Raw genomic sequence first — 51,649 nt, forward strand, 5'->3', positions numbered from 1 at the left:
TTCGAGGATAGGTAAGAGTTGATTCGAAAGGTACCCGCGATGGTCGCCTTTGTGCATGCCGACACGAGGATCACCGCGGGATACAGATACACCACACTAACGGACGCAACCGACTACATCTCCATCAGGCTTAACGAGAATGTTTCCAGGGTGAACGTCGCCTATAACCACTCCTTTCGAATGGATTATTTCAACGGCTCTTACTATCGCCTTAGAGAGAGCTAACGCCACGTTCTTATAAGCTTGTTTGGAGTCACGGCCAAGACCGACTGCGTTGAAAGGAAAACGCTCATTGCGCCAAGAGCTTAGAGATTGCGCTTCAATATATTCCAACTCTGCGTACTGATGTTCCCAGACGGTGAAAGTTCTGACGAACTTCGGTGCGCATCCTGTCCCTTCAAGGGCGATAAGAGCGCGAACTTCTTGCTCTTGATGAGCAATAGCGTCCCGACCATTAATGTCAAGACCGGCAAATGGTCTTGCTTCCTTAAGGATCGTGATGCTGTGTGGGCCTTTTCCAACCGCTTTATAGACCCCACCCCCATTAGAAAAATGTAGCGGTTTTAATTCCTTGTAATTATCTAATTCATTAGTGGTCAGGCTCTGATTGTATTGTCCGATCGCTTCCCCTACAACGCGGGGTATCTCAACATCTTTCGGAATAATAAATCGCGGGACACGCTCATCCTCAATCAGATGATCGTTAGCATCTGGAATTGCTGCGACTATCTGGTCTTGCTCGTCGGTGATAATTAGTGGAACAAATGCACCGTACCTAAAAAATATTGGCCCACTTCGGAATCGAACATCGCTTAAGATATAGGGTCCGGACCGGCCTTTTAGTAAGTTTTGGAGCTCCTCTACAATACGATTGAGCTCATCATTGTCTGATGGATAGATAGTAATGAACTTACCGCTTGATGCCCTCGACGCCTCCTTCACGTTGGAGCGTAAATGCTCTCGAGGTCCTGCAAGACATTTAAATGCAATCCGATTCAAGAAGCACCGGCTGCTTACTACCTGTAGGGTATCTAAGGCGTTTTCTGGAGTGGCAGAGATGTGCACTTTCCAGCCGTGGGTACGAAGCTTATGTATTATCGGAAAAAACACGCGCCAACCATCAGATTCGTAGCTAATCCAATCGGGCGGCAGGTTCATAATCGACGATAATTGGTCAGTATCATTCTGTAGACTTTGGGACGGTGCAGAGAAAAACGGCGATGAGGGGTCGCACCAGCGAATGTACCGATGAACTTCCTGAGCCATCATCTCACCTTCATATATCTTTGTTCTAGAGTAGTTGAAATCGACACCATTGTGTGATTTACGCTACCATTTCCCGATGGTTTGCGCAAGGTTTTGAGCGATGGGATACCTGTTCTAGGAGGAGTGAGGCACCCCTTCCATAGGGTTTTAAGGCGTGTTAGCTACGAAAACCTCTGGCTGTGACATCAATGCGCAGTAAGAAGCACACTATGAACGCGGCCTCTAGGCACTGTCAGGTTGTCACCACTAAGTCTGGTCCGCGTTGTAACAATCGGCTCTGTCTAGTCATACCGGAACCTCGCCGAGCCTGACGGCTGTAGGGCAGGAACCTCTTGTGGTGCGACTGTAGGCATCCTTAGCCAAACAGCTAGCGGAGTCGCATGGGAATGGTGCGTTCGTTAAGACGTCAAGATCGTCTATATGCGAGCCACTCTCTCTGGAGTGTACAAACGAATCGGATCGCCTTGCAGCTTTGCTACCACACGAATCAAGGTAGTTGCCCTACGATTCTTAGCGTGTTAGCATATGTGTGAACAGTATTGGAGGAGTTATGAATGACTGTGTGAAGTTTGGTGAGTTTGTGGCGGAACGCCGTAAGCAGCACGGTTACACGATGCGTAAGTTTGCTGACATGATTGGTGTGACTGCTCCGTATCTTAGTGATATTGAGAAGGGCCGGCGGGCTGCGCCTGATGGCAAGCTTGAGGAGATTGCGGCGGCGTTGCGGCTTAGCAGGGTCGAGCGGGAGCGGATGTTTGATCTTGCTGCGCTGACTCGTGACAATCAGGTTTCGGCAGACTTGACTGGTTACATCATGGATAGAGATCTTGCTCGCGTGGCTTTGCGGCGTGCTAAGGAGCGGGATCTTAGTGATTCGCAGTGGCGGAGCATTATTGACATTATCGAGGGGGAGGATCTTTGCTAGTGCGCACTCAACCCGAATTCCTTAGCAAAGGGGCGCTCGAATCTATCGCTGAGTACTTTCTTAGGGTCTACCGTGGTGACGGGCGTCTCGAGGATCGGATTCCGCTCGACATTGATGACTTCGCGGAATTTCACTTGCGGGCTACGATCGACTATCACCAGCTTTCTAGTGATGGCAGTGTTCTTGGCATGTCGGTCTTCCGAGAGCTTACCGTTCCGGCTGTCGGGGATGGGTCTTGCAAGGCCGATATGGTGTTTTCTGCGCGGACCATCGTGATTGACCATAAGGCTCTTAGTAAATCGCCAGAAAGCAGACTGCGGTTCACTATAGCGCACGAGTGTGCGCATCTGATACTCCACCATGACAGCGTTTTGGAGGACTCGCCGATGAGATGTTCTAGTAGGTCGAGCTATAGGGCGCTGACCACGGAGTCTGAAAACGCCCGCACTGATAGCTTCGATCGCGCAGAATATCAAGCCAATTATCTAGGCGCAGCGTTGCTGATGCCTCGCTCCACTTTTTCACGGGCCTACCGTGAGCTTGTTCCGGATGGGTGGTATGGGCTTGAGGAGCAGGAAAAACACAAGGTGGTTAGTGTCCTTGCTGACGCGTTTGAGACCTCTTTGCTGGCAACTAGTCTTCGGATCAAGAACCTCAAACTCGCCAGGTAACTCTAGGTGGCTGAGCTTGTGGTGTTTTTTTTAACCATTTAGTTAGCTAGTTAGCTAACTAAATAAGAGAGGGGGTGTTGATGCAGACCATCAAGAACTATGACGGGAAGACAATCTGTCGCGTGGAGTGTGACCACAGGCTTATTGAGATCGTCTATAAGGGCTGTCGGTCTTGGCTGTGGTTTGACGAGACTGGCCGTTTCTATCAAATCCATGAACCTCGGTCGCCGTTGAGGGGCTGACGCTTAAGCAGATAACTGAATACTGATTCATACAAGTTCGATCCGCAGAACCGCTAGACGGGCATGGATCACGCATCACCTCGTTTTCGAGGGGCGTGAACCTGCCCGTCTTGTCGTTTTTACTGACGGGCGGACTCCTGCGGATCCCAATCCGACAGGAGAACGCCAATGCGAAATCACAAGACCGAAACCCGCTCGCAGGGTTCACAACCGCTACTGACTATCCGCTTCAAGCACGAAGCTGATTGTGCTGGCAATAAGTCTGTTACTGAAATCTACACTCTGAAGGGTGAAGATCTAGCGGTCATGATCGAGACTGATCGCTGTGAGCGGGCAGTGCGGTCCGGGAGGTCTATCGCGGAGGTTGAGCCGCGTCATCCGCAGGCCATTCTTGACGATCTGTGGCGTGCGGAAGAGGCGAATGCTCACGAGACGCATCGTGGGGATCGAGGAAAAGCTAAGAAGAAATGCACCTGTGGCGCTGGCTGCGGTGAGCGTCGCGGGTGCCGTCTACCCAAAACCCATCCCTGGTCACTGGATCAGATGCTCGAGATCGACCGCGATCCTACTGCCTCTGAACGCACACCAGAAGATGCGGTTATAGCCAACGAGGAAGCCCAAGAACGTGCTTCGGATCTAGCAGCCATGCGCTCAGCGGTCGCTCAACTTAGTGACAAACACCAGCTTATCGTCAATCTCATGATCGATCAAGAAATGAGTCAAGCCGAGATAGCCCGACACCTAGGGGTAACGCGAGCGCGGGTGTCGCAACTGTTCCGAGAGGTGAAAACCGCAGTGATTGACGCTGTGCGACAGGCGGGGCTTAACAGTGGCGGGTCTGTCGGCAGTGGGGTGAAGGGAGTGGCCAGCCGGGCTACTTCCACCACCACAGAAAGGCAGGGGAAGAGTAATGACTAGTCATCGGCTCAAACTCCACATCGCCCAAGACATCCCAGAGGATCCCGGAATCGTAGCCACGAAGGCTATCCCTATTCGTGAACGACTATTACGCCTACTACTGGGTAAGCGCCGTCAGGTTACGCTCGTGGTTCCTGGCGATAGTGTCCGCCAGATCGATATCACCGAACACTTGGACAGCGACGATGATCTATTGGCTTTGGCTGACGCGGTCGGTGTCACTGGCAGGGGTGATGCGGCGTGAACATCACCACAGCGAATCGGCGTATTGCGGCACTGAACCAGATAGCTGAGGGCGTGGCGTTGCTCGCTCAAGTGATCGAGGAGGAAGCGTGGGAATTGCTTGAGGATCACGCTGGCGCGTCAGGTGTGCGTCCGCTTGCTGCCGCCCAACTGGTACAACCAGCGATCCAGCCAGCCGCCCCACCCTGGGACGACCAGCCAGAACCACAACCTGCTGATACTCCAAGTGCTCCCGAAGCCACTGCGGTGTCGTTGGAACAAGTGCGAGGTGTGCTCGCCCAGCTCTCGCAGGCGGGGCATACAGCGAAAGTGCGGGAGCTGATTCAGGCAGCTGGCGCGGAAAAGTTGTCCGAGGTTGATCCGGGTAAGTACGCCTGGTTGCTGGAGCGGGCGAAGGGGCTGTCTGATGCCTGACCAACATGCGATCCTGTCTGCGTCTGGTGCGCACCGGTGGCTTTCCTGCCCACCCTCGGCACGCTTGGAAGCCAGCCTGCCAGAATCCACGAGCCCAGCTGCGGAGCAAGGCACGGTTGCTCACGCGTTGGCGGAGTGGAAACTTAGGCGTGCCCTGCATGACGCGCCTACGACCAAGCCTGTCTCGGACTGGATTGATACCGAGATGGATCAACTCACTGACGACTACGTCGCCTTCATACAAGAACAATTGCGTGAGACCCGACGGGTATGTGGAGATCCGGTGGTGCTCATTGAGCAGCGCTTGGACTTTAGCCACATTGTCCCTGGTGGGTTTGGTACTGGGGACTGCGTGATCATCGCAGAACCCGCACTGCAGATCATCGATTTGAAGTATGGGCAAGGCGTCCTGGTAGACGCAGAGCACAACCCGCAGTTGATGCTCTACGCCCTCGGCGCGCTGCATGCCTTCGGGCCTCTGTATGCGATTGATGAGGTTGCGGTCACGATCTACCAGCCCCGCCGCTCCAACATCTCTACCTGGACTATCCCGGTCACTGACCTAGAGGCCTGGGCTGAAGAAACCGTCAAACCGCGTGCCGTGTTGGCGGCTAAAGGTGATGGTGACTTCGTATCTGGTGAGTGGTGCCGGTTTTGCAAACTCTCCGCTACTTGCAGGGCTCGCGCCCAAGCCAACCTAGCGCTTGCCAAGTTGGAGTTTGCCCCACCAGCCGAACTCACGGACACAGAAATCGCGGACGTGCTCGCCCGTCTCCCAGAACTAAAGGCGTGGGCCACTGACGTTGAGGCTCACGCGCTGTCATTAGCGGTGAATCAGGGCAAGCAATGGGCGGGTTTCAAGCTGGTCGAAGGCCGCAGCATCCGCAAATACATCGATGAAGCCAAAGTCGCTGAGGTGGCCCAGGCCGCCGGAATCACCGACATTTGGCAGCAAAGGCTCAAGACCATCACTGCGCTGGAAAAACAGCTAGGCAAGAAACGCTTCAACGAACTCTTCGCTGGCCTAGTGGTCAAACCCGCCGGCAAGCCTGCGCTGGTGCCCGAGACAGATAAGCGCCCAGCACTGAAAACCTGTGGGGCTGACACAGAGTTCAGCCCAATTACATCCACACCTAAGAACAAGTAAGAAAAGAGGAAACAAATGACTACGAACACTATGCAGAACCAGAATCCGACCCGTGTTGTCACCGGTGAAGTCCGGCTGTCTTACGCACACGTGTGGGAACCTAACTCCATCCAAGGAGGAAAACCCAAATACTCCGTCAGCTTGATCATTCCTAAAACCGACCGATCTACTATCAGCGCGATTGAACGTGCGATCGACGCCGCGATTGATGCTGGAGTCGGCAAGTTTGGTGGCAAGAAACCGAACAAGGCCGCGTTGAAGCTGCCGTTGCGTGATGGGGATATTGAACGAGATGACGACGCCTATCAAAACTCTATGTTTGTGAATGCTAACTCGATTACCGCACCCCAGATCGTGGATGAGAATGTCGCACCTATCCTGGACCGCTCCGAGGTCTACTCCGGCTGCTACGCCCGCGTGAGCCTGTCGTTCTACGCGTTCAACACCAACGGAAACAGGGGTATCGCCTGCGGGCTCGGCAACATCCAAAAGACCCGTGACGGCGAACCCCTGGGCGCAGGGCGCATCAGCGCTGAGTCTGACTTCGGACCAGCCATCAGTGCTGGCACGGATGACTTCTTGAACTAAGAGGTAAGGAGAACACAAGTTATGGATTGGTATCTTATCGCGCACTGTTTCCTAGCCGGCATGTTCGTGTGCTTGTGGTGGCAGATCAACGAACTAGTTACCGAAGAGATCGCCTACTGGATTCTGTCTCGCAAGCGCAGACGCGAACACCGACAGGTCGAAGAAAAACTCGCAGTCCTCAAGGCCGACCTTGAACGGCACAAGACCGAGCAAGCCACGCCGGACACTGTCACTGACAAGACCTGTGACGCTGACTAGCCCAGTAATCCCATTGTCCTGACCGGTTGCTGGGAGAAGACCATGTCCTTTGTGTGGAGCATGGTTTTCTCCCAGCACCCCTATGGAGTGTTTTGTTTATGAGAGAACTATTTATTGATCTCGAATCCTACAGCCCTGTCATCCTTGTTAAGTCCGGTGTATACCCGTATGCCGAACACGAAGCCTTCGACATCCTTTTGTTCGGTTACTCCATCGACAGTGCCCCGGTGGAAGTGGTGGACCTCGCCTCAGGAGAACAACTACCCGAAGACGTGCTAGCAGCCTTGGTGGATCCGGGTATGGTGAAGTGGGCGCACAACGCCACGTTCGAGCGCATCTGCCTGTCAGCGTGGCTGACCCGCCGCCATCCCGACTTGATGGATGGGCGGAAATATCTGGATCCGGCGCAGTGGCGATGCACCATGATCTGGAGTGCCTACTTGGGGTTGCCAATGAGCCTGGAACAAGCAGCCACCGTCCTGGATCTAGACGTGAAAAAAGACAATACCGGCAAGCGGTTAATTAAGCAGTTTTGCACACCAGCCACCCCCTCGACGCTCAACGGTGGAACTACCCGTAATCTTCCTGTTTCTGACCCGGCAGGCTGGCAGGAGTTCATTGCGTATAACCGCCGTGATGTGGAAGTCGAACTCGCCCTCCACCACCGACTCTCCCCCTTCCCGTTACCGGAGGCCGAGTGGGACGCGTACGCCCTCGACCAGCAGATTAACGACACCGGTGTCCTCCTCGATAGAACACTTGTGGATCGTGCGGTGAAATCCGATCGTCAGCACCGCAAAACGACTCTCGAGCGAGCGCAACAACTCACTGGGTTAGAGAACCCGAACAGCCCGATCCAGCTCAAAGAATGGCTTGCCTCTCACGGCTGCCCCATGCAAACCCTCACCAAAACAGAAGCCGCATCAGCCTTGGAGACCGCCACCGGCGAGGTCCGTGAAGCCCTCGAACTACGCGGAAAACTCGCAAAATCATCGGTGAAGAAGTATGAGGCGATGCAACACGCGCGCTGCCAGGACGGCAGGGCACGCGGCCTCATCCAGTTCTACGGCGCGGGCCGCACCGGCAGGTTTGCCGGAAGGCTTATCCAAGTCCAAAACCTGCCCCGCAACTACCTGCCCGACCTCACCCAAGCCAGAAGTCTCGTGCGAAATGGTGACTTTGAGGCGCTCGAGCTGCTCTATGACTCAGTGCCCGAAACACTTAGCCAGCTGATACGTACCGCGTTCATCCCCGCCAGCGAGTCTCAGTTTGTGGTAGCGGACTTTAGTGCGATCGAAGCGCGCGTGATTGCCTGGCTCGCCGGCGAAACCACCACCCTGGACGCGTTCCGCGACGGTAAGGATCTCTATTGTGAGACCGCGAGCCGGATGTTCGGCGTGCCAGTCGAAAAACACGGGACCAATAGCGGGCTGCGTCAGAAAGGCAAGATCGCAGTGCTCGCCTGCGGCTACGGCGGCTCCGTCGGCGCACTCACCGCCATGGGAGCACTGCGCATGGGGCTAACCGAGGCCGAGCTAAAGCCGATCGTGGATGCCTGGCGGGCAGCAAACCCCAACATTGTCCAGCTGTGGGCCGACATCAACACCGCTGCCATCGACACCATCACCACCCGCCAACCGATCCGGCTACGCAACCTCGTCTTCAGCCTCGAGTCCGGCATCCTCTTCATCCAGCTCCCATCCGGTAGACGGCTAGCGTATGTGCAACCAAGGTTGGGTGAGAACCGGTTCGGCGGAACCAGCATTATCTACGACGGCATCACAACCGGACGCAAATGGGGCACCCTCGAGACCTACGGCGGGAAGCTCACAGAGAACATTGTCCAAGCCACCGCCCGCGACCTCCTCATCCACGCCATGGCCAAGGTTGCTGATGCTGGGCACACAATCGTGATGCACGTCCACGACGAAATCATTGTTGAAACCACCACTGGCACCGTGGACGAGATCTGTGCCCTCATGAGCCAAACCCCACCCTGGGCTAAGAGCCTACCGCTAGAGGCCGACGGGTATGAATGCGCCTTCTACATGAAGGACTAGCTGCGCCAGAGTGGGAGCTCTTGCCAGTTCGAGGGGAATCCCATCTCCTTGAGGGTGTGGTTGCGTAATGGCAGGTACTCGGTTTCGATGAGGCGACGTACCTTGTGGGGCCAGGATGTGCCTGGGGAGATGGTTGTGAGCATGAATGCCATCACAAGTAGCGCCCCGTAGAGCCGATCGCTTTGCCCGCGAGGAAGAGACGAGAGTTTTTCAATAGTTAAGAACGCATTGGAGGAGGCGGGGGTAAGGTACCTGTTCCACACACGTCCGTGGTGTGCGCAGGTGTTTCGAAGAACAGTGAACTGTTCCAACCAGCGCGCCAGCGGGTCTTGATGGTAGTAGGCACGCTTCTGTTTCGCGTTCAAACACTCTGTGTCAACGGTGAATCCGTAACTTTCGGAAATGGCTCGCTGGTCATCAAGCAGCAAGCCGTCGTACAACTGGGATATGTCCGAGAAGTCGAGGACATCCGCGAGCACCCAAAATGGATAGTCGTCATATTTGGCCGCGTAGTGGGCAATGGCATGGTTGCGTTTACGCGCACGCTCAACTCGACCCTGAGCAGTGCGAAACCATGACGCATGGTCGAAGTCCTCACGGAAAAGCGAGGAGTCTTTGTAGGACAGTGTCCCTTTGGCGACAAGGAGTTCGCCGATACGGGCTCGCATGGCGACCTCGATCCGTTCCATTCCGTCGTGGATAAGGGTTCTCAACTTTCGATCAAACTCATAGAGAGCCGTAACCTGAGCGAAAGTTGTCCCCGGAATAAATTCATCTAGCCGCTTCGGCTGCCTTGGATCGTCTGGGATCGGAAGAATCCGATACGTGTACCAGTAGCCGGAGAGACGGTAGTAAGAAACACTGGCGAGCCACTGCCTAGCAAGGGACTCATCCACGTCCATGCCTCGCGACCGAAGGATCTCCAACTGCTGATCGAGCGTCGTCGGCTGTTTGACTGTACCCACGCGCTCACTTCTCCTTGGTGTAGATAGAAATCCAGCCCGTCTGCGACCCGATGGGTCGTAGCGGGCTGAACGATTACCTCAAGACTACCACAGTGAGAACGAAGAATTACTAGTCACACACAAAGGACAACACGACCCCCTAGTTGGCAACAGCAAGTACCACAGCCCCGCTCCGAGAACGGCAGGGGGTCAACGCCACATGGCTCTTCGCTGTCAGATGGCTTAACACTTTCACGTTGGTCGGCAGTGGGGTGAGGGCAATAGGTTCCATCACGGTGGTGGGCATTGAACGGCTCTCAGAAAGGAGCCTGTCATGGCTACTAGCACTGTACAAGCATTCACTAACGATATGTTCGGCACTATTCGTACCGTTGAGGAAACGGGAAAGGTCATGTTTTGTGGTCGTGATGTCGCGATCGCGTTGGGATATGAGAATCCGAGTAAGGCGATTCGTGACCATTGCAAGGGGGGTCCAAAACGTTACCCCCTTCAAACCCCTGGCGGCATCCAACATGCCAGGTTTATCACCGAGGGCGACCTCTACCGACTCATCGCCTCATCCAAGCTGCCGGTCGCAGCGCGGTTTGAGTCGTGGGTGTTCGACGAAGTCTTACCATCGATCCGCCGACACGGGGTGTATGCGATTGATGAGCTACTAGCTAACGATGAGTTCCTTGAACAAGCTATTGCTCAGCTGCGTGCGGAGCGCACTAAGCGTCTGGCTGCCGAGCAAGCGCTAGCAGAGGCTAAACCCAAGCTAACCTATTACGACCAAGTCCTCAAAGCTACTCGAGCAGTTGCGATAAGCCGCATCGCTAAGGATTACGGGATGAGCGCGCAGGAGTTCAATCAGCTCCTCGCTGATCTACACGTTCAATACAAGCGAGATGGACAATGGCTGCTCTACGCCGAACACGCCGGTCATGGTTACACCAAATCAGAAACAGGCACCGCCAAGAACGGCTACTTGTGGATGCACACCAAATGGACCCAGAAAGGCCGCCTGTTCATCTACGACCTGCTGAAAAACTCTCGTGGCCTGTTGCCGGTGATCGAACGCGAAGAACACGAACATGAAGGGCAGGACGAGTAATGGAGACGACTGTGATGGATGTGGGGATTGCGCGTAAGAACCGTGAGGGGTATGCGGACCCGACCATGTATGAAGCGTTGAAGCAAGTCCAGAAAGCCGAGTACGGATACCGGCCATTGGTTTATATCTGCTCACCCTACGCCGGGGATACCGAAACCAATATCGAGATCGCCCGAGAGTTTTGCGCAACAGCGGTTGCCCGGCGCGTAATCCCGCTGGCTCCGCACCTACTGTTCCCGCAGTTCATGGATGATACCGACCCGGACGCGCGGGAACTGCCGATGTTTTTCAACCGGGTTTTGTTGTCGAAGTGTGAGGCCGTGTGGGTTTATACGGCTCGCGTGTCGGTGGGGATGCGTGCCGAGATTGAGTGGGCACACCAACTGGAAATACCGGTGCGCTATTTCGGTGCTGGTTTTGAGGAGGTGAGTGTGGGTGCGTGAGTTGAAAATCTCCTATGGGCGCTCCCGGTTTGATACTGCGTGGCGTAACGCCACGGTCACGTGGGAAGACTTCGTGGGGAGGGTCTCTGCCACGGTGCGAACGCCTGAAACCCTCCAGGAGTTTTGCGCAATGCCGCGTGGGGAGCAAGACCGGGTTAAGGATGTGGGCGGGTTTGTTGCCGGGCACCTCGCCCACGGCAGGCGCAGGCGCGGGAACGTTCTAGCGCGCTCAATGATCACCCTCGACCTCGACACCCCACCTGCTGATGCCTGGTCGCACATCCAGCAGGCGCTGCGCGGGGTGGCGTGCCTGATGTATTCGACCCATAAACACCGCCCCGAAGCACCCCGCCTCCGGCTCGTGATCCCACTAGCGCGGGACGTGAGCGCTGAAGAATACGTGCCTCTAGCGCGGATGGCGGCGAAGCGGGTGGGGATTGATTGGTGTGATGATTCCACCTACGATCCCGAACGCCTCATGTACTGGCCCTCCACCGCCACTGGGGCCGAGTTTTTCCACGCTTCTCAGGACGGTGACTGGCTAGATCCAGATCAGTTGCTCGAGGCTTATGACGACTGGAGAGATGCTTCTACGTGGCCGACTTCAAGCCGGCAAAGCACGGTGAAACCGTATTCGGGCCGCAAGCTCGCAGACCCTAGAGGTAAGCAAGGCCTGGTAGGGGTGTTTTGCCGCACCTACCCCATGAGTGACGCCATCCCCATTTTCTTATCAAAGGTGTATGAGCCCACGGGGCATGAGAATCGGTTCACTTACCGGGCTGGGGAATCCACCGGCGGGCTGGTCGTTTTCGATGACCTATTCGCTTACAGTTTCCATGGTACTGACCCCGCCGGCGGCCACGCCCTGAACGCGTTCGACCTAGTGCGCATCCACCTCTACGGGCATTTAGATGCGGAAGCGAAAGCTGACACTCCACTCAACCGCCTGCCCTCATTCATGGCGATGAGTGAGCACACGGCAAGCGATGAACAAGTACGCCTAGCACTCGCTAGGGAGAGGCAGTCCCAGGCGGAAGCCGACTTCACCCCAACCAGAACCAGTGACGGCGGGTCGAGCGGGGATGGGTGGATGGCGGGCTTGGAGTATGACAAACGCTCCGGGACACTGAAAAACAACCTCCACAACCTCACCTTGATCCTCCAGCATGATCCGAAGCTCGCCGGGATCGTGTTCAACCAGCAGGCCGACAGTATGGAGATCACCGGTACAGTGCCGTGGCAGCACCCCTCAAGGTTTTGGAGAGACCAAGACGACGCCCAACTCGTGTGTTACATCGACGCCCACTACGGCACCTTCTCCCAGCGCAATTACGATATTGCGGTCACCAAAGTCGCAGACGACCGCTCCTACCACCCGATCCGCGACTACCTCGACGCCCTACCAGAATGGGACGGCACCGCGCGTGTGGACACCCTACTAGTGGACTACCTCGGGGCTGAGGACTCTGCCTACACCAGGGCGGTGACCCGCAAGACACTGTGTGCTGCGGTGAAGCGGGTGTGGGAGCCGGGATGCAAGTTCGACTCCATGCTCGTACTCAACGGCCCACAAGGCATCGGCAAATCCACCCTCATCGCCAAGCTAGCTGGCCAGTGGTTTTCCGACTCACTCAACCTGTCTGACACGAAGGACAAGACGGCGGCGGAAAAACTCCAAGGCTACTGGATCCTCGAGATCGGAGAGTTAGCGGGCCTACGCAAAACCGAGGTCGAAACCCTACGCTCCTTCCTGTCGAGGCAAAACGATATTTACCGGGCGGCGTTCGGCAGGCGCGCCACCCCACACCCCAGGCAGTGCGTGTTCTTTGGCACCACTAACGCCGAGAGCGGATACCTACGAGACACCACCGGTAACCGCAGGTTCTGGCCCGTCATCACACCCGGAACCGGGACTAAACACTCCTGGGACATCAGCCAGGCTGAGATCGACCAGGTATGGGCCGAAACCCTCACCTACGTCCATGCCGGTGAGGCCTTGCACCTGGATACCCAGGTGGCGCGCCTGGCTGAAGCCCACCAGCGAGCCGCGATGGAAACCGATGAACGTGAAGGACTCATCCACACCTACCTCGACACCCTCCTACCCGAGGACTGGGACGAGATGGACCTGTACGCCCGCCGTAACTACCTTGACGGGACCAGTGACTTCGGGCCGATCACTCAAACCGGAACCGTGCGACGGGTAATGGTGTCGAACATGGAGATCTGGTGCGAATGCTTCGGCAAGAACCGGGCAGATATCACTCCGATGGACTCCACCCGCATCCGCCAGGTCTTAATCAAATTCGGCTGGAAACGACACCGGAATAAGCGCCGCCTACCCTTATACGGGTCGCAATGGGTATACGTGCCCGAGCCTGATCCACAACCTGATCCACCACAAATCCTGGATCACCCCTGGAACACGCCTGTTCCAACCAGCCCCGCCGTGGAACACCCCAACGTGGAACTGGCACACCCCTAGACCACCAGCGGTTTCACCCTGCTTGTTCCACTGTTCCACAAAATACCTATAAGAGTTGAAAACAGAAGAAAACACTATACATACATCCCTATAAGGGATTTATAGGTAATAGGAAATCTGTGGAGCGTGGACCACACCGGGTGAAACCAGCCAATCGAAAGGCACTCACCCATGACCACACTTGTCAAAAACCGAAACAACGAAGCCTACCTGGCTCGCTGCCAGGCCACCCTCAAAACCTGGGGAGCACCCCTAGAAGGCTGGCAGTGCACCGACCTGATCGACTACTCCGGCCCAGACGGTTCGCTCTCCACCTGCGAGCTATGCGGCTGCACCAAAGTGCGGTTCATCCACGTCATGCACCACCCATTCTACTTCGACCCGGTCGAGGTCGGTTGCGTCTGTGCTGGCGTGATGGAAGGCGACGAACTGGCAGCTCGGGAGCGTGAACGCAAAGCCCGCAACCGCGCTCAACGCCGCACCACCTTCCTCAATAAGCCCTGGCGCACCCTGGCAAACGGCAACCAGATGCTCCGCCACAAAGGACAAAACGTCTTCATTAACCACACCACGCGCGGCAACTACAAGGTCCGGGTAGGAAACCAGGTCACCTGGCAATACAAAGGCAAACCCATCACCAGCCAGCTTGCCGCCACCTACGCAGCCTTCGACCTAATCGACCCCAAGGAGAACTAACCAATGCGAGAACACCACATTGAACAAGCACTCAAACAAGCAATCCAAGGACATGGTGGCTTGTGTTGGAAACTCACCTGCCCCGGCACCACAGGGGTCCCGGACCGCCTGTGCCTCAAGAACGGGCGCGCAGTGTTTGTTGAAGTCAAAGCCCCCGGCAAACAGCCCCGCCCCATCCAGGCCAGGCGCATCAGTCAGCTACGAGACCACGGCTTCACCGTCCTCGTCATCGACCAGGTCGACCAGATTGAGGGGGTGTTGGATGCGCTATCAGCCGCATAACTACCAAACCCAAGCCAAAGAATTCATTATTGACCATGATGAGGCCGCGATCTTCCTGGGCATGGGTTTAGGCAAGACGGTCATCACCCTCACCGCTGTCTGGGAACTCATGCTCGACTATTTCGAAGTCTCGCGCGTCCTGGTGGTCGCCCCATTGCGGGTCGCGCGTGATACCTGGCCCACAGAAGCCAAAAAGTGGGACCACCTCAACCACCTGACGGTAGCAGTCGCCGTCGGATCGAAAAACCAACGACTCGACGCCCTGGCTAGGCATGCGATGGTGACCGTGATCAACCGCGAAAACATCCCCTGGCTGGTGGGGTACTACGGGGATAGCTGGCCGTTTGACATGGTCATCATCGACGAGTTGTCCTCGTTTAAGAACCACCGAGCCAAACGCTTCACCACCCTGGTGAAGACCCGTCCACACGTTAAACGCTGGGTCGGGCTCACTGGGACACCAGCCAGTAATGGGTTGATGGATTTATGGGCCCAATTCCGACTCCTCGACGGGGGTGAGCGTCTCGGACGGTTCATCACTCGCTACCGCGATAGGTGGTTCACCCCCGATAAACGAAACGGGGCCCAGGTGTTCTCGCACAAGCCCCGGCCAGGTGCCGAGGACGAAATCTACCAAGCGATCACCGACATGACCCTGTCCAAGCGAACCACCGACCACCTGACCCTACCGGATCTAACGGTGACCACCACCGAGGTGACTCTAGGAGCGAAAGAGCGCGCCCTGTACGACCAGTTGAAAGCCGACCTGGTCGTCGATCTGGACGGGCAAATCATTGACGCGGCTAACGCAGCCTCCCTCTCGGGCAAGCTCTTGCAGCTCGCCTCTGGCGCGGTCTACGACGAAACCAGCCAGGTTGTTGAGGTCCATAGCGCGAAACTCGACGCACTCGAAGACCTCATCGAAGCCGCCAACGGACAGTCAGTTTTAGTGGCGTACTGGTACCGCCACGACTTAGAGCGCATCCAGGCTCGCTTTCCACAAGCCAAAGAACTCAAAACGGCAGCTGATATCGAGGCGTGGAACCGGGGTGACATCCCGCTTGGCCTGCTCCACCCCGCATCTGCGGGGCATGGGTTGAATCTGCAGGCCGGTGGGCACCTGCTCGTCTGGTTCTCCCTGACCTGGAGTCTGGAGCTGTATCAGCAAACCAACGCCCGTCTTTACCGGCAAGGCCAAACCCAGCCGGTAACGATCACTCACCTGGTCGCTGAAAAAACCCTCGATGAAGCAGTGCTTACAGCCTTAGACGCCAAGAACCTCACCCAGACCGCCTTGATCGAGGCAATCAAAACACAACTGGCAAACCACTCTAGATAAGGAGAATTCATGATGCATGTGATGACGAAATACTTAGATACCCGCAAGGCAGCAATCAGCGCCCTAGAGGACTACCCACTGATGGAACAAGCAGCCAGCCAAGACACGCAAGGTGAGGCAAACCAGCTACGCGAAGACCTCGCCAGCCCTACTAGCCCCAAAATAACTGGCATGCCCCGCTCACGCGATCCCCACGCTGGTGAACGCCGCATCGCTGCCACCCTCGACAAGATTGATCTGCTCGCAGCCCGTAGCCAACAAGCCCAAGAGTACCTGGACTGGTTCCTGCCAGCCTGGCAAGCACTCAACACCGATGACCAGTTCGTGTTGGAAAACTTCTTCCTCGGCCAAGGCAATCAAGACGAACGAGTCCAAATGATCGGTGACCACTTCTATATTGAACGAGACAGTGTCTACCGGCGAAAGAACCGAGCATTAGATCACCTGGCAGTAGCACTGTATGGCAGACGCTAACTTGCACCCATGCGTTAGCAAGTATCCGAACCCTGCTATGGAAATCGTTATTTAACCCTGAAATACTGTAGGCGGTTGAAAATATAGGAACGAACCCTCCGGCAAACAGTTATCACTGCCCGGAGGGTTTCGTCTTGGCCGACAAAGGACGGTGAGGCTGGTGCCAAGCAAACCCAAACGTCCCTGCTCTGCGCCTGGCTGTCCCGAACTAACCCGCGAAAGGTTCTGCCAGATTCACGCCAAAAAGGCAGACAAGAACTATCGCAGGTTTGAACGTGACCCGAGAATCAACAAGCGTTACGGTGCGCGCTGGCGCAAGATTCGTGCTGCTTACATCGCGCAGCATCCTTTGTGCGAAGACTGCCTGGACAAAGGACTAACCACCCCAGTTGCCGAAGTCCACCACGTCCTACCCTTAGACCATGGTGGCAGCCACGACTTTTCTAACCTGCGCAGCCTGTGTAAACCCTGCCACTCCAGGCAGAGCGCGTTAGACGGTGACAGATGGAGGCAAGCCCTTCAGGTCTACACCTACTAGATTTTTTGAAAAACGCGACATAACCACTGGCACTTCCCCACCCTAAAAATATCGACCTTGTTCCCACGCCAAGTTACGGAACCAGTCGAGGAATCGGTTAGGGGGCTGGGGCCTCGAATCTCTACAACCTTGCCGAAGGTCAGCGGGCGGGGCCAACCGTGCGCAAAGTCCCCGAATCAAACAAGGTATTAACACTTCGGGCTTCGTCGGCAGTACCAGTGAGGGGTGAAATCCCGCTGAGTGTTGCTCGGTTTTCTTGCGCTTTGTCCGTCCGGATTTGGGTTTCCCAGGGACGTACAGGTGAGGGCAAAAAACTCGGAGCTTCTCATCCGGTGTTCTGGATCCCTCTCTGGCAGGTGTTCGCCTGTCTTGAGTTAACAAACTGGTTTCTAAAAAGGAGGAATCATGACAGATCAAATGGTGCTAAAAACACAGCAATGGCTCAATCGCACCTATAGGAGCAAGGCTGGATTCGGTTCAGTCGTAGAGGACGGATATACCGGCTGGGGCACGGTCAACGCTTTGATTCGGGCCCTGCAAATCGAGCTGGGTATTACGACAACGGCGAACAATTTCGGACCGGGAACTATCAGTCGCTTCCAGTCTCGGTGGCCTAACGGCATCCACCAGCAGGATGACGGTGCGCAGGAGACTTCTAATGTGTACGGCATTATCCAAGGTGCTTTGTGGTGTAAGGGATATTCTGCTGGTGCCAGCGATATCACTACGCATTTCTATAGCGGAACTGGAAAGGCCATCAAACAGCTTAAGAGCGACATGGGCATTGGTGGAGATTCCACTGTGACGCTCGACGTCATGAAAGCGCTGTTGTCAATGCAGCAATTCGTCCTGCTTCGCTCTTATGGGGGCATTTCAGCGATTCGGCAAGCACAGCAACAAATCAACCAACAGTATCGCGCTTATACCGGAATCATCCCAACCGATGGACTCTACGGTCGGGAAATGAACACTGCTCTGATTCAGGTCTTGCAAGCCATTGAAGGATTTAGCCCTGCGGAAGCCACAGGTAATTTCGGCAATGGCACCAAAGCGCGTCTAACAATAGTTACACCCAGCAATGCGGCAAGTTTACCGAAGTGGGCTTGGCTAGCTCAGGTTGCTCTAGTGTGTAACCGGATTTCTCCCGATATCTATCCTTCTGCACAAACCGCACTGTCAACGTTCGTTCCGCAATTCCAAGCAAAGTATCAGCTCCCACGAAGCGGGGTGGTCGACTCGACTACATGGATGAGCCTGTTGACCTCGAAAGGTGATCCGAATCGCGCCTGCAAAGCATGCGATACACGCTTCGAGATTACGGCTGAGCGACTCAACCTACTTAAGGCGAACGGCTATGAGATTGTGGGGCGTTACCTGACTGAGCCGAATCAGGATTCAAAAGATCCGTCTGACTATTTCAAAGCAATTCGCCCCGGAGAACTTGAACGCATCACCAACGGAGGAATGAAGTTCTTCCCGATTTTCCAGGAGTACTCAACCAAGCTTCGACACTTCACGCGGGAAAACGGCGCTCGGCACGCGACGCTCGCAAGGCAAGCAGCCCAAAGACTTGGCATTCCGGGAACGTATATCTATTTCGCAGTTGATTTCGACGCGACCGACCCCGAGGTCACAAGTCACATTCTTCCGTATTTCCAGGGTGTGCGTGGAAGCCTGGGAGGCGGATACAAAGTAGGCATCTACGCCTCGCGTAACATTTGTAGCCGCATCATTAAAGCCGGCTACGCTGGAAGCGCGTTCGTCTCGGACATGTCTACAGGATTTTCTGGCAACCTTGGCTTCCCTATTCCTGACGATTGGAACTATGACCAGTTCACTGAAATCAGTGACTACAAGGGTGCTGGTTTTGACCTAGACAGGGTCGCCTATTCAGGACAAGCAGCGGCAGTTGATCATGTTGCTCCTTCGAGTGCCGGTGGCGCTGCGCCCGACACCAGCATTGATTACACCAAGCTGGCTCCGATTGATCTGATCTGGCATTTAGAGAAACGCTTCGAAGAACTTCGTGCCAGTGGCAAGGTTGGAAAAGACTACGTTGCGGGTTCTCATGGTGCGGGAACGCGGATTGCCGTTCCGACTTGGCGTTGCATCCTCAACTATTTAGCAAAAGCCTACCTGCGTGACGGTGGTAGTGGATCTGCGGTGAATTGGTCCGTGTCTGCCGAAAGTTTCAGGAGTGCTGACGCGAGCGTACTCGAGAAGGACGCTGTAGGCAAGAAGATCATCGCTGCCTTGAATCGCTATATTGATAACACGTGGCGGCAATCCATGACCGACAAGACCGGAGAATCGGTTGATCTGGCGCATCTGGCGGCAACAACACTTGGATACACCAACTGGAATGTTATCCCTGATGCGTGGACTGGCTGGGCCGGAGACCTAGCTACTGCCATGGAGAATATTCAGAAAACACTTGAGTGGAATCCCAGTGCGAACCTGGATCAGGTGGCCACAGCTCTAATCGGTCAAGGTAACGATTACCGTCAGCATCCTGGCTTGAAGGGGCTAGTACTTGACAAGAAAAACGACAAGGGAAAATGGGAATCGGTAGGAAACAACTGTAACCGTGACGATCTCTGCTGTGACGGAGATGCCATCGTTATCGCTAACACGCTAGAAAACGGCAATGATTCCAACGCTCATCTTTTGTCAGCAACATTGCGAGAGTACTACAACAATTCCAGCAAACTAGCCAACAGATTCAAGCAGATTGGCTGGAGCTTGGGGGCGAATAATTCCACTGAGGCGTATCAGAAAATAAGTGAATATGCCGACTTGGATAGCGCCGTTTTAGGATGGTTCCTGGCTGGATACGTCAAGGAAGAGATTCGTTTAACAGCTTGCCGAAAGCTAGCTGAATTCATCTACTGATAATTGATTTGGTCTTTTCCTTGGTGGGGCGCTTGGGTAAAAACGCTAAACCCAAGCGCTACACCACCAACAACAAGAGCGCCGATGGCGGGAACGGAAAACTGGCTCAGCAGTTGAGAAAAAGAATCACTATGAACTAACGACCCAACACCATCGAGTGAAAAGAGAAAAGCTGAGAGTCCGATAAAGGCTCCTGCTGAAAGTTGCAACGCGCGGGCAGATTGAATACCGATGATATGTTTATTGAAAAGCAGAAGAAGGATCGTGAAACACACATACATGATTGGCATCAATAAGAAGACCACAAAAAATCTCTGATCCTGATCCTTGCACCGTTGAAAGATGGCGGCGAAAAGCCACGCGCCGACAAAATATGCCAGAGCGGATGCAAGAAACACAGATATTTTTTTGATGACCAGTCCCTTCAACTTTTCGCTACACATTTTGATAAGGCAACGGCATCAGGAGTTGTATGCCCCAATAGGTTTCATTCTACAAGAAGGGTTTCCCTGCATTGCTATGGATAGCGCTGATCGGGGCGGATGTCGCGTGAATGCGGGCACGAGGCCTAGTGCGTTGAACCCGACAGTCACGAAAAGGCGCACGGGAGCGCCTATACCAGAGGCTCCCGAGTATCTGTCTGTGGTGTACAGCGTGGTAAGAAGCTACTGGGGGGCGGCTTGGTTATGGGGTTGTTCTGGCGGCTTTCTGGTGGGCGCGCAGTTTCTTAATGGCCCACTCGTAGTGGCTGGGTGCTGCTGACACCAAGTAGGAGCCCAACGAGGTGGCTCCTGTCCACGAGAAGTGTTTCTTGGTGAACAGCTCCTCATCGGTGAAGCTTTCGATGAGCTCGATGATCTGCGAATGACTCGAGGCCAGCATCTCCTGTATGTCACCCAGTGGCGTGTCTTGGTATTTCTCCCAGATTTCCGTATTCAGTGCTGGCGTGGTTCGCCACGTGTGAGGTGCGGGCAGGAATGGCTGGGCGGTCCCGTTTTGATTAGCGTCAACGAAGTCGAACAGCATCTTTTGCCACGCGTATAGGTGGGCAAGGACATCGCGTAGATTCTTGTCTCTGCCCCAGTGGGGTTCAGGACGGTCGAAGTCAGCACCGAAAAACAGGCTGACCTTTTCTATCTCTGGTCGCATGGAGTCAATCAATGCTTGCAGCACATCCCATTGGGAAGTGGTTGCTTCTAACAGTTCCGTTTTCGTTTTCGCTCGACCCATACCTAATTGCAACACAAGACGGCACGAAATTAGTAGAGGAGGCTTACGCCGTGGCGAAAGACGGAACGAACCGAGGCGGACGCCGCGTCCGTGCGGGAGCAAAACCCGACCCGCTGAACGAGAAGCTCGCCGCAGGCCGCCCAACCACACGGCTTGAGGATCCGATGTCTGAGCCGTTCGACTTTGAAGGCTCAGACATCGGAGACGGTGCGGTACTTTCTGGTGAGACCATGCCTGAACCATCGGATTATCTCTCCGACATTCAGCGTGATGGTAAACCGCTCGGCGCTGACCTCGTCTACCGAGAAACATGGCAATGGCTCGACCAGCGCGGCTGTTCCCAGTTTGTTGCACCGCGCTTGATTGAAGCCTATGCGCAGGCATTCGCGCGTTATGTGCAGTGTGAACAGGCGATCTCCAAGTTCGGCCTGCTTGGCAAGCATCCGACTACGGGCGCAGCTATCGCGTCTCCGTTTGTGGCGATGTCCCAGTCTTTTGGTAAGCAAGCGAATGTGTATTGGTATGAGATTTACGAGATCGTGCGCGCCACCTGCACCACCGACTACTCGGGCACAGCTCCTGGTGATGACGTGATGGAGCAACTGCTCAAAGTCCGCTCCTAAAACAATCCTTTTTCTTTCGCCTGCCTGTGTTTGACGGGCGGGCGTTTTTTCGCCCCTTTTTGATCTGAAAGTGAGTGTGTATGTCTACGACGAAGACTGCTGAGGCCGTGTGTATCGGCCATCCCGATAAGCTCTGCGACCTGATCGCCGACACGATCCTTGATGACATTCTCTACGAGGACCCCGCCGCCCGCGTTGCAGTAGAAGTGATGGCATCTGGCCACAGGATCATTGTGACTGGCGAGATCACCACCACTCACCGGCCGCGTATTCGTGAATCGGTGCGTTATGCGCTGGTGAAGGCGGGTTATGTGCCGTGGCGGTTTGTGACCTTCGTGTGGGTACGTCGTCAGTCCCCAGACATCAACGCAGGAGTCTCCAAGTCCTTGGAGGCTCGCTTCGGGGACACGAGTGAGTTTGCGTTGCAGGGCGCTGGTGATCAGGGCACCGGAATGCCGCCTATGCACGCAACAAATAGGGTGCATACCACAGCTAACAGGCGATTCTTCACTATTCCTCCTCCGGGATGCAAATACACCCAGAAGAATTGTAAAACGACTAGCTCCAAATCGCCATAAAACCTATTGTTGCCGATAGCTACGAAGGCCGTCAGAAACCGCGGACTGATCAGCTATCGCTAGCTCTGGCCCCTTTTATTTTCATAAATTTTATCCCTGCGACCAATCGAAAAACCCTCGATCGTAACAACGTCGTCGTGGATTACTGCGAGAATCCGGTATGACCCTACTCGATAACGCCACCCACCCGAGCGATTTGCGGTCAAGCCCTTTCCAAAAGCGCGCGGATCAGCACAACTATCAAGATTATTTTTAATCCAGGTAACAAGGATCCGGGCATCAAACCGATCCATTTTCTTCAACTGCTTACGAGCCCGCGCAGTTAACTCGACACGATACGCAGAACCTTGAGCATTCCTCATGAGAGCTCTTGCAAGCCAACATAGTTGTCCGATCCTTTGGCGGTAGCCATAATGCTACAGTTGCGCTAAGCAGAGCCAGCATACCTATCACTCCTGCTAGCCAGTCTATTTTCGCCCATGGTGGAACTGGGGCACCCATATCGGCCGCATATACTCCGGCACCGAAAGTGATAAAGAAATACACCAAGCACGCAAGAGACACCAGCCACAACGCACCAATTGTCACCTTACCTAAGCGAAGAACAAGGTTAGATCTAGCTAGCAATACGAAGACACTTACAAGAACCGCAAACGCAATAACGAACGGAACCCCAGGTAGGGGGAGAACCAAAACAGCAACCACGAGTGCAGGCCAAGCCGCGAGCACAATACGATCATCAATAGAAGTCACCGGAGATCATGGGGTGTCCTGGGTTTTAGGTTCAGGTGGCTTGAGTGTTGTCCATTGATGGCCTGCCGGTTGGTGGGAAGAATGGATGAATGGTGAAAAAGTTCAGCAAGCATACTCCCAAGCCGGTCGATCACAAGCGTTCGTCGAACAATAGATTCAAAGCTTCATAACCCCTCATCAAACCCCAAAAACAACGCGCTAATACTCACAATTCAGACATTATCCTCTAAATCACGAGTGGCGGTGGTTAATTAAGCTCACGAAGCACTCCCCCCACCACAAGAACCTTAGGAAATTTTGCTTTGCAAAGAGCAGAAGCAGTTCCTTACTTCCATATTTACAAGTTTCTTGAAAATAGCGAAACCGCCCATATTCACTGTTCATATGGGCGGTTTCGGCTACTTTAACTTCTCAGTTTTAGTGCTTTTCGATTTTCTTCCTACCAGCGATTAGCAATACGCCGGCTGCAAGAATCATCGCTGGAACTTGATACGGTATCCCAGCATATCCAGTGTTCGGGAGCTTCCCGGGCTTAGGGGAATTAGACGCTATAACGGCGCCATTACCATTCTTGTTGCTTCCACCATTCGGGTTATCAACCGGGATCTTCTTCCAAACAGCCTTCACAACCGTGTCACCGTCAACGGTGATCTCGGTACCCGGCGCTACTTCCTGACCATTAACCTCCCAGGCTTTAAATTCCTGGGTGTCATCCGGAGCAGTAAAGGTGTTAGGCAACACCGTGTAGTTACTGCCCTTGTCCACAGTTGCACCAGTCATTGTTCCGCCGCCACCGTTAGCGTCGTAAGTCACATTGACCTGGATTTTCTGCCAAACGGCCTTCACCGTGGTGTCCTTGTCAACGGTGATCTCGGTACCCGGCGCTACTTCCTGACCGTCAACTTCCCAAGTCTTAAATTCCTGGGTGTCATCCGGAGCAGTAAAAGCATTAGGCAACACCGCATACTTACTGCCCTTCTTCATGGTCGCAGAATCCATACTGCCGCTGCCACCGTTAGGGCTATAGGAAACCGTCACCTCGATGTCCTGCCAGACGGCCTTCACCGTGGTGTCCTTGTCAACGGTGATCTCGGTACCCGGCGCTACTTCCTGACCATTAACCTCCCAGGCTTTAAATTCCTGGGTGTCATCCGGAGCAGTAAAGGTGTTAGGCAACACCGTGTAGTTACTGCCCTTGTCCACAGTTGCACCAGTCATTGTTCCGCCGCCACCGTTAGCGTCGTAAGTCACATTGACCTGGATTTTCTGCCAAACGGCCTTCACCGTGGTGTCCTTGTCAACGGTGATCTCGGTACCCGGCGCTACTTCCTGACCGTCAACTTCCCAAGTCTTAAATTCCTGGGTGTCATCCGGAGCAGTAAAAGCATTAGGCAACACCGCATACTTACTGCCCTTCTTCATGGTCGCAGAATCCATACTGCCGCTGCCACCGTTAGGGCTATAGGAAACCGTCACCTCGATGTCCTGCCAGACGGCTTGAATAGTAGTGTTTTCCTTAACAGTGATTTCAACGCCTGCAGCGTACTCAGTTTCGCCTATCTTCCAGGTCCTGAACTTTTCGTTTGCAGGGGCGGTAAAAACATTATCCGAAATCTTGTACTTTGAGCCCTTGTTGAGTTTCTTGTCATCCATATTGCCGGTGCCGCCATTGCGGTCGTAGCTAACAGTGGCAGTTTCGAGCTTCTTGGTTGCCGGATCTGAATCGAGCGGATCGGTGTCACCCTCAAGCCCACCATTATCCTTAGCAGTTGCCTTGATGGTTCCACCGACTTCGATGTCTTCAACTTTCAGAGTAATCACACCGGTGTTCGCATCAACCGTGGCATTATCGGCTGTCCAAGTGGTCTTACCGGAAGTTTCGTCTACGGTTCGCGTTGCGGTGACGGTCTTATCGTTACCCTCAGCATCTTTATAGGTAATCGTGTATGACGCCAAGTCAGTATCTTCACCCGGGTTTTCATAGGCAGGCGGAGTAATAGTTACTTCACCCTTATCCGTATCTACCGCAATCGCCGGAGATTCAGGTTTTATATTTTTGACTAAGTCTTTTGCCGGGAATTTAGTTACGTTATTTTCGCTACCGGGCTTTAGTTTATAGGTTCCATCAGGATTTTTTACATACACCGGATTGAAGTTACTATCCCAAGTAACTTCCACATCATTAGGACTGATTATTGTAACGTTTCCATCTTTATCAAACTCGATAAACGCAGGATCGTCTAAATATCCAGTTCCATCGGGGAGTTTAGATACGCCATTTACCGTATTGGCATCTCGAATAGCTTTATCGATGGCTTCTTTATCGGCATCCGTTAATTTGTGAGGATCTCTCACGGCGACTTTGTCGGGGGTTGTTACTACCGGCTCAGACTTCGCGCAAGAACGGAACTTATGTGGCTCTTTGACAACGATACCGAACTCTCTTCCGAGTTTTAAATCATCATTATTGATTGGGAAAGTAACTGTTGTGCCGTTAACGGATACTGCTTGAGACATCTCTTGTGAGAGAGATTTGACCACATTACAGTTTCCACCTTCGCAAAAATTATTGTAATCTTGCCTGTCAATGTTTTTGACAAAATAAAATTTCGTACCTGCGGCAACCTCTTTATCAAGTGTAACGATGATCTGTCCGTCTGTTACCTGGACTTTTTCTATTGTCGGAGCAGCAGATTTTTCCGTTACTGTTTTGATTTTTAGCTCCGTAGCTTCAACTTTCCCGGAGGTTGATCCATCGGTATAGGTCACTTCATAGTAGGCATGGTCCGTGTAATCGATAGAGAATTTAACACTCTTAAAGTTTTGCGCAATGTCCGGATTGGCGCTCTTCAGCATTTCAACAGCTTCTGCTTGCTCATCGTCACTTACAAGGTTGGCGTTCGTTTGTTCAATCCAGATTTCGCCGGCGGGCATTGTGAGCGTTGTCTGAGATGCCATTGATGGCTCAGCATCTGCGGTCACCACAGAAGATGTATCGCCACCCAAAGTTTGATAGGCCGTGACGGTGTCGCCTGCTTCAACTTTAATGTTGTTAGGTAGATTTACCGTCCAAGTAGTTCCAGTTCTAGGGGTAACGGAAACAGTGGCTTTTACGTTACCACCCTCATCTTTTAGGGTCACATATATAGTCCCTCTAACTATCTTTCCACCAACTCTAGCTCGGTGTACATTACCGCCAGAAATAGTTGTGGCATCGTAAAATACCTTGTCAATGGTCGGTGCCGGTATAGTTGATTGACGCACGGGTTGATCAATAATCTCCGGCCCAAGCCCTAGTCCATCGCCAGCCTGGGCATCAGTTTCGACTTCTGGAGTGCTTCCTGGCGCCGTGTTGACGCTTTGTTCGTCAGCCTGGGAGCTAATCTGTAGATCCTCGGCTTGAGCCAAAGCCTGGGCATCAGTTTCGACTTCTGGAGTGCTTCCTGGCGTCGTGCTGACGCTTTGTTCGTCAGCTTGGGAGCTAATCGGTAGATCCTCGGCTTGAGCCAAAGACGGGCTCGATAGCGTGAAACCCAAAGCGCAGACCAAGGTTACTATCAGTAATTTTCTAACAATATGAGCTGGTTTATGCAGCGCTCTGCCGAAAGCACCGGGTATGTCCTTAAGATCGAACATTAGACCTTCCCATCCAGTATACTAGCTGAACTTATTCCCCTTAAAAGTACCACTACTTCATCCAGAAACCCAGCCCGTTGAGCTCAGGTAGGTGGTTACAGCTACAGGAATATAGCTAAACAAATAAAGCAGATCAGCTAGAATTTCAATATACATATTTATCGATATAGAAATTTCTATACTTAATTAACTGTTTTTGGTAATCAAATAATTCATTAACGGTGATTTGGAATGAATGTCTACGAAAAAACGTGAGAAACTTTTACTGCGTAATTTAGAAGGTCTAGCTTCGGGCAGTTACTCCACGACCACTCTAGGTTATAGATCTATCCTGTGAAACCGCAAAGTTTTTAGCAACTCGCACACTTTTGGCGGATAGACATATTTTTGTAGCTTGCTTCTCGGAGTCTTCCGGCCTCCTAGAAATCTAACAAACTGTGCCGAGCCAGCGATAAGTCAAATACCTAACCAGGAAGACTTCCGAAACCAATAAAGCGGATTATAGGACAAAAAGGTGCACCCTGCTAGAAAAGTTCTTAGGCCCCAACTAATTCGGCATACTTAGTGTCTTCCCATTACCCCCTCACCTACTCGTTGGGGCTAGCGCCCCCGAAAAATTTGGCCTGCCACTCATAACAAGTGGCAGGCCAAAAAGGCTTAACAAAATTTAGGCGTTACGACGGCGAAACAGCCACCCGGCAGCAACACCCGCCGCCACGAGAGCTCCCGCACCGGCAAACCCGAACGAAAACTCGCCACCAGTCTTAGGCAGCTTCTTCACCTTCACCTCAGTAGGCTGCGTGGTGGGCTGGACACTAGGCTCTGCGGTAGACTCCGTAGCGGGCTGACCACTAGCCTTTTCCCTTTCACATACACGGTTACATCAGCATTGATAGGTGCAGTGAAATCAAAGGCGGTAGCGAAGGTGTTATCGGTGTACCAGCCCTTGAACTCCCAGTCTTTCTCAGCCGGATCCGTCGGATACAGATCCGTCGGATCCGCCGGTTCTCGTGCGGTTCCGCCCTCAGCGACCTTTTGATTAGGAACGCGGTAACCATAATCGCCCACATTAAAACTCACGGTGTAACCCTGGTTGATTTCCAGGGTAACGGGCATCTTAAGCTCATGACCCACAGCACCGAGACCAGTCTTGTAATTGTAAGTCACTTCGGTGACGCCCTCATTAACCTTAATCCGGCCGAATTGTCCTATAGTGGCTCCAGTTAAGTCAGTTACCATGTTGCTATCAAAGTCAAGGTAATCCGCCAATTGGTTCAAAGGTATGAGACGAGAGTCATCATCCACAGGAAGAATCACCGTCTTTTTTTGATTACTGAAGCTGACGTCCTGATCCAGTCTGAAGTTGTTGGTCAAGTCAAGCATCCCCAACTTGTTATTGTCTAAATAAAGGTGCTTCAGGAAGGTGTTTTTCGACAAATCTATTGACGTCAACTGATTGTTACGTACATCAAGCTCTTCCAGGGCAAAATTATCCAAGACGTTAATATACGTCACCTGGTTATTGCTGGCGTCAACCTTCGTCAGGTTGGGGAAGTAATTCAAAGCGTGCAAGTTCTTGATTGACTTTCCACTAGCATCGATAACAGTGACGGCAGCTGCCTCAGATCTCTGCAGGATGCCATCGTGATTAGTGTCAAGCTCGGTAGATACGTAGGTGCGGAAGTTATCGTCTCCGAAGTTATATGTGTGAAGGAGGCGATTGCTCGGTTCGGGGAAGACGAATACGACCTCGTCACCGCCTACGCCACACTCGACGACAACGGCCGTCCGCTGTTCACAGAAGATGGCACGTTCGTCCTCGCCAACCCTGAGAAGGCCAGTGAATTCCTCGACGCACGTACCGAGTTGCTGGCCTCGGTTGCGGAAGTCTCCGGTCCCACCTACGACGGCCACGACAAAGACGTGTAAGCACTTCTCGATAGCTATGACGGTGAACTATCCGGCATGGCGGCAGAAGCCTACGACGTCCTCTACGACGCGATCACCAAGGACAACCAATGACCACCGAAGAAGAAAACACTGAGTTGACTGAATCAGTCGACGACTCGAACCCAGATGAAGATGAGGTGCAGTTGCCGATCGTCCCGGTTAAATCTGATGCCACGCCCGCACCACCAACAGAGCCCATCAAGGCCCAAACGCTACCGGCTGCTCAGGTCGCTTCGATTGATCTAACGGTGCCGATTTTGGAGGTGCTCACCGACCCAACTATGTAACTCGCTGCGCTGCAGCACATTGTGATGCCTTCACCCGATGTGGGTGTGGGCAATTTTTTATGCCCACAGACAGGAATCATTCCCATGTCTCTTCACGCCATCTGGCACGCCATCCAAACCGGAATCGCCGGTGTCGGTGCCTGGCTCGCCGCCTACCTCGGAGGACTCGACGGACTCGTCTATGCCCTGATCGTCTTCGCTATCGCCGACTACATCACCGGCGTGCTGGCCGCCATTAACGAGCGCCGCCTCAGCTCGTCGGTTGGTTTCCGAGGTATTAGCCGAAAGATCCTCATCTTCACCCTCGTTGGCTTGGCCCACCTCATCGACGTCCACGTCCTCGGCGCACCCGGCGTGCTACGTGCGGCGGTCATTTTCTTCTTCCTGTCCGACGAAGGCATCTCCCTCGTAGAAAACGCCACCCGCCTGGGCCTGCCCGTCCCGCAGCAAATGCGCGGGGCTTTGGATGCGATCGCTAACCGCGCCGAAACAAGGCCCTCACTGACCGAACCCTCAACCACCGAAAACACAAAGGAGATTCACTGATGAAGAATTGGAACACGCTTGAGGCCGACATCGACCTCATCATGAACAAGCACTACACCCCCGGACGCAACGGGCGAAAGATCGACAAGGCCATCATCCACCACAACGCAGGCAACCTCACCATCAAGGGCTGCTACGACGCGTGGCAAACCCGTCCTGCTTCCGCCCACTACCAAGTCCAAACCGACGGACGCATAGGCCAGCTCGTATGGGACCGGGATACCGCCTGGCATGCAGGAAACTTTGCCGCCAACACCACCAGTATCGGCATCGAACACGCCGACATGACCAGTGATCCATGGACTGTATCCGAGGCGTGCCTTGATAACGGTGCACACCTCGTCGCGGCCGTTTGCAAGTTCTACGGTCTCGGCCGACCCCAGTGGGGGAAGAACGTGTTCGGGCACAAGGACTTCTCTGCTACGGCCTGTCCGGCATCTCTTGCTGGCTCCCAGCACGCCGCATACATGGCTCGCGCCCAGTCTTGGTATGACCAGATGATCGGCACAGCCCCGGCACCAGCTCCTGCTCCTGCAGCACCGAACATCGACGCATTGGCTGACGCTGTCATTCGTGGCGAGTACGGGAACGGTGATGAGCGTAAGCGTTGCCTCGGAGCCAACTACGCGGCTGTCCAACAGCGAGTCAATGAGAAGCTTTCTGGCAACGCGCCAGCGAAGCCTGCTGGGCCCAACATTGATGCCCTCGCTGACGCCGTGATCCGTGGCGAGTACGGCAATGGTGAGGAACGTAAGCGCCGCTTGGGCAACCTCTACAACGCGGTCCAAGCGCGAGTGAACGCCAAGCTCGGCTACTAAACACCCGCGCCACGTCGGAGCGACTGAGCCCCGTCACCACTGTGACTTCCCAATCCTCGGGAAGCCGGTGGTGGCGGGGCTTTTCGTCGTTTCATGGACGGATTTAACAATCGGGGGTTTGTCGGCAGTGGGGTGAAGGGAGTGACCCCACTGTGAATGATTTTGATGAACAACGTATCCGTAACCTGCGCACGGCGGGCTGGGGGTATAAAGCGATTGCCGAGTTTTGCGCCCTGACTCGTGACCAGGTCCGCTCGTACTGCACAACCCGAAACCTTGACGCCGCTCCGGTGATGGTCGAGCGCGTGTGCCAGTGGTGTGCCAACCCTATACAGGGAGCAGCTCGGGCTAGGTTTTGCTCGCCCGCCTGCAGGCATAAAGCGTGGCGGCATCGACAGAAAACCGAGCCTGCGCGCGAGCAGACCTGTACGCACTGCGGACGCCGCTTCGCGATCGTGGACAAACCAGGTCAAAAGTTTTGCTGTCACGCCTGCTATGTACGTGCCCGATTCGGCACCCGTGGCGGACAACCATGAACACGCTCGCCGCTCCTGTTGATCAACTGGCCCAACCTGACGTGTTCGCCCGAGAACTCGCCTTCATCACGGACTCTCACACGTTGAGCGTGCTGGCGGGGCGGGGCGTGCTCACGCCCGCAGAGTATCAGCGTGCTCACCGGTTGTTATGGAAGGCGTGGACGCCGATCTATCAACCATCAATAGTGGGCGAAACGACTGGATAAACACCTGGTTTAGAGCGTGTATAGACCTAACGCGAAAGGAGAAAACGTGGCACACATCAGTGTGGTGACACCAGTTCGGTCGCCTGCCCCGAAACTGGTCAACGTAGCAGCATACGCGCGGGTCTCAACCAACGGCACAGAGCAGTTAGCATCCCTATCGGCGCAGGTTTCGTATTACTCGCGCCTGATCCAATCCACACCCGGATGGGCCTACGTCGGCGTGTTCACCGATGAGGGTATTACGGGTAGGTCAACAAAATCCCGACAAGGCCTGGCCGATCTGATGGACGCAGCCAGGAGTGGGGGTGTCGATATTGTGTTGTGTAAATCAATCTCACGCCTAGCCCGCAACACTGTCGACCTGCTCGCTACGGTCCGTGAGCTGAAAGACCTTGGCGTGGCCGTACGGTTCGAACGCGAACGCATCGACACCCTTAGCGCTGACGGGGAACTGCTGTTAACCTTGCTGGCCTCGTTCGCCCAAGAAGAATCACGCTCGCTATCCCAGAACGTGAAATGGGCAATCCGCAACCGATACAAGAGCGGGGGCACAAACTCCTTCGTTGTCTATGGATACAAATGGGCAGACGGCCAGTTCACCATCATCGAAGAGGAAGCCAAGATCGTGCGCTTACTGTTTGCGAATTTCTTGGACGGGATTAGCCCGGAGAAAACCGCGACGATGCTCAATGCTGAAGGTAAACGCTCTCGGGGAGGGGGACGGTTCTACGGGTCCGTGTTTCGTCGCATGCTCGAAAACGAGCGCTACAAGGGCTGCCAAATGCTACAGAAAATGTACCGCCCCACAATCCAAGCACCCACATGTGCGCTCAATGACGGGGAGCTGCCGCGATACTGGGTCGAGCAAGCCCTACCACCAATCATTGACGAGGTGATGTTTGACGCGGTGCAAGCAGAAATCGCGCACAGGCGTGAGGTGGGTCCGGCGGCGACCCCGTCAAAGAACACGGGCGTATTCACCGGGCGGATCTGCTGCGGCGCGTGCGGGAAGAACTATCAACGCAAAACCCGCACCTACAAGTCTGGAACCTCGTATAAGTTTTGGCGCTGTTGGAGTGCCTGCACCGGGAACGGAAACCCCTGTAGGGGGCACAACCTGCGCGAAACGCTCCTCGAACACGCCTGCGCAGACATGCTCGGCACCCAGGGTTTCGATCCTGTCCATGTTGCTGAGCAGGTCGTGATGATCGAGGCCTTCGAGCATCAGCTCACCTTCCACCTCGCGGATGGAACCATGATGCCGGTGGGGTTAACCAGTGAGGGGTGGTTGGCATGAGTCGCACGGTCACAGCGATACCCGCAACAAAGAAGCTTCGATCTGCCGCAGCCTCATCTGGTGTACCAGCACACAGGCGGGTGGCCGCGTATGCGCGAGTTTCCACCGAGATGGAAGAGCAAACCTCCTCCTACGAGGCTCAAATCGACTACTACACCACCTACATTCATTCCCGTAATGATTGGCAGTTCGCGGGCATGTACTGCGATGAGGGCATCTCTGGCACCTCTATGAAACGTCGCGAAGGTTTCCAAACCATGATCGATGACGCCCTGGCAGGCAAAATCGACCTGATCCTCACCAAGAGTGTGTCCCGGTTCGCACGCAACACCGTCGACTCGCTCACTACCGTGCGCAAGCTCAAGGATGCAGGCGTCGAGGTTTATTTTCAGAAAGAAAATATTTACACCTTTGACGCCAAAGGCGAGCTATTGATCACGATCATGAGCTCACTGGCGCAAGAAGAATCCCGCTCGATCTCCGAGAACGTCACCTGGGGGCACAGGAAGCGTTTTCAAGATGGGAAGATTATGGTTCCCTATGCATCACTACTCGGATATAAGAAAGGAGCGGACGGCAGTCTCGTCATCGACGAGACGCAGGCTCCGACCGTGCGGTTGATCTACCAGCTTTTCCTTGACGGGATGGCGATCAGTGAGATTAAAACCGAGCTCGCTGCTCGCAAGATTCTCACCCCGCGCGGGAAAGAAGTGTGGTCAACCTCGACAGTGCGCTCCATTCTATCCAACGAAAAATACAAGGGCGACGCCCTTCTCCAAAAGACGTTCACCACCGATTTCCTTACTAAAAAGATGAAGGTCAACGAGGGCGAAGTACCCCAATACTACGTAACAGGCAATCACGAGCCGATTATTGCTCCACGCATCTGGGATCAGGTGCAATACGAACTCGCTACCCGCCATGCCAACATATCGTCAGCGAAAGTCGGCTTATTCTCCACCCGGCTGAAATGTTCTCAGTGTGGGGCGTGGTATGGGCGTAAAACGTGGGCGTCGAACACGAAATACAAGTACACAGTCTGGCAATGCAACCATAAATACGCAGGCGACAAGCCCTGCAGCAGCGCGACGGTGAAAGACGAGCAGATCAAGGATTCTTTCGTCCAAGCGCTCAACCAACTGATCGCCCGCCGTCCGCAGCAAAGCCAGCTACCGCAGGTGCTTGGCGACATGTTCGATACGAGCCGTTTGGAAGAACAAGCCGCAGCGTGCCAGGCAAAACTTGTGGAACTCACCGAGCAGATCGAGACGCTGATTGCGGAAAACCAGCGGTGTGCGCTCAACCAGGACGCCTACCAAGCCCGCTACACCGAACTCGATACTATCTACCGTAAGACGCTTGCACGTAAAACAAGCCTGGAAGCAGATATCGTAGCGAACACCGCCAAGCACGCCGCCATCACCACAACCCTGAATGATCTGACAGGGGAACCGGTGAGCGAGTTTCACCCCGCACAATGGAGCGCTCTCATCGATCACGCCATCGTCACCGAGGATACGATCCGGTTCGTATTCCGCACAGGTGAACAGGTGAGCATGGCCCTGAAAGAGTGATGCTCGTATCAGTTGACGTGCACGGTTAGGCACACCTCCCAGAAATAAAGTAAGGTTAGCCTTACTTAATAAGGATGGTGTTTACGTGAACGATAGTGTAACGGATCAGGTTGTTGAAGACGAGTACGGGTCGGCGAAGGAAAAATCTGTCGCTGGCCAGAACGCGATCCGTCAGCTATCGCAGCCGGTGAAAGGCAAACTGTTTATCGCGCAGGTTTTGGCTTTTCTCTCTGGTGTGTTGGCTATTGCCCCGTATGTGGCTCTGGTGGAGCTTGGCAGAGAACTTATGCAAGACCAGGTGGACCCGGCGGGGGTGAACTGGATCGTGATGCTCCTCGTCAGCGCATACATGGCCCGGTTGACCTTATATTTTGTTGCATTGGGCGTGACGCATTTTATTGACCTGTCGTTGCGTAATCAGATGCGTCGGCAAATTGCCGCCCGAATGTCGACTGCTCCGCTGTCGTGGTTTACCCGCGAGGGTGAGGGAAAGATCCGCAAGACCATTCAGGATGATACGGCCACGGTGCACACAGTGATCGCGCACGGGCCGATCGAGAAACTGAACGCGATCGTCTCCCCGCTCGCTTTGTTGGCCTATGCATTCGTGGTGGATTGGCGACTCGCGTTGCTGTCGATCGCGACGATCCCGATCTATGTGGGCATGTATGGCATGTCGATGCGCGGCATGAACGAAAAGACCGCGCAAATGGACACCAAGCTCGCCCAAGTTTCGGCAACGATGGCCGAGTTCGTGGCCGGTATCTCAGTGGTGAAAGCGTTCGGCAAGGTCGGCCAAGCACATAAAGCCTATTTAGATGCAGCTAACGAGTTTTCTAAGTTCTACCGGGCTTGGTGTATGCCGCTGGTGTCGATGTCGGTCGCCTCATTTTCGTGGGTGTCAATCCCGGTGTTGTTGATCGTGAACCTTGGCGGTGGCGCGTTGATGATGAACGCCGGTTGGGTGAGCATCTACGAGGTGATAACGACCACGTTGATCGCCTTGGTGCTGCCGGGAGCGTTGATGGCAGTCGCAACCATCGCCTGGTCGTACCAGCTCGCAGGGTCTGCGGCAGTGAGGCTGGTGAACGTCATGGAGCTACCGGCATTGCCTCAGCCCAATGCGCCGCAGACACCACACGGTCATGATATCGAGATTCGGGGTGTGTCGTATGCCTATGACGAGACCCAAGCGTTAGACGAAGTGAGCCTGAGCATTCCGGCAGGCACGGTGACCGCGCTGGTTGGGCCTTCGGGCGCGGGGAAGTCGACGCTGGCGAGTTTGATTGCCCGCTTCGATGACCCGGACGCTGGCACGATCACCATCGGCGGGGTTGATCTAAAGAACATTTCCCAGGACGTGTTGTATTCGACGGTCGCATTCGTCCTGCAAGATGCACAGCTTATTCGCGACACCATTCGAAACAACATCGCTCTTGGCGCGCCAGAGGCGACTTTAGAAGAGGTGCGGCAGGCGGCGCGGGCAGCGCAGATCGACGAGTTCATCATGAGCCTGCCAGATGGTTACGACACCGTGTTGGGGGAGGACACCCACGTTTCGGGCGGGCAGGCAGCCCGTATCGCGATCGCCCGGGCGCTCATGGTTGATGCCCCAGTGTTGGTGCTGGACGAGGCGACGGCGATGGCGGACCCGGAATCAGAATCGAAAATCCAACAAGCCCTATCCACGCTTGCCAAAGGCAGAACCGTGATTGTGATAGCCCACCGACTGGCCTCGATCAGAGGGGCAGTCCAAATCGTCGTCATGGAACGCGGGCGCATTGCTGTGGTCGGTACACACGACGAGCTGTTGGGTAATGCGCACTATCAGGCACTTCTTGCCCAAGGTGCATGCGAGGAGATGACACGATGAACCAACTATTGCTGCCACGCTTTAAGCGTTTGATGGAACCCGCCTCGTGGCGAAACCTCTCGGTCGGCCAAGCGTGGGGTGCGGTCTCAGGACTGTGTCACGGCTTTGCCCTGCTCGCGCTACTCCCCGCAGCAAGTGCCCTAGCGACCGGAATGCCAGTGTGGGGGTTATCGTTTTGGGGATGGCTCATCGCCTTGGCGGTAATCGCGGTGCTGGGCGTGGGCACGGAGTTTTATGGCATGCGCACCGGCTATATCGGGGCCCTCGGATTCATTCACGACGTCCACCAAGCGGTCGGCAACAAGGTAGCCCGCCTACCACTGGGCATGTTCGATTCGGGTAGTTCTGGACGGCTGTCGCGCATGGTCACCCAGGAAATGATGAACTTGGGTGAGTCGGCGGCGCACTTTATTTTCTCCCTCCTCCAAAAACTCTCAGCCGTGCTCGTAGTCACTGTGGGAACCTGGTTCTGGGATTGGCGGCTGGGACTGACCTTGACGATCGCCTTCCCAATCATGCTCGCCTTCCTCCATATCTCCCGCGTGCTTCTTGATAAAGGTAAGAAGGTTTCCGAACCAGCCGAGTCAGAGTTGGCGGCTCGCATGGTCGAATTCGCCACCTGCCAAGGCGCATTGCGCTCCTGTCACGTCGCCGACGACTACCCGGCCCTTGATCGGGCATTCAAACAGGCTGACCGCAAAAGCCGCAAAGCATTGTGGATCGAAACATTAGCGAACCTGATAAACGGAATGTTCGTCCAAGCCCTTGTCGTGGTAATGATTTGGCTGACCGCCCAACTCGCCCTCGGCGGGCAGATGAATGCGTTGAACGCTGTGGTCACCATCGGCATGTGCCTGCGGTTCACCACCATGCTCCAAGACATCGGTGGCTGCATGACCGGGCTGGAAGAACGCCGCCAGCAGATGAATCACGTCGACAAGGTCATGGACGCTCCCGAACTGTCCGAACCCGATGTCTCCACACCGGTGAGCGCTCCTGGTGATGTTCGTTTCGAGGACGTCACCTTCGGCTACGATCCGGACACCCCGGTTCTCCGTGATATTTCCTTCCATGTCCCGCAAGGCGGCATGTGTGCCCTGGTTGGCCCTTCCGGCTGCGGAAAAACCACAATCGCGAGGTTGGTTGCACGTTTCTGGGATGTGCAGTCCGGCAGCGTACGCGTTGGCGGGGTTGATGTGCGCGAGCAGACCACCGAAGATTTGATGCGCCAGGTGTCTCTCGTTTTCCAAGACGTCTATTTATTCAATGACACTCTCGAAGCCAACATTCGCCTTGGCAACCCAGAAGCTACCGATGAAGAAATCAGGTGGGCCGCTGACCTGTCGGGCGTGACGGAAATCGTCAACCGGCTCCCAGACGGCTGGAATTCATTGGCAGGTGCTGGCGGGCGCGCACTGTCAGGTGGGGAACGCCAACGCGTCTCTATCGCCCGCGCCTTGGTGAAGAAAGCCCCGATCGCGCTGTTCGACGAGGCCACCAGCGCGCTGGATGCGGAAAACGAAGCCAACATTGTTGCGGCGATGAACGAGCTACGCAGGCACTCCACGCTAATCGTGATCGCCCACAAACTTGAAACCATTCGCCAAGCCGACCAAATCATCGTCCTCTCCCACGGTGGGCATATCGCCCAGCGCGGGTGCCACGACGAGCTGGTCAACCAGCCAGGTCAATACCGCGATTTCTGGCAAGAGCGCATCAACGCAGCCGGATGGCAACTCGTCTAAACACAGCACTGTTCACAATCGTGAAAGGAATAACTATGTCCACACGCACGTCCTCGCGCCTCAACACGCGCGACTTCATCAACATTGGCGTCTTCACCGCCTTGATGTTCGTCATCGTGTTTGCATTCGGAATGCTCGGCTTCTTCGGTCCGGCCGCGATGTTCCCCGGCTTCTTAATCTCGATCCTCATTAACGGCATTGTCTTCGCTCTATTCACTGCCCGTACGCCGAAGATGTGGGCATTGACAATCATGCTGATTATCATCGAAATCCTCTTCTCCGTGACCGGGCACTGGGTAGGCGGCATTGCTATTGCTATTGTGTTCGGCCTGCTTGCCGATCTGGTCGTCACCAAGGGGCCGAAGAGCATGAAAGTGCGCGTTCCCCTGGCCTACGCATTGTTTATTTTGCCGATCTACGTGTCACCGTGGATGCCGCTATTTATGAACCAAGACGCATATATGTCGCAGATCGCCGAACAAATGGGCGCAGACTACGCCGCCAAGATGGCGCAGGTGGTCACGATTCCGATTCTGCTGGGCTTCTTCGTCGTGATGCTCATCGTTGGCTGGATCGCAGGTCTGATGGGAACTCGGATTGCGCGTAAACACTTTGAACGGGCCGGTCTTGTCTAAACTTCCCGACCCGCGCACCATTATCGCAACGCTCGTCATCGTTTCCACCACGATCTACAGTGCCTACTCGCCGTGGTTCGTGTGTGCTCTGGGCGGATTCGCCGCCGTGATGCTGGCGAGCGTTGCGATCAACCCCAACACGCTCGTGCGCCCGATCTGGGTGGCCGTCTACCTGGCCACGTTTGCGGTCCTCGGCGGGCTCGTCTTCGTGATACCACAGGTGTGGAAGTCAACGGCCGGCGCGTTCCTCGTGGTGTTTTTGCAGTGGATGTGGCGATTCAGTGTCAGCGCAGGAATGGGAGCCTACGCGATCGGCGTGATCCGACCCGCCACCTTGCAAAAAGCACTCGCCGGCTCACGGATCCCGACCTGTTTCACGATCCCAATCTCGGTTGCCTTACGTGTGCTGCCCGTGATCGGCCACGAGGTTAAAGCGATCTCAGATGCGATGAGGCTACGCGGCATGTCCGCGCTTTCCCTGCGCGCGGCCCAGTACTTCACAATCCCGCTGCTATCGACCGTGGTACGCAGTGGGGACGAACTGGCATCGGCCGCCCTCGTGCGCGGACTGGGTGGAACCGCAAAGCCCACCTCAGTCACGGTCGTGAAATTCCGTGTGATCGACGCAGTCATTCTGCTCATCGTTATCGGTTTCGCGATATGGAGAATCGTCCTATGACAACAGCCCAAGCCACCGGCGTCACCTTCACCTATCGGGGAGCAGACCACCCCTCAATCAATGACGCAACCATCACCATCACACCCGGAACCGTCACCTTGCTGTGTGGCGCTTCAGGGTCGGGGAAGACCACCGCGTTACGGCTGTTTAACGGGCTCATCCCACACTTTCACGACGGCGACCTTACCGGAAGCGTCACGGTTGACGACATTGACGTGGCACAAACAGACCTGCCACGCCTTGCCCACCACTGTTCGACAGTGTTTCAAAACCCGCGCACCCAGTTCTACACCACTCACGTGCGTCAAGAACTCGCCTTCGGCCCAGAAAATCTCGGTCGCGACCCGCAGAAGATCTGTGCCCGCATTGACGAGGTTGCAGCCGAGTTAGGTATCGCCGACCTGTTGGAATCCCGCGTCACACAACTATCAGGCGGACAGATGCAACGCGTGGCCTGCGCCGTCGCCATGTGCAACAACACGTCGCTGATTGTCTTTGACGAGCCGACCGCGAACCTGTCAGCTGACGTTATCGACCAACTCGCCATTCTCATCGCCAGGCTCAAAGCCGATGGACACACCATCATCATCGCTGAACACCGGCTGAGTTTCCTTGCCGGGATCGTCGACTGCGTTTACTGTTTCGATAAAGGCAAGATCGCCCTCACCGCAACCGGCGAAGAGTTCTACGCTACCTCGGATGAGGAGCGCAAACAGCTTGGACTGCGATCCCTAGTGCCCGTACCCATGCCGAGCCTGCCCGAACCAGAAGGTGAAGGGCTCACGATCGACAACCTCACCTTCGCCTACCGCCACGGGAAAACGGTTCTCAATGTCGGCCATGTGCTCTTTCCGGCAGGGAAAATCACAGCGCTCATTGGCCCGTGCGGGTCGGGCAAATCAACACTGGCACGGATCGTCTGCGGACTCGAAAAAGCCAAAGGTGCATCCATCACACTCAATGGGCAAAAATTCGCCGGCCGGGACGCCTACCTCGTCATGCAAGACCCCACCCGGCAGCTGTTCTCGGACACCGTTATTGACGAAGTCACGCTCGGCACGACCAAAGCCGAAAAGCAGCACATCGACGCCCACACGATCCTTGAAGAACTCGATCTTGCGGAGCACGAGTCCGATCATCCTCAGGCTCTGTCCGGTGGGCAGCGCCAACGCCTGGTTATTGCTACAGCGCTTGCCGCGAACAAGAAAGTTTACATCTTTGACGAGCCAACATCAGGTGTGGGCTACAAGCACCTTGTCGCGATTTCCCGAGTAATGCGTAAACTCGCCGATACCGGTGCCGTCGTCATTGTCATCACCCACGACGCCGAACTCGTTACCGAGGTCGCCGACCATAGCGTCCGCCTCGACCAAATCAACGCCTGCTAACGCAAACGCTCGCTCAGCCGAAAGAGAGGAAAGCGTTTCCGCAGGTCAGGGCAAACGCGCTATACACTCGCTAACGCAAGCGATTTTCTTGACCCCCTTGGGCCATACTCGCTAACGCTAACACCGACTTATCATTTTCGACGTCTAAGTGGAGCGGGCGACGGGAATCGAACCCGCCTCTGCAGCTTGGGAAGCTGCCATTCTACCGATGAACTACGCCCGCGAAAGCGGTGAAACTTCACGCGAGCGGCCGAACCGTGAACGCGAAAGAATCACTAGGTGATTATCCTAGCGTGCCATCCCCGCCAGCGCAAAGCGCGCCCGCGGCTTAGTGCTTGCGGCGCCTGCAAACCAGTGCGTCCGGCACGCACGGTCCAGCACTCGCGGCGTGGAAGCGCGCCCGAATTGCTCAAATTGCTCCATATACCGCCGCGCGGGTAGCGCCCACCCGCGCGGGCGTGTCAGAATCTAGGCGTGTTACTTTCCGATGTTGATATTTTGCGTTCCGTGAGCGAGGGCCGCATCGCCCTGCACCCCTGGGATCCGGCAATGGTGCAGCCCTCCTCCATCGATATTCACCTCGACCGCTTCTTCCGACTTTTCGATAACCACAAATACCCGGTCATCGACCCGGCCGCGGACCAATCCGACCTCACCCGCCTGGTAGAAGTCCCGGCCGACGGCGAATTCGTGCTCCACCCGGGAGAATTCGTGCTCGGCTCCACTTTTGAGCAGGTCACCTTGGGGAACGACGTCGCAGCCCGCCTGGAAGGAAAATCCTCCCTCGGGCGCCTGGGACTCCTCACCCATTCCACCGCCGGATTCATCGACCCGGGCTTCTCGGGGCATGTAACCCTTGAGCTTTCCAATACGGCAACGATGCCGATCAAGCTCTACCCGGGCATGAAAGTAGGCCAGTTCTGCTTCTTCCAGCTCTCCTCGGCGGCCACCAACCCCTACGGAGCCGGAGCGAGTGGCTCACGCTACCAGGGCCAGCGCGGCCCCACGGCCTCGCGCTCCCATCTCAATTTCCACCGTATTGATGTAACCCACTACCCGGAAGCCGGTAACTAAACTCCGGCCTTAGCAAGCCTCGCGCTCCCAAGGCAAGCACCGGCCGCGCGGTCTCATCGAGAGCGGAAACGCGGGACACTCCCGCATATTTTCGCTACTGTAGTGATGTTCCATGCGTTAACAATGAGCTCCACCGCCTAAAAATCCGGTGCCCGCACCTACCGGGTGCATCGTGCCCGGTTCACCGCGGAGGAGCTTAGCGGCGCATGCTCAGCACGCAGCACCCGCAGCGTGCATCGCAAAGCTCGAAGGGACGGAGGCTGCCGTGGCATATGTGCTCCTGCTATTTGTGGTGGGGGCGCTGTGTGCACCGCTCGTTATGCAGCGCGGCCGATTCGGCTTCGCGATCATTGCCCTGATCCCGGCCGGCACTTTCCTGTGGCTCCTCACTCTCATTCCCCGCATCCTCCGCGGTGATATCTACCAGCATTCGCTCACCTGGGTGCCCCAGCTGGGCATGGATCTCGATATCCGCATGGATGCCCTTGGCCTCCTCCTCGCCCTCATCGCCACCGGGGTGGGCGCGGCCGTGCTTTTCTATTCGGCGCGGTATTTCAAACGCGATGCCTCCTACCTGGGCCGTTTCGGCGCGATTTTCGTGGCTTTTGCTGGCGCGATGCTCGGCCTGGTCACCACGGACAACACCATCGCCCTCTACATTTACTGGGAACTCACCACCGTCTTTTCTTTCCTCCTCATCGGCCACTATTCCGACCGTCAGTCCTCGCGGCGCGCGGCGTTCCAGGCCATCATTGTGACAACGGCGGGCGGGCTGGCCATGCTGGGCGGGATCACCATGCTGGGCGTCATGCCCGGGGGATCCTTCTCGCTGCACGAACTCGTGGTGGCTTCCCACGAAGCAACACTTTCGCCGGGGAATTCCGCGCTGCTAACAAGCGCCGTCGTACTTGTGCTTATCGGGGCTTTTTCCAAATCAGCCCTGGTGCCCTTCCATTTCTGGCTGCCGGCCGCGATGGCCGCGCCTACGCCGGTCTCCGCTTACCTGCACGCCGCGGCGATGGTCAAAGCCGGGGTGTACCTGGTGGCGCGCCTGGCCCCGGGTTTCGCGCATAATCCCGCCTGGCACTGGATGGTGATTATCCTCGCCTCCTACACGGTGCTGCTGGGTGGCTACCGGGCCCTCAAACAAACCGATATCAAGCTGGTCACCGCCTTCGGCACGGTCTCCCAGCTCGGGCTCATTATTCTCTTCGTCGGCTACGGGGATTCGGCAATGCTGCTGGCCGGGCTCATGCTGCTGCTGGCCCACTCCCTCTTCAAATCCGCGCTTTTCCTTTCCGTGGGCATCGTGGACGTGTGTACCGGCACCCGTGACCTGCGTGAACTATCGAACGTGGGCCGCAATATGCCCGCGGTCGCCACCTTCGCCGGGATGGCGGATGCCTCGATGATGGGTTTCCCGCCCTTCGCCGCTTTCGTGGCGAAAGAAGGCGCCCTCGGTGCGCTATGGGGCGGCAGCGCCACCGATATTGCGGTGCTGGTACTCATTGCGGTGGGTTCAGCGCTCACGGTTGCCTACGGCCTGCGTTTCTGGTGGGGCGCTTTCATGCGCAAACCGCGCGTGGAAGATACCGAGGTGCGCGACGTTTCCGCGGTGATGATCTGGCCGGTGGGAATTTTGGCGACGGCGGGCCTGGTGGCCGGGCTCGCAACCGCGCCCATCAGCACCTTCCTGGAGCAGTACCTGGCCCAATACCCCGTACTGGCCCCCTACCAGGGCCACCTGCACCTCTGGTCCGGCTTCAACGGCCCCTTCCTGGTGACCCTCGCCATCCTCACGGCCGGATGTTTCCTCTTCTGGCAGCGCCACCGCATCTCCGCCTTCACCCAGCGCCACGCCATCCGGCTCAGCGCCGAGGAAGCCTACCAGCGCATTGTTTCGGGCACCGAGCGTTTCTCCATGACCGTCACCGCCCGCACCCAATCCGGTTCGCTTCCCACCTACCTCCTCACCATTTTCTGGTTCTTGCTCATGACCGTGGGAATCGCCCTGCTCACCAACCCGGTGGGCACCCTGGTGGTGCCGCGACTCTTCGATAGCTGGGCGCAGGCTGCGGTGGCTATTGTCGGATGCCTTGGGGTGTTGCTCGCCGCGGCCTCCCGCCACCGCCTCAAAGCGGTGATCCTCATGGGAATTGGTGGCTACGCCGTCGCCCTCACCTACGAGATGTACGGGGCACCGGACCTCGCGCTCACCCAGGTACTCTCCGAAACTCTCACCCTCGTGGTCTTCGTGCTGGTGCTGCGGCGCCTGCCTTCCTACTTCTCCTCCCGGCGCACCAAAGGAACCCAGCGTTTCCGCATTGTTTTCGCGGCAATCATGGGGGTGCTTTTCGCGGGGCTGGCGTACCTGGCGGCCGGGGTGCGCACCCACGCGCCTATTTCAGAACTTTTCGCGGATGAAGGTTTCCGTTTCGGGTACGGGCGCAATATCGTCAATGTGACCCTCGTGGATATCCGGGCCTGGGACACCCTGGGGGAGACCTCCGTGCTGGTGGTGTGCGCCGTCGGCATTGCCTCCCTCCTCTTCGTGCGCGACCGCCTCGGTGGCACGGATCGGTTGCGCAATATCCTGGGCGCGAAAAGCGAACGGGCGCAACGCTTGCACCGCCTCGGTGACGACCCGGTGGCATATGTGCGCAACTCGCTGCGCGCCGAAGAAGAAGCGAAACGTTCGGGGCGTAACCGCGCCTGGCTCGCTTCCGCGAACCGCCCCGGGGTGGCCTCCCGCCCGATTATGTTGCAAATCGGCACTCGCCTGGTTTTCCATACCATCCTCATTATTTCGCTCTTCTTCCTTTTCGCCGGGCACAATATGCCGGGCGGAGGTTTCGCCGGCGGGCTGCTGGCCGGCATCGCGCTGACATTGCGCTACCTGGCCGGCGGCCGTTTCGAACTGGGCGCCACCCTCCCCATCCTTCCCGCACACCTACTGGGAACCGGGCTGGGCTTGGCTACCCTCTCCTCGCTCGCCCCCATCATGTTGGGCGGTAACCCGCTACAAACCGCGAAAATCGACATGGTGCTTCCGATCTTTGGGGACGTTCATTTTACGACGGCGCTCATTTTTGACACCGGCGTCTATATCGCGGTTGTTGGCCTGGTGGCCGAAATTCTGCGCTCCCTCGGCGGGGAAATTGACCGGCACGGAGAGATCGAAGAAGGCGTCTGGGATGCTGATATTCGCATCGAACCTTCCCATGACGCCCGCCAGAACCTGCGTGAAGAAATGGAATCCCAGGCGGAGCTCAGCGAACGCGCTTCCCCGAAACAAGAAGCCGAGCGCCTGGCTCTGGCTGCCGAACAACGCGATGCGGCAACGGAAGGAGAGCAAGAATGAGCGTATCTCTCGCCCTCATCCTCATGTGCGGGGTTTTCGTTGCCGTAGGGGTCTATCTTATTTTGGAGCGCTCCCTGTCCCGGGTGATTCTCGGGCTGGGCTGCCTCTCCAACGGCGTCAATATTCTTTTCCTTATCGCGGGTGGCCGCACCGGCAATCCGCCCTTTATCGGTAACGGTTCGCCGGATCTGTGGGCGGACCCGCTGGTCATGGCCATGATGCTCACCGCGATCGTTATTACCCTGGCCACCACCGGTTTCCTGCTGGCCATGGCCTATCGCACCTGGCAGCTGCGCGATGATGACGAAGTACGCGACGACGTCGAGGATCGCGCCGTCGCCGTTCGCCAACAACTGGAAGAAAGCAGCCAGCGATCCGAAGTGGGAACAGACTTGCAGGAAACCTCCGCGGAATTCCGCGACGAAACCGATACCCCGGCCCCGCGCTTCGGGCGTTTGGGCCGCTGGAACCGCAAGCATCCGCAGCGCCGCCGGCACCGCTACGTCGCTAACCCGAATGCCACCCACGGCGTGGACGGCTCGCTCGCGAACGGCGGAAAACCGCGGAATAGTGGACGCGGCGGAAACGCGGGAGGTACGCGGCGATGATTTCCTGGCTACTTCCCGTTCCCATTGTGCTGCCCCTGCTGGCCGCCGGGGTGCTCCTGGCGGTTCCGCGCCGGCGCCGCGTGCAAGCCTGGACTGCGGTAGGGATGCTTTCCATCGTCCTCGTGGTCGCGGTGATTCTGCTCTTCGTTTCCGCGCGCGGCCCCATCACCCTGGACGTGGGGAACTGGGCGGCACCCGTGGGTATTTCCCTGGTGGCCGACAGGCTCTCCACCATCATGCTCACCACCTCGGTCACGGTGACCCTCATCGTGCTGGTGTACTCGGTATTTCAGGGCGTGGCCGACGGGGAACGCGGCGCCCCCACCTCGGTGTACTACCCGGCTTTCATGATTCTTTCCGCCGGGGTATCCGATGCTTTCCTCACCGGCGATCTTTTCAATATGTACGTGGGCTTTGAGATTCTCCTGGCCGCGTCTTTCGTGCTCCTCACCATGGGTGGCACGGCCGAACGCATGCGCTCCGGCTCGGTCTACGTGATCGTCTCGATGGTTTCCTCCCTCATCTTCCTCACCGCGCTCGGCCTCACCTATGCCGCGGTAGGTAGCGTCAATCTGGCCGACCTCGCCGTGAAACTCCCGCAGGTAGATCCGGGAATGCGCATGGTCCTCCAGATCCTGTTCCTCGTGGCCTTCGGCCTCAAAGCCGCGATCTTCCCGCTGGCCGCCTGGCTACCGGACTCTTATCCCACCGCCTCCGGCCCGGTCACGGCCGTTTTTGCGGGCCTGCTCACCAAAGTGGGCGTCTACGCGATTATCCGCACCCAGGTGCTGCTCTTCCCGGGCGGGCGCCTGGACGATATCCTCGCCGGCTTCGCGGTGGCCACCATGCTCATCGGTATCCTCGGCGCGATCGCGCAGGAAAACATTAAGCGCCTGCTCTCCTTCACCCTGGTGAGCCATATCGGCTACCTTATCTGGGGCATCGCTATCTCCACCGAAGCGGGACTCTCCTCCACAATTTTCTACGCCGTGCATCATATCGTGGTGCAGACCGCGCTGTTTTTGGTGGTGGGCCTGATTGGCTGGGTGGCAGGAACGACGTCGCTCGTGCGGCTCGGCTCCATTATGCGCGCGGCACCCATGGTTGCGGTGTTGTATTTCCTCCCCGCGCTTTCCCTGGGCGGTATTCCGCCGCTCTCCGGTTTCCTCGGCAAAGTGGGCTTGCTGGAAGCGAGCGCTGCGCGCGGCACCCCGATTGACTGGGTGCTGATAGCGGCCGGCCTGGTTACCTCACTCCTTACTCTCTACGCCGTGATCCGTGCCTGGAATATGGCTTTCTGGCAGGAAGCCCCGGCGGAGCTGCCCTCCACCACCTACCCGAGCGGCATGGTGATCTCCGCCTCCGGACTCATCGCGGTGATGCTCGGTATTACTTTTGCGGCCGCGCCGCTGCGTTCTTTTACCGACGGCGCAGCTGCCGAGCTGGAAGCCCGCACCCCCTATATCAGCGCGGTGCTTCCCGATTGGGATCGCGGTACCGGGATCTCCCCGGAAGTGGATGAAGAAACCGTGGTACCCCACGAAGATTCCACCCCGGATACCGGCACCTTCACCCACACTCCCGCACCGCAGGAAAGCCCGCGCCTGCTGCGCTCCCCGAGCCCCACGCCCGCGGCGTCGCTGCCGGCTGGTGCGCCGGTGCCGGGCGGTGCGCCGTCGTTCAACACACCTACGCCCACGCCCGCGGCGGTTCCCACGCCCGTTCCCACAGTCTCCGGAGGTGAGCAATGAGTCGCGATAGCGAAGCAATCCGCCTGGTCACCCGGCGCGAAGGTCGTTTCCCGAGCGCCTCCCTGGGGGTGCTGATGTGGCTGACCATCGTGTGGGTGCTGCTCTGGGGGCAGGTCAGCGCCGCCAATATCGTGGCCGGTTTTTCCCTCGCGCTCCTCGTCACCGAACTGGCGCCGTTCCCTACCGCCTCCTTCGACGGGCGTTTCCGAATCTGGGGAGTGATCCGCCTCGTCGCGATTTTCGTACGCGACCTCGTGCATGCCTCCTGGCAGCAAGCCTGGTTTATCCTGCGGCGCGCTACTCCGCGCGGCGCGGTGATCCGCGTGCGGCTGCGCTCCCACTCGGATGCCTACCTGGCGATTACCGCCGGGATGTCCACGCTGGTGCCCGGCTCGCTCGTTATCGATACCGATGCTGCTTCGGGCACCTTGTACGTGCATGTATTCGATGTGGGCATGGCCGGGGGAGTGAGCGCCGCGCACCAATCGGTGCTCGATTTGGAGGAACGGGTGCTGCGTGCTTTTGCCTCGCGCAGTGAGCTGGTGCAGGCCGGCTTCGTGCCAGGTTCCAGTCCCAAGGCCGGGCGCCTGCCCGTTCCCTTCGCTCCCGATAGCTCCGGAGGTGAACGGTGATTATCGTGATGGTTATCTGCGGGGTGCTTCTGGCTATCTCCGCGCTGCTGGTGACGGTTCGTATTGTCAAAGGCCCCACGGTCCTCGACCGGGTGGGAGCGCTCGATGTGATCACCTCGATTATGGTGGGGGCGCTCTGCCTCCTCGCGGCAGTGACTCGACGAGCCGATTTGCTCGCGGTTTTCGTCGTCGTCGCCATTGTCGGTTTTCTCGGATCCGTGGCCGTGGCGCGTTTTATTCGGCCCGTGGACCAAAACGACCCGAAAGAAATGCGGCGCCTCGCGAAGGCGAACGAACGCGAAACAACCGACGAAGAAGAAGACGAAAGCCCCGCTCACGATCCGGATCGCGAGCCGCCCACCGCTCGCACCCAATCGGATACCGCGAACCTTCCGCGGGCGGATGCCGCGGGCACCCAGGAAGGAGCCCGGCCGTGAACCCTTGGGATATTATCGGTGCCGTGCTTATGCTGGCCAGCGCCACCCTCACCTTCGTGGCCGCCATCGGGATGTTCCGCTACCCGGACCTCATGACGCGCCTGCACGTGGCCACAAAACCGCAGGTCCTCTCCCTCATTATGGGCTGCCTGGGCGCGGCCTGCCTGGTGCGTGACCCGTCGATGACGTGGACGCTGCTCCTCGTTATCGGCTGCCAGCTCATTACCTCGCCCATTTCTGCGCATATGCTTTCGCGGGCCGGCTACCGCACCGGGCGTATCGATTCGGATGCCATGGTCGTGGACGAATTGCGCGAGGACCTGCGCTTCGGGCGTGGGCTGAGTCATAATAGTTCTGGACAGGAAAAGAATTCTGCGCGGGGGAGCACCTCCACGCATTAAATATCGGAGGCGGCGCCGGGTTTCCAGGCGGGGCGGCGCCGCGCGAAGAAAGGGACGCTGTGGATATCGGTTGGAAAGTTGTGAGTGCGGGCGTTGGGGTGCTCTCGGGGATCGTCGCCAATAAAATCGTGGACGTGGTGTGGAAGGGCATTTCCGGGCGGGAGATCCCCGATTCGGAGGATCCGAATGCGCCGCTCGTAGACGCGGTTATTTTTGCGGTTGTCTCGGCGGGGGTGGCCGCGGCCGTTTCCCAGCTCACCCAGCGCCAGGCCGCCAAATGGTACGGCAAGGGCGAAGTGATCGATTCGCAGGTGCGCGCTCGGGCCTAAGAGTTGCCCCGGGCCGCGAGCGTGAAAATACGGGACCTCCGTACTAGACTGGACTGCACGACAGGGGAGCGCAGCAGCGCTGAGAGTGCGGCCGGCACGCGGTACGCAGACCCTCGAACCTGCTCCGGTTAGTACCGGCGAAGGGAGTCGAGATCTCTCCTCCGCGCTCGCGGAGACCCTCCTTATATCCTGAGGAGGATGCATGGTCCAGAAAAATAGGCAGGGCGCCCGCGCACTTGCGGCCGCCGCGATGGTTGCGGCACTGGCCCTGGCCGGATGCTCGAAGAACGACGACGCCGCCTCGCCGGCAGCGAGCGATCACCCCACCACAGTGCGGGTGGTCAGTCACGAATCCTTCAACCTACCCGATGAGCTCATTGCCCGCTTCGAGAAAGAATCCGGGTACACCATCGTCAAATCGGCACCCGGGGATACCGGCCAGGTTGTTAACCAATTGGTGCTGGCGGATGGTAAACCCGGCGCGGATATGGTGTTCGGGGTGGATACCTACACCGCCTACCAGGCGTTGGATGGCAATACCATTGCCGATTATTCCTCCCCGAAGCTTCCCGCGGGGGTGACCGCTCTGGAAGGGAAACTCAACCCCATTGATCAGGGTGAGGTCTGTGTTAATTACGACCGTGAGTGGTTCACTCAGAAAAATATGGTTCCGCCCCTGAGTTTTGCCGACCTTTCCCGCCCCGAATACGCGGCGCTGCTCGCGGTGGAAAATCCGGCGCTTTCCTCGCCCGGGCTGGCGTTCCTGGCTGCAACCGCGCACGTTGCCGGGGGAACGGACGGTCTCTCCCAGCTATGGACTCAGCTTTTAGGGGCCGGTACTCGGATTTCCGGCTCGTGGACGGATGCCTACTACACTGATTTCTCCGGCTCGGAAGGAAAGGGGAACTATCCGCTGGTGGTTTCTTATTCCTCCTCCCCGGCCGCTGAAAACGGGCGCACCGGCGTGATCGAATCGACGTGCGTGCGCCAGGTGGAATACGCCGGGGTGCTGCGCGGGGCAGACAACCCGGAAGGCGCCCAGGCCTTTATTGATTTCCTGCTCTCCGAGGATGTCCAGAAAGCCATTCCGGAGGCGATGTACGTCTACCCGGTGGCTGATGTGGAGCTGCCCGCGAGCTGGCAGCAGTACGCCCCGCGGGTCAAGGATCCTATCGAGTTGGATGCCAAAGAAGTGGGTGCGCAGCGCACCGAGTGGATCCGCGCCTGGCGTGACACCGCAGGAATGTGAGTAGGTCATATCGCATCCCGCGCCCGCGCGGAGCCTCCCCGGTGGTTGCCCTCGCGCTCGCGGTTCCGCTTCTTTTCCTCGCGGTCTTCTTCCTGTGGCCGGTGGTGGCGATGCTCGCGCGCGGGCTCGTCACCCCGGCCGGGGTGGATACCGCGGGTTTCGCCACCGAACTCACTCGCCCGCGCACCTGGAAAGTTGCCGGCCAAACCCTGTGGATGGCGGCGGCTAGCACCGTGTGCTCGGTCGTGCTGGGGCTTCCCCTCGCCTATGTGCTCTACCGGCTGCGCCTGCCCGGGGTGCGGGTGGTGCGGGCTTTCGTGGTGGTGCCCTTCGTGCTCCCCACCGTGGTGGTGGGCACCGCGTTCCGGGCCTTGCTGCGCGCGGATGGCCCCTACGGTTTCCTCGGCTGGGATTCCAGCCCGTGGGCGGTGGTCGCGGCCATGGTTTTCTTCAATACCGCGGTTATCTCCCGGACGGTGGGGCCGCTGTGGGCGGCACTGCCCCCGCACGCCGACGCGGCTCGCACCCTCGGCGCTTCACCGTGGCGCGCTTTTCGTACCGTTACTCTCCTGGAATTGGCACCGGCGATAACCTCCGGCGCGGCTATTGTCTTTTTATTTTGTTCGACGTCGTTCGGAATCGTCCAAACATTAGGTGCCCCCGGCTACGGCACTCTCGAAACTGAAATCTGGGTGCAGACCACCACTTTCCTTGATTTACGGGCTGCCGCGGTGCTCTCACTCTTGCAAGTACTCATCGTCGGGCTCGCCACGGTGGTGGCGGCCCGGGCCACCCGCCGTACTTCGGCGGCGCTGCGGCTGCGCCCTGCCGCCCGCCGCAAGGTGAGCCGAAGCGATATTCCAGCACTGCTTATGAGCGGCGCCACCGTTGTTTTCCTGATTGGAGCTCCGCTCCTCACCCTGGTGCTGCGCTCCTTCCAACGCTCGGGCACGTGGACGCTGGAGAATTACCGTAACCTCATCGGTTCGTCCGGGTTCGCGGGGGTGTCCGCTTCCGACGCGCTCCGCAACTCTGTGGTGACGGGTCTAAGCGCCGCGGTTCTCGCCCTGCTCCTCGGTGCGCTCTTGGCTTTCGCGCTGGCCTCCCCGTGGGCCCCACCGCGACCGGTGAGCGCGGCCGCCGAAGGGCTGGCGCTGCTGCCTCTCGGGGTGTCTGCGGTGACGGTCGGTTTCGGACTCTTTCTCACCATCCGCATGCTCGTGCCGTCCGCGCAGTTCCTCGTGCCGATAGCGCAGGCCGTGGTTGCTCTTCCCCTCGTGGCCCGGGTGATTCTCCCGGTGGTGCGGGCCATCGACCCGGGGGGGGGGGGGGGCGCCGGGCCCCGGGGGGGCGGGCCGGGGGGGGGGGGGTGTTGGTTTGTCATGCCGCGGGGTGGCCGCGCGCGCGGGGTGGGGGGGGGGGGGGGGGGGGGGGGTTGGCTTTATTTGGGGGGGGGGGCGGGGGGGGCGCGCCGCCGCCCCCCCCCTTCCCAGAACCGCCCTTCCCAGAACCGC

49 protein-coding genes, 1 tRNA gene, 1 pseudogene and 1 riboswitch are annotated in these 51,649 nt (G+C 56.8%); of the genes and pseudogenes, 42 read left to right on the forward strand and 9 right to left on the reverse strand.

Going from position 1 to position 51,649, the window contains the following annotated elements:
- Positions 1–96 precede the first annotated feature (96 nt).
- Positions 97–1,266, reverse strand: a complete 1,170-nt coding sequence (locus PWJ82_RS03745) for a hypothetical protein (RefSeq protein ID WP_274735410.1) — start codon at positions 1,264–1,266, stop codon at positions 97–99.
- Positions 1,267–1,828: 562 nt separating this feature from the next.
- Between PWJ82_RS03745 and PWJ82_RS03750 the strand changes: the two genes are divergently transcribed.
- From PWJ82_RS03750 to PWJ82_RS03790, 9 genes are all read left to right on the forward strand, one after another.
- Positions 1,829–2,191 (forward strand): helix-turn-helix domain-containing protein, encoded by a 363-nt coding sequence (locus PWJ82_RS03750; protein WP_274735411.1) that lies wholly within the window; start codon positions 1,829–1,831, stop codon positions 2,189–2,191.
- Positions 2,191–2,862 (forward strand): ImmA/IrrE family metallo-endopeptidase, encoded by a 672-nt coding sequence (locus PWJ82_RS03755; RefSeq protein WP_274735413.1) that lies wholly within the window; start codon positions 2,191–2,193, stop codon positions 2,860–2,862. The genes PWJ82_RS03750 and PWJ82_RS03755 overlap by 1 nt, the downstream gene beginning before the upstream one ends.
- Positions 2,863–3,272: 410 nt before the next feature.
- Positions 3,273–4,022 (forward strand): sigma-70 family RNA polymerase sigma factor, encoded by a 750-nt coding sequence (locus PWJ82_RS03760; protein ID WP_274735415.1) that lies wholly within the window; start codon positions 3,273–3,275, stop codon positions 4,020–4,022.
- On the forward strand, positions 4,015–4,266 hold the full coding sequence (locus PWJ82_RS03765) for a hypothetical protein (RefSeq protein ID WP_274735417.1): 252 nt from the start codon (positions 4,015–4,017) through the stop codon (positions 4,264–4,266). The genes PWJ82_RS03760 and PWJ82_RS03765 overlap by 8 nt, the downstream gene beginning before the upstream one ends.
- Positions 4,263–4,679: a hypothetical protein gene (locus PWJ82_RS03770; RefSeq protein WP_274735418.1), complete on the forward strand. Its 417-nt coding sequence runs from the start codon at positions 4,263–4,265 to the stop codon at positions 4,677–4,679. The genes PWJ82_RS03765 and PWJ82_RS03770 overlap by 4 nt, the downstream gene beginning before the upstream one ends.
- On the forward strand, positions 4,672–5,826 hold the full coding sequence (locus tag PWJ82_RS03775; RefSeq protein ID WP_274735419.1) for a DUF2800 domain-containing protein: 1,155 nt from the start codon (positions 4,672–4,674) through the stop codon (positions 5,824–5,826). Before PWJ82_RS03770 ends, PWJ82_RS03775 begins: the two co-directional genes overlap by 8 nt.
- 15 nt (positions 5,827–5,841) lie before the next feature.
- The gene (locus PWJ82_RS03780; protein ID WP_425536586.1) at positions 5,842–6,414 is read left to right on the forward strand and encodes a DUF2815 family protein; all 573 of its coding nucleotides are present in this window, start codon (positions 5,842–5,844) and stop codon (positions 6,412–6,414) included.
- A gap of 21 nt (positions 6,415–6,435) precedes the next feature.
- A complete protein-coding gene (locus tag PWJ82_RS03785; RefSeq protein WP_274735420.1) occupies positions 6,436–6,672 on the forward strand; it encodes a hypothetical protein in 237 nt (78 codons plus the stop codon).
- Between the two features lie 98 nt (positions 6,673–6,770).
- Positions 6,771–8,732: a DNA polymerase gene (locus PWJ82_RS03790; protein ID WP_274735421.1), complete on the forward strand. Its 1,962-nt coding sequence runs from the start codon at positions 6,771–6,773 to the stop codon at positions 8,730–8,732.
- Here the strand turns inward: PWJ82_RS03790 and PWJ82_RS03795 are convergent.
- Complete coding sequence (locus PWJ82_RS03795; RefSeq protein ID WP_274735423.1) at positions 8,729–9,697, reverse strand: Abi family protein; 969 nt, start codon at positions 9,695–9,697, stop codon at positions 8,729–8,731. The two genes, PWJ82_RS03790 and PWJ82_RS03795, sit on opposite strands and share 4 nt — an antisense overlap.
- Before the next feature lie 313 nt (positions 9,698–10,010).
- Between PWJ82_RS03795 and PWJ82_RS03800 the strand changes: the two genes are divergently transcribed.
- The 9 genes from PWJ82_RS03800 (at position 10,011) to PWJ82_RS03840 (ending at position 19,939) form a co-directional block, all read left to right on the forward strand.
- Positions 10,011–10,790: a phage antirepressor gene (locus PWJ82_RS03800; protein WP_274735425.1), complete on the forward strand. Its 780-nt coding sequence runs from the start codon at positions 10,011–10,013 to the stop codon at positions 10,788–10,790.
- 14 nt (positions 10,791–10,804) lie between these two features.
- Entirely contained in the window at positions 10,805–11,233 is a 429-nt protein-coding gene (locus PWJ82_RS03805; protein WP_425536587.1) for a DUF4406 domain-containing protein, read from the forward strand.
- Positions 11,226–13,718 carry a virulence-associated E family protein gene (locus PWJ82_RS03810; RefSeq protein ID WP_274735427.1) on the forward strand — a complete coding sequence of 831 codons (2,493 nt, stop codon included), beginning with the start codon at positions 11,226–11,228 and terminating at the stop codon, positions 13,716–13,718. Before PWJ82_RS03805 ends, PWJ82_RS03810 begins: the two co-directional genes overlap by 8 nt.
- Before the next feature lie 171 nt (positions 13,719–13,889).
- Positions 13,890–14,414 (forward strand): hypothetical protein, encoded by a 525-nt coding sequence (locus PWJ82_RS03815; protein WP_274735428.1) that lies wholly within the window; start codon positions 13,890–13,892, stop codon positions 14,412–14,414.
- Between the two features lie 3 nt (positions 14,415–14,417).
- Positions 14,418–14,696 (forward strand): VRR-NUC domain-containing protein, encoded by a 279-nt coding sequence (locus tag PWJ82_RS03820; RefSeq protein WP_274735429.1) that lies wholly within the window; start codon positions 14,418–14,420, stop codon positions 14,694–14,696.
- Positions 14,677–16,035, forward strand: a complete 1,359-nt coding sequence (locus PWJ82_RS03825) for a DEAD/DEAH box helicase (RefSeq protein ID WP_274735431.1) — start codon at positions 14,677–14,679, stop codon at positions 16,033–16,035. Before PWJ82_RS03820 ends, PWJ82_RS03825 begins: the two co-directional genes overlap by 20 nt.
- Positions 16,036–16,044: 9 nt before the next feature.
- Positions 16,045–16,509 (forward strand): hypothetical protein, encoded by a 465-nt coding sequence (locus PWJ82_RS03830; protein WP_274735433.1) that lies wholly within the window; start codon positions 16,045–16,047, stop codon positions 16,507–16,509.
- A gap of 160 nt (positions 16,510–16,669) precedes the next feature.
- Positions 16,670–17,047, forward strand: coding sequence for an HNH endonuclease (locus tag PWJ82_RS03835; RefSeq protein WP_274735434.1), 378 nt, complete (start codon positions 16,670–16,672; stop codon positions 17,045–17,047).
- A 405-nt stretch (positions 17,048–17,452) separates the two neighbouring features.
- A complete protein-coding gene (locus tag PWJ82_RS03840; RefSeq protein ID WP_274735436.1) occupies positions 17,453–19,939 on the forward strand; it encodes a glycoside hydrolase domain-containing protein in 2,487 nt (828 codons plus the stop codon).
- Here the strand turns inward: PWJ82_RS03840 and PWJ82_RS03845 are convergent.
- Positions 19,933–20,367 carry a hypothetical protein gene (locus PWJ82_RS03845; RefSeq protein ID WP_274734620.1) on the reverse strand — a complete coding sequence of 145 codons (435 nt, stop codon included), beginning with the start codon at positions 20,365–20,367 and terminating at the stop codon, positions 19,933–19,935. The genes PWJ82_RS03840 and PWJ82_RS03845 overlap by 7 nt on opposite strands.
- 256 nt (positions 20,368–20,623) lie before the next feature.
- Complete coding sequence (locus PWJ82_RS03850) at positions 20,624–21,112, reverse strand: ClbS/DfsB family four-helix bundle protein (protein WP_274735438.1); 489 nt, start codon at positions 21,110–21,112, stop codon at positions 20,624–20,626.
- A gap of 107 nt (positions 21,113–21,219) precedes the next feature.
- Between PWJ82_RS03850 and PWJ82_RS03855 the strand changes: the two genes are divergently transcribed.
- Both PWJ82_RS03855 and PWJ82_RS03860 read left to right on the forward strand, forming a co-directional pair.
- Positions 21,220–21,792: a P27 family phage terminase small subunit gene (locus PWJ82_RS03855; protein ID WP_169768480.1), complete on the forward strand. Its 573-nt coding sequence runs from the start codon at positions 21,220–21,222 to the stop codon at positions 21,790–21,792.
- An 80-nt stretch (positions 21,793–21,872) separates the two neighbouring features.
- Positions 21,873–22,241: pseudogene (locus PWJ82_RS03860) on the forward strand (S-adenosylmethionine synthetase N-terminal domain-containing protein); the annotation flags it as partial.
- A 188-nt stretch (positions 22,242–22,429) separates the two neighbouring features.
- Here the strand turns inward: PWJ82_RS03860 and PWJ82_RS03865 are convergent.
- The 4 genes from PWJ82_RS03865 to PWJ82_RS03875 all read right to left on the reverse strand — a co-directional run bounded on the left by PWJ82_RS03865 (position 22,430) and on the right by PWJ82_RS03875 (position 28,256).
- Positions 22,430–22,732 carry a type II toxin-antitoxin system RelE family toxin gene (locus PWJ82_RS03865; RefSeq protein WP_274734614.1) on the reverse strand — a complete coding sequence of 101 codons (303 nt, stop codon included), beginning with the start codon at positions 22,730–22,732 and terminating at the stop codon, positions 22,430–22,432.
- Positions 22,733–23,540: 808 nt separating this feature from the next.
- Positions 23,541–26,759, reverse strand: a complete 3,219-nt coding sequence (locus PWJ82_RS03870; protein ID WP_274735439.1) for an InlB B-repeat-containing protein — start codon at positions 26,757–26,759, stop codon at positions 23,541–23,543.
- A gap of 667 nt (positions 26,760–27,426) precedes the next feature.
- Positions 27,427–27,546, reverse strand: coding sequence for an LPXTG cell wall anchor domain-containing protein (locus PWJ82_RS09585; protein WP_274734587.1), 120 nt, complete (start codon positions 27,544–27,546; stop codon positions 27,427–27,429).
- On the reverse strand, positions 27,543–28,256 hold the full coding sequence (locus PWJ82_RS03875) for an InlB B-repeat-containing protein (RefSeq protein WP_274734585.1): 714 nt from the start codon (positions 28,254–28,256) through the stop codon (positions 27,543–27,545). The genes PWJ82_RS09585 and PWJ82_RS03875 overlap by 4 nt, the downstream gene beginning before the upstream one ends.
- Before the next feature lie 147 nt (positions 28,257–28,403).
- On the opposite strand from PWJ82_RS03875, the gene PWJ82_RS03880 reads away from it, so the two are divergent.
- The 12 genes from PWJ82_RS03880 to PWJ82_RS03935 all read left to right on the forward strand — a co-directional run bounded on the left by PWJ82_RS03880 (position 28,404) and on the right by PWJ82_RS03935 (position 40,293).
- Positions 28,404–28,688 (forward strand): hypothetical protein, encoded by a 285-nt coding sequence (locus PWJ82_RS03880; protein WP_274734583.1) that lies wholly within the window; start codon positions 28,404–28,406, stop codon positions 28,686–28,688.
- 89 nt (positions 28,689–28,777) lie between these two features.
- Entirely contained in the window at positions 28,778–28,996 is a 219-nt protein-coding gene (locus PWJ82_RS03885; RefSeq protein WP_274734581.1) for an acetyl-CoA carboxylase, read from the forward strand.
- An 84-nt stretch (positions 28,997–29,080) separates the two neighbouring features.
- Entirely contained in the window at positions 29,081–29,542 is a 462-nt protein-coding gene (locus tag PWJ82_RS03890) for a phage holin family protein (protein WP_274734579.1), read from the forward strand.
- The gene (locus PWJ82_RS03895) at positions 29,542–30,360 is read left to right on the forward strand and encodes an N-acetylmuramoyl-L-alanine amidase (protein ID WP_274735440.1); all 819 of its coding nucleotides are present in this window, start codon (positions 29,542–29,544) and stop codon (positions 30,358–30,360) included. The genes PWJ82_RS03890 and PWJ82_RS03895 overlap by 1 nt, the downstream gene beginning before the upstream one ends.
- 532 nt (positions 30,361–30,892) lie before the next feature.
- Complete coding sequence (locus tag PWJ82_RS03900) at positions 30,893–31,102, forward strand: BlaI family transcriptional regulator (protein WP_102201753.1); 210 nt, start codon at positions 30,893–30,895, stop codon at positions 31,100–31,102.
- Between the two features lie 46 nt (positions 31,103–31,148).
- Positions 31,149–32,399: a recombinase family protein gene (locus PWJ82_RS03905; RefSeq protein ID WP_274735442.1), complete on the forward strand. Its 1,251-nt coding sequence runs from the start codon at positions 31,149–31,151 to the stop codon at positions 32,397–32,399.
- Positions 32,396–33,973, forward strand: a complete 1,578-nt coding sequence (locus tag PWJ82_RS03910; RefSeq protein ID WP_274735443.1) for a recombinase family protein — start codon at positions 32,396–32,398, stop codon at positions 33,971–33,973. Before PWJ82_RS03905 ends, PWJ82_RS03910 begins: the two co-directional genes overlap by 4 nt.
- An 85-nt stretch (positions 33,974–34,058) precedes the next feature.
- On the forward strand, positions 34,059–35,846 hold the full coding sequence (locus PWJ82_RS03915; RefSeq protein ID WP_016458321.1) for an ABC transporter ATP-binding protein: 1,788 nt from the start codon (positions 34,059–34,061) through the stop codon (positions 35,844–35,846).
- Complete coding sequence (locus PWJ82_RS03920) at positions 35,843–37,591, forward strand: ABC transporter ATP-binding protein (RefSeq protein ID WP_016458320.1); 1,749 nt, start codon at positions 35,843–35,845, stop codon at positions 37,589–37,591. The genes PWJ82_RS03915 and PWJ82_RS03920 overlap by 4 nt, the downstream gene beginning before the upstream one ends.
- Before the next feature lie 35 nt (positions 37,592–37,626).
- A complete protein-coding gene (locus PWJ82_RS03925; RefSeq protein ID WP_016458319.1) occupies positions 37,627–38,226 on the forward strand; it encodes an MptD family putative ECF transporter S component in 600 nt (199 codons plus the stop codon).
- Positions 38,219–38,905: an energy-coupling factor transporter transmembrane component T family protein gene (locus tag PWJ82_RS03930; RefSeq protein ID WP_040427455.1), complete on the forward strand. Its 687-nt coding sequence runs from the start codon at positions 38,219–38,221 to the stop codon at positions 38,903–38,905. The genes PWJ82_RS03925 and PWJ82_RS03930 overlap by 8 nt, the downstream gene beginning before the upstream one ends.
- Positions 38,902–40,293, forward strand: coding sequence for an ABC transporter ATP-binding protein (locus PWJ82_RS03935; protein ID WP_016458317.1), 1,392 nt, complete (start codon positions 38,902–38,904; stop codon positions 40,291–40,293). The genes PWJ82_RS03930 and PWJ82_RS03935 overlap by 4 nt, the downstream gene beginning before the upstream one ends.
- Before the next feature lie 149 nt (positions 40,294–40,442).
- Here the strand turns inward: PWJ82_RS03935 and PWJ82_RS03940 are convergent.
- A tRNA-Gly gene (locus PWJ82_RS03940) sits at positions 40,443–40,516 on the reverse strand.
- Between the two features lie 251 nt (positions 40,517–40,767).
- Between PWJ82_RS03940 and dcd the strand changes: the two genes are divergently transcribed.
- The 10 genes from dcd to PWJ82_RS03990 all read left to right on the forward strand — a co-directional run.
- A complete protein-coding gene (gene dcd, locus PWJ82_RS03945; RefSeq protein WP_126135814.1) occupies positions 40,768–41,367 on the forward strand; it encodes a dCTP deaminase in 600 nt (199 codons plus the stop codon).
- 265 nt (positions 41,368–41,632) lie between these two features.
- Complete coding sequence (locus tag PWJ82_RS03950; protein WP_274734280.1) at positions 41,633–44,728, forward strand: Na+/H+ antiporter subunit A; 3,096 nt, start codon at positions 41,633–41,635, stop codon at positions 44,726–44,728.
- The gene (locus PWJ82_RS03955) at positions 44,725–45,336 is read left to right on the forward strand and encodes a Na(+)/H(+) antiporter subunit C (RefSeq protein ID WP_126135813.1); all 612 of its coding nucleotides are present in this window, start codon (positions 44,725–44,727) and stop codon (positions 45,334–45,336) included. Before PWJ82_RS03950 ends, PWJ82_RS03955 begins: the two co-directional genes overlap by 4 nt.
- Positions 45,333–47,087, forward strand: a complete 1,755-nt coding sequence (locus tag PWJ82_RS03960; RefSeq protein ID WP_274734283.1) for a Na+/H+ antiporter subunit D — start codon at positions 45,333–45,335, stop codon at positions 47,085–47,087. The genes PWJ82_RS03955 and PWJ82_RS03960 overlap by 4 nt, the downstream gene beginning before the upstream one ends.
- Complete coding sequence (locus PWJ82_RS03965; protein WP_126135811.1) at positions 47,084–47,719, forward strand: Na+/H+ antiporter subunit E; 636 nt, start codon at positions 47,084–47,086, stop codon at positions 47,717–47,719. Before PWJ82_RS03960 ends, PWJ82_RS03965 begins: the two co-directional genes overlap by 4 nt.
- Positions 47,716–48,156: a monovalent cation/H+ antiporter complex subunit F gene (locus PWJ82_RS03970; protein ID WP_274734286.1), complete on the forward strand. Its 441-nt coding sequence runs from the start codon at positions 47,716–47,718 to the stop codon at positions 48,154–48,156. Before PWJ82_RS03965 ends, PWJ82_RS03970 begins: the two co-directional genes overlap by 4 nt.
- Positions 48,153–48,557, forward strand: a complete 405-nt coding sequence (gene mnhG, locus PWJ82_RS03975; protein ID WP_274734288.1) for a monovalent cation/H(+) antiporter subunit G — start codon at positions 48,153–48,155, stop codon at positions 48,555–48,557. Before PWJ82_RS03970 ends, mnhG begins: the two co-directional genes overlap by 4 nt.
- Positions 48,558–48,616: 59 nt before the next feature.
- Positions 48,617–48,886, forward strand: coding sequence for a DUF4235 domain-containing protein (locus tag PWJ82_RS03980; protein WP_274734290.1), 270 nt, complete (start codon positions 48,617–48,619; stop codon positions 48,884–48,886).
- Positions 48,887–48,938: 52 nt separating this feature from the next.
- A riboswitch (TPP riboswitch) is annotated at positions 48,939–49,049 on the forward strand.
- Between the two features lie 39 nt (positions 49,050–49,088).
- Positions 49,089–50,135, forward strand: coding sequence for a thiamine ABC transporter substrate-binding protein (locus PWJ82_RS03985; protein ID WP_274734292.1), 1,047 nt, complete (start codon positions 49,089–49,091; stop codon positions 50,133–50,135).
- On the forward strand, positions 50,132–51,649 hold a 1,518-nt coding region (locus PWJ82_RS03990; RefSeq protein WP_274735447.1), incomplete at its 3' end, for an ABC transporter permease. The genes PWJ82_RS03985 and PWJ82_RS03990, both read left to right, overlap by 4 nt.

It is taken from the genome of Actinotignum schaalii (assembly GCF_028864145.1).
GTDB classification, from domain to species: Bacteria; Actinomycetota; Actinomycetes; order Actinomycetales; family Actinomycetaceae; genus Actinotignum; species Actinotignum schaalii_B.

Coding starts and splice junctions, on each gene's coding strand:
- PWJ82_RS03895 (WP_274735440.1), top strand. CDS start 29,542: ATGAAGAATTGGAACACGCTTGAGGCCGACATCGACCTCATCATGAAC.
- PWJ82_RS03890 (WP_274734579.1), top strand. CDS start 29,081: ATGTCTCTTCACGCCATCTGGCACGCCATCCAAACCGGAATCGCCGGT.
- PWJ82_RS03760 (WP_274735415.1), top strand. CDS start 3,273: ATGCGAAATCACAAGACCGAAACCCGCTCGCAGGGTTCACAACCGCTA.
- PWJ82_RS03960 (WP_274734283.1), top strand. CDS start 45,333: ATGATTTCCTGGCTACTTCCCGTTCCCATTGTGCTGCCCCTGCTGGCC.
- PWJ82_RS03815 (WP_274735428.1), top strand. CDS start 13,890: ATGACCACACTTGTCAAAAACCGAAACAACGAAGCCTACCTGGCTCGC.
- PWJ82_RS03935 (WP_016458317.1), top strand. CDS start 38,902: ATGACAACAGCCCAAGCCACCGGCGTCACCTTCACCTATCGGGGAGCA.
- PWJ82_RS03900 (WP_102201753.1), top strand. CDS start 30,893: ATGAACACGCTCGCCGCTCCTGTTGATCAACTGGCCCAACCTGACGTG.
- PWJ82_RS03885 (WP_274734581.1), top strand. CDS start 28,778: ATGACCACCGAAGAAGAAAACACTGAGTTGACTGAATCAGTCGACGAC.
- PWJ82_RS03745 (WP_274735410.1), bottom strand. CDS start 1,266: ATGGCTCAGGAAGTTCATCGGTACATTCGCTGGTGCGACCCCTCATCG.
- PWJ82_RS03780 (WP_425536586.1), top strand. CDS start 5,842: ATGACTACGAACACTATGCAGAACCAGAATCCGACCCGTGTTGTCACC.
- PWJ82_RS03765 (WP_274735417.1), top strand. CDS start 4,015: ATGACTAGTCATCGGCTCAAACTCCACATCGCCCAAGACATCCCAGAG.
- PWJ82_RS03965 (WP_126135811.1), top strand. CDS start 47,084: ATGAGTCGCGATAGCGAAGCAATCCGCCTGGTCACCCGGCGCGAAGGT.
- PWJ82_RS03865 (WP_274734614.1), bottom strand. CDS start 22,732: ATGAGGAATGCTCAAGGTTCTGCGTATCGTGTCGAGTTAACTGCGCGG.
- PWJ82_RS03870 (WP_274735439.1), bottom strand. CDS start 26,759: ATGTTCGATCTTAAGGACATACCCGGTGCTTTCGGCAGAGCGCTGCAT.
- PWJ82_RS03910 (WP_274735443.1), top strand. CDS start 32,396: ATGAGTCGCACGGTCACAGCGATACCCGCAACAAAGAAGCTTCGATCT.
- PWJ82_RS03955 (WP_126135813.1), top strand. CDS start 44,725: ATGAGCGTATCTCTCGCCCTCATCCTCATGTGCGGGGTTTTCGTTGCC.
- PWJ82_RS03920 (WP_016458320.1), top strand. CDS start 35,843: ATGAACCAACTATTGCTGCCACGCTTTAAGCGTTTGATGGAACCCGCC.
- PWJ82_RS03840 (WP_274735436.1), top strand. CDS start 17,453: ATGACAGATCAAATGGTGCTAAAAACACAGCAATGGCTCAATCGCACC.
- PWJ82_RS03830 (WP_274735433.1), top strand. CDS start 16,045: ATGATGCATGTGATGACGAAATACTTAGATACCCGCAAGGCAGCAATC.
- PWJ82_RS03825 (WP_274735431.1), top strand. CDS start 14,677: ATGCGCTATCAGCCGCATAACTACCAAACCCAAGCCAAAGAATTCATT.
- PWJ82_RS03925 (WP_016458319.1), top strand. CDS start 37,627: ATGTCCACACGCACGTCCTCGCGCCTCAACACGCGCGACTTCATCAAC.
- PWJ82_RS03775 (WP_274735419.1), top strand. CDS start 4,672: ATGCCTGACCAACATGCGATCCTGTCTGCGTCTGGTGCGCACCGGTGG.
- PWJ82_RS03790 (WP_274735421.1), top strand. CDS start 6,771: ATGAGAGAACTATTTATTGATCTCGAATCCTACAGCCCTGTCATCCTT.
- PWJ82_RS03800 (WP_274735425.1), top strand. CDS start 10,011: ATGGCTACTAGCACTGTACAAGCATTCACTAACGATATGTTCGGCACT.
- PWJ82_RS03785 (WP_274735420.1), top strand. CDS start 6,436: ATGGATTGGTATCTTATCGCGCACTGTTTCCTAGCCGGCATGTTCGTG.
- PWJ82_RS03805 (WP_425536587.1), top strand. CDS start 10,805: ATGGATGTGGGGATTGCGCGTAAGAACCGTGAGGGGTATGCGGACCCG.
- PWJ82_RS03985 (WP_274734292.1), top strand. CDS start 49,089: ATGGTCCAGAAAAATAGGCAGGGCGCCCGCGCACTTGCGGCCGCCGCG.
- PWJ82_RS03820 (WP_274735429.1), top strand. CDS start 14,418: ATGCGAGAACACCACATTGAACAAGCACTCAAACAAGCAATCCAAGGA.